At 59.4% G+C, this 55,460-nt stretch carries 54 protein-coding genes, 1 other RNA gene and 1 pseudogene (2 of these 56 cut by a window edge); 29 read left to right on the top strand and 27 right to left on the bottom strand.

Features of this window, described 5'->3' with window-relative positions; translation table 11 throughout:
• From ABOK31_RS09445 to ABOK31_RS09435, 3 genes are all read left to right on the top strand, one after another.
• Positions 1-312, top strand: the 3' portion of a protein-coding gene (locus tag ABOK31_RS09445) for an outer membrane protein assembly factor BamD (protein WP_174179946.1). Its footprint begins 558 nt before the window's first position; the window shows 312 of its 870 coding nt (coding positions 559-870); the start codon falls outside the window, past its left edge; the stop codon is at positions 310-312.
• A gap of 12 nt (positions 313-324) precedes the next feature.
• Positions 325-1,998 (top strand): DNA repair protein RecN, encoded by a 1,674-nt coding sequence (gene recN / locus ABOK31_RS09440; protein ID WP_349958734.1) that lies wholly within the window; start codon positions 325-327, stop codon positions 1,996-1,998.
• Positions 1,999-2,093: 95 nt separating this feature from the next.
• Positions 2,094-2,726 carry a DapH/DapD/GlmU-related protein gene (locus ABOK31_RS09435; protein ID WP_174179942.1) on the top strand — a complete coding sequence of 211 codons (633 nt, stop codon included), beginning with the start codon at positions 2,094-2,096 and terminating at the stop codon, positions 2,724-2,726.
• 109 nt (positions 2,727-2,835) lie between these two features.
• On the opposite strand, the gene ABOK31_RS09430 is transcribed toward ABOK31_RS09435, so the two are convergent.
• Complete coding sequence (locus ABOK31_RS09430; protein ID WP_349958733.1) at positions 2,836-3,705, bottom strand: CDP-diacylglycerol diphosphatase; 870 nt, start codon at positions 3,703-3,705, stop codon at positions 2,836-2,838.
• Positions 3,706-3,920: 215 nt separating this feature from the next.
• Here ABOK31_RS09430 and ligA point away from each other — a divergent pair, with 215 nt between their 5' ends.
• On the top strand, positions 3,921-6,071 hold the full coding sequence (ligA, locus tag ABOK31_RS09425) for an NAD-dependent DNA ligase LigA (protein WP_349958732.1): 2,151 nt from the start codon (positions 3,921-3,923) through the stop codon (positions 6,069-6,071).
• Between the two features lie 43 nt (positions 6,072-6,114).
• Here ligA and ABOK31_RS09420 read toward each other — a convergent pair whose 3' ends face one another.
• Positions 6,115-6,651 carry a GNAT family N-acetyltransferase gene (locus tag ABOK31_RS09420; RefSeq protein WP_349958730.1) on the bottom strand — a complete coding sequence of 179 codons (537 nt, stop codon included), beginning with the start codon at positions 6,649-6,651 and terminating at the stop codon, positions 6,115-6,117.
• 331 nt (positions 6,652-6,982) lie between these two features.
• Here ABOK31_RS09420 and ABOK31_RS09415 point away from each other — a divergent pair, with 331 nt between their 5' ends.
• From ABOK31_RS09415 to ABOK31_RS09405, 3 genes are all read left to right on the top strand, one after another.
• Positions 6,983-7,321 carry a helix-turn-helix domain-containing protein gene (locus ABOK31_RS09415; protein ID WP_349958728.1) on the top strand — a complete coding sequence of 113 codons (339 nt, stop codon included), beginning with the start codon at positions 6,983-6,985 and terminating at the stop codon, positions 7,319-7,321.
• Positions 7,322-7,343: 22 nt separating this feature from the next.
• The gene (locus ABOK31_RS09410; protein ID WP_174179932.1) at positions 7,344-7,787 is read left to right on the top strand and encodes an SRPBCC family protein; all 444 of its coding nucleotides are present in this window, start codon (positions 7,344-7,346) and stop codon (positions 7,785-7,787) included.
• Between the two features lie 190 nt (positions 7,788-7,977).
• Entirely contained in the window at positions 7,978-8,472 is a 495-nt protein-coding gene (locus ABOK31_RS09405) for a CreA family protein (protein ID WP_174179930.1), read from the top strand.
• Between the two features lie 270 nt (positions 8,473-8,742).
• On the opposite strand, the gene ABOK31_RS09400 is transcribed toward ABOK31_RS09405, so the two are convergent.
• Positions 8,743-9,207 (bottom strand): chemotaxis protein CheW, encoded by a 465-nt coding sequence (locus tag ABOK31_RS09400; protein WP_069612836.1) that lies wholly within the window; start codon positions 9,205-9,207, stop codon positions 8,743-8,745.
• Positions 9,208-9,658: 451 nt separating this feature from the next.
• On the opposite strand from ABOK31_RS09400, the gene ABOK31_RS09395 reads away from it, so the two are divergent.
• From ABOK31_RS09395 to ABOK31_RS09385, 3 genes are read left to right on the top strand one after another with little or no spacing between them, the layout of a single operon-like run.
• The gene (locus tag ABOK31_RS09395; protein ID WP_285171374.1) at positions 9,659-10,261 is read left to right on the top strand and encodes an SCO family protein; all 603 of its coding nucleotides are present in this window, start codon (positions 9,659-9,661) and stop codon (positions 10,259-10,261) included.
• 7 nt (positions 10,262-10,268) lie between these two features.
• Complete coding sequence (locus ABOK31_RS09390) at positions 10,269-11,417, top strand: NAD(P)/FAD-dependent oxidoreductase (RefSeq protein WP_349958725.1); 1,149 nt, start codon at positions 10,269-10,271, stop codon at positions 11,415-11,417.
• Positions 11,418-11,437: 20 nt separating this feature from the next.
• Complete coding sequence (locus ABOK31_RS09385; protein WP_349958724.1) at positions 11,438-12,316, top strand: 50S ribosomal protein L11 methyltransferase; 879 nt, start codon at positions 11,438-11,440, stop codon at positions 12,314-12,316.
• A gap of 200 nt (positions 12,317-12,516) precedes the next feature.
• Here the strand turns inward: ABOK31_RS09385 and ABOK31_RS09380 are convergent, their stop codons facing one another.
• Positions 12,517-12,657, bottom strand: a complete 141-nt coding sequence (locus ABOK31_RS09380) for a hypothetical protein (protein WP_167459807.1) — start codon at positions 12,655-12,657, stop codon at positions 12,517-12,519.
• A 343-nt stretch (positions 12,658-13,000) separates the two neighbouring features.
• On the opposite strand from ABOK31_RS09380, the gene ABOK31_RS09375 reads away from it, so the two are divergent.
• Entirely contained in the window at positions 13,001-14,836 is a 1,836-nt protein-coding gene (locus ABOK31_RS09375) for an aminopeptidase P family protein (RefSeq protein WP_349958722.1), read from the top strand.
• Between the two features lie 45 nt (positions 14,837-14,881).
• On the opposite strand, the gene ABOK31_RS09370 is transcribed toward ABOK31_RS09375, so the two are convergent.
• Together ABOK31_RS09370 and ABOK31_RS09365 are read right to left on the bottom strand one after the other, a co-directional pair.
• On the bottom strand, positions 14,882-15,193 hold the full coding sequence (locus ABOK31_RS09370; protein WP_349958721.1) for an AzlD family protein: 312 nt from the start codon (positions 15,191-15,193) through the stop codon (positions 14,882-14,884).
• Positions 15,194-15,195: 2 nt separating this feature from the next.
• Positions 15,196-15,918, bottom strand: coding sequence for an AzlC family ABC transporter permease (locus ABOK31_RS09365; protein ID WP_349958719.1), 723 nt, complete (start codon positions 15,916-15,918; stop codon positions 15,196-15,198).
• A 244-nt stretch (positions 15,919-16,162) separates the two neighbouring features.
• Between ABOK31_RS09365 and ABOK31_RS09360 the strand changes: the two genes are divergently transcribed.
• On the top strand, positions 16,163-16,432 hold the full coding sequence (locus ABOK31_RS09360; protein ID WP_174179916.1) for a DUF2164 domain-containing protein: 270 nt from the start codon (positions 16,163-16,165) through the stop codon (positions 16,430-16,432).
• A 12-nt stretch (positions 16,433-16,444) separates the two neighbouring features.
• Here ABOK31_RS09360 and ABOK31_RS09355 read toward each other — a convergent pair whose 3' ends face one another.
• From ABOK31_RS09355 to ABOK31_RS09340, 4 genes are all read right to left on the bottom strand, one after another.
• Positions 16,445-17,191 carry an aminoglycoside phosphotransferase family protein gene (locus ABOK31_RS09355; protein WP_349958717.1) on the bottom strand — a complete coding sequence of 249 codons (747 nt, stop codon included), beginning with the start codon at positions 17,189-17,191 and terminating at the stop codon, positions 16,445-16,447.
• A 97-nt stretch (positions 17,192-17,288) separates the two neighbouring features.
• On the bottom strand, positions 17,289-18,110 hold the full coding sequence (gene panB, locus ABOK31_RS09350; RefSeq protein WP_349958715.1) for a 3-methyl-2-oxobutanoate hydroxymethyltransferase: 822 nt from the start codon (positions 18,108-18,110) through the stop codon (positions 17,289-17,291).
• A 1-nt stretch (position 18,111) separates the two neighbouring features.
• Complete coding sequence (gene panC / locus ABOK31_RS09345) at positions 18,112-18,987, bottom strand: pantoate--beta-alanine ligase (protein ID WP_349958713.1); 876 nt, start codon at positions 18,985-18,987, stop codon at positions 18,112-18,114.
• Between the two features lie 235 nt (positions 18,988-19,222).
• A complete protein-coding gene (locus tag ABOK31_RS09340) occupies positions 19,223-19,927 on the bottom strand; it encodes an SDR family oxidoreductase (RefSeq protein ID WP_349958712.1) in 705 nt (234 codons plus the stop codon).
• A 124-nt stretch (positions 19,928-20,051) separates the two neighbouring features.
• On the opposite strand from ABOK31_RS09340, the gene gcvA reads away from it, so the two are divergent.
• Together gcvA and ABOK31_RS09330 are read left to right on the top strand one after the other, a co-directional pair.
• The gene (gene gcvA / locus ABOK31_RS09335) at positions 20,052-20,942 is read left to right on the top strand and encodes a transcriptional regulator GcvA (RefSeq protein ID WP_349958710.1); all 891 of its coding nucleotides are present in this window, start codon (positions 20,052-20,054) and stop codon (positions 20,940-20,942) included.
• Positions 20,943-21,099: 157 nt separating this feature from the next.
• Complete coding sequence (locus ABOK31_RS09330) at positions 21,100-22,497, top strand: hypothetical protein (protein ID WP_349958709.1); 1,398 nt, start codon at positions 21,100-21,102, stop codon at positions 22,495-22,497.
• Between the two features lie 6 nt (positions 22,498-22,503).
• On the opposite strand, the gene ABOK31_RS09325 is transcribed toward ABOK31_RS09330, so the two are convergent.
• The 4 genes from ABOK31_RS09325 to ABOK31_RS09310 all read right to left on the bottom strand — a co-directional run bounded on the left by ABOK31_RS09325 (position 22,504) and on the right by ABOK31_RS09310 (position 26,598).
• Positions 22,504-23,589: a glycosyltransferase family 1 protein gene (locus ABOK31_RS09325; protein ID WP_349958707.1), complete on the bottom strand. Its 1,086-nt coding sequence runs from the start codon at positions 23,587-23,589 to the stop codon at positions 22,504-22,506.
• Positions 23,590-23,669: 80 nt separating this feature from the next.
• Positions 23,670-24,293 carry a bifunctional nicotinamidase/pyrazinamidase gene (gene pncA / locus ABOK31_RS09320; protein WP_349958705.1) on the bottom strand — a complete coding sequence of 208 codons (624 nt, stop codon included), beginning with the start codon at positions 24,291-24,293 and terminating at the stop codon, positions 23,670-23,672.
• A gap of 110 nt (positions 24,294-24,403) precedes the next feature.
• A complete protein-coding gene (locus tag ABOK31_RS09315; RefSeq protein WP_349958703.1) occupies positions 24,404-25,687 on the bottom strand; it encodes a sugar MFS transporter in 1,284 nt (427 codons plus the stop codon).
• Positions 25,688-25,962: 275 nt separating this feature from the next.
• Complete coding sequence (locus ABOK31_RS09310; protein ID WP_349958701.1) at positions 25,963-26,598, bottom strand: glutathione binding-like protein; 636 nt, start codon at positions 26,596-26,598, stop codon at positions 25,963-25,965.
• A 149-nt stretch (positions 26,599-26,747) separates the two neighbouring features.
• Between ABOK31_RS09310 and ABOK31_RS09305 the strand changes: the two genes are divergently transcribed.
• On the top strand, positions 26,748-27,110 hold the full coding sequence (locus ABOK31_RS09305) for a helix-turn-helix domain-containing protein (protein WP_174179896.1): 363 nt from the start codon (positions 26,748-26,750) through the stop codon (positions 27,108-27,110).
• Here ABOK31_RS09305 and ABOK31_RS09300 read toward each other — a convergent pair.
• Positions 27,090-27,208 (bottom strand): annotated as a pseudogene (locus ABOK31_RS09300) (GIY-YIG nuclease family protein); the annotation flags it as partial. The gene ABOK31_RS09305 and the pseudogene ABOK31_RS09300 overlap by 21 nt on opposite strands.
• Before the next feature lie 105 nt (positions 27,209-27,313).
• Between ABOK31_RS09300 and ABOK31_RS09295 the strand changes: the two are divergent.
• Positions 27,314-28,384 (top strand): type I restriction endonuclease, encoded by a 1,071-nt coding sequence (locus ABOK31_RS09295; protein WP_174179894.1) that lies wholly within the window; start codon positions 27,314-27,316, stop codon positions 28,382-28,384.
• Here ABOK31_RS09295 and ABOK31_RS09290 read toward each other — a convergent pair whose 3' ends face one another.
• On the bottom strand, positions 28,385-30,850 hold the full coding sequence (locus ABOK31_RS09290) for a UvrD-helicase domain-containing protein (protein ID WP_349958698.1): 2,466 nt from the start codon (positions 30,848-30,850) through the stop codon (positions 28,385-28,387).
• Between the two features lie 361 nt (positions 30,851-31,211).
• Between ABOK31_RS09290 and ABOK31_RS09285 the strand changes: the two genes are divergently transcribed.
• The 4 genes from ABOK31_RS09285 to ABOK31_RS09270 all read left to right on the top strand — a co-directional run bounded on the left by ABOK31_RS09285 (position 31,212) and on the right by ABOK31_RS09270 (position 37,656).
• The gene (locus tag ABOK31_RS09285; RefSeq protein WP_349958697.1) at positions 31,212-32,378 is read left to right on the top strand and encodes an efflux RND transporter periplasmic adaptor subunit; all 1,167 of its coding nucleotides are present in this window, start codon (positions 31,212-31,214) and stop codon (positions 32,376-32,378) included.
• Positions 32,375-35,530: an efflux RND transporter permease subunit gene (locus ABOK31_RS09280; protein WP_349958695.1), complete on the top strand. Its 3,156-nt coding sequence runs from the start codon at positions 32,375-32,377 to the stop codon at positions 35,528-35,530. Before ABOK31_RS09285 ends, ABOK31_RS09280 begins: the two co-directional genes overlap by 4 nt.
• 248 nt (positions 35,531-35,778) lie before the next feature.
• Positions 35,779-36,792, top strand: a complete 1,014-nt coding sequence (locus ABOK31_RS09275) for a flagellin (protein WP_349958693.1) — start codon at positions 35,779-35,781, stop codon at positions 36,790-36,792.
• A 195-nt stretch (positions 36,793-36,987) separates the two neighbouring features.
• Positions 36,988-37,656 carry an OmpA family protein gene (locus ABOK31_RS09270; protein ID WP_174179884.1) on the top strand — a complete coding sequence of 223 codons (669 nt, stop codon included), beginning with the start codon at positions 36,988-36,990 and terminating at the stop codon, positions 37,654-37,656.
• A gap of 58 nt (positions 37,657-37,714) precedes the next feature.
• On the opposite strand, the gene ABOK31_RS09265 is transcribed toward ABOK31_RS09270, so the two are convergent.
• Positions 37,715-38,122, bottom strand: coding sequence for a DUF2000 family protein (locus ABOK31_RS09265; RefSeq protein WP_349958691.1), 408 nt, complete (start codon positions 38,120-38,122; stop codon positions 37,715-37,717).
• A 35-nt stretch (positions 38,123-38,157) separates the two neighbouring features.
• On the opposite strand from ABOK31_RS09265, the gene ABOK31_RS09260 reads away from it, so the two are divergent.
• On the top strand, positions 38,158-39,033 hold the full coding sequence (locus ABOK31_RS09260; protein ID WP_349958689.1) for an AraC family transcriptional regulator: 876 nt from the start codon (positions 38,158-38,160) through the stop codon (positions 39,031-39,033).
• A 7-nt stretch (positions 39,034-39,040) separates the two neighbouring features.
• Here the strand turns inward: ABOK31_RS09260 and ABOK31_RS09255 are convergent, their stop codons facing one another.
• From ABOK31_RS09255 to ABOK31_RS09240, 4 genes are all read right to left on the bottom strand, one after another.
• Positions 39,041-39,766, bottom strand: a complete 726-nt coding sequence (locus ABOK31_RS09255) for an amino acid ABC transporter ATP-binding protein (RefSeq protein ID WP_349958688.1) — start codon at positions 39,764-39,766, stop codon at positions 39,041-39,043.
• Positions 39,744-40,403 (bottom strand): amino acid ABC transporter permease, encoded by a 660-nt coding sequence (locus tag ABOK31_RS09250; RefSeq protein WP_349958686.1) that lies wholly within the window; start codon positions 40,401-40,403, stop codon positions 39,744-39,746. The genes ABOK31_RS09255 and ABOK31_RS09250 overlap by 23 nt, the downstream gene beginning before the upstream one ends.
• Positions 40,400-41,071, bottom strand: a complete 672-nt coding sequence (locus ABOK31_RS09245) for an amino acid ABC transporter permease (RefSeq protein WP_174179874.1) — start codon at positions 41,069-41,071, stop codon at positions 40,400-40,402. The genes ABOK31_RS09250 and ABOK31_RS09245 overlap by 4 nt, the downstream gene beginning before the upstream one ends.
• Positions 41,072-41,135: 64 nt before the next feature.
• Positions 41,136-41,891, bottom strand: a complete 756-nt coding sequence (locus tag ABOK31_RS09240; RefSeq protein ID WP_349958905.1) for a transporter substrate-binding domain-containing protein — start codon at positions 41,889-41,891, stop codon at positions 41,136-41,138.
• A 402-nt stretch (positions 41,892-42,293) separates the two neighbouring features.
• Here ABOK31_RS09240 and ABOK31_RS09235 point away from each other — a divergent pair, with 402 nt between their 5' ends.
• Both ABOK31_RS09235 and ABOK31_RS09230 read left to right on the top strand, forming a co-directional pair.
• Positions 42,294-43,706 carry an FAD-linked oxidase C-terminal domain-containing protein gene (locus tag ABOK31_RS09235; RefSeq protein WP_349958684.1) on the top strand — a complete coding sequence of 471 codons (1,413 nt, stop codon included), beginning with the start codon at positions 42,294-42,296 and terminating at the stop codon, positions 43,704-43,706.
• A 247-nt stretch (positions 43,707-43,953) separates the two neighbouring features.
• Positions 43,954-47,691: an AsmA family protein gene (locus tag ABOK31_RS09230; RefSeq protein WP_349958682.1), complete on the top strand. Its 3,738-nt coding sequence runs from the start codon at positions 43,954-43,956 to the stop codon at positions 47,689-47,691.
• Positions 47,692-47,868: 177 nt separating this feature from the next.
• On the opposite strand, the gene ABOK31_RS09225 is transcribed toward ABOK31_RS09230, so the two are convergent.
• The 4 genes from ABOK31_RS09225 to ssrA form a co-directional block, all read right to left on the bottom strand.
• Entirely contained in the window at positions 47,869-48,081 is a 213-nt protein-coding gene (locus ABOK31_RS09225) for a ribbon-helix-helix domain-containing protein (protein WP_174179866.1), read from the bottom strand.
• Between the two features lie 104 nt (positions 48,082-48,185).
• Complete coding sequence (locus tag ABOK31_RS09220; protein WP_349958679.1) at positions 48,186-48,380, bottom strand: DUF4169 family protein; 195 nt, start codon at positions 48,378-48,380, stop codon at positions 48,186-48,188.
• 57 nt (positions 48,381-48,437) lie between these two features.
• Positions 48,438-48,950 carry an SspB family protein gene (locus ABOK31_RS09215; protein WP_174180730.1) on the bottom strand — a complete coding sequence of 171 codons (513 nt, stop codon included), beginning with the start codon at positions 48,948-48,950 and terminating at the stop codon, positions 48,438-48,440.
• 118 nt (positions 48,951-49,068) lie between these two features.
• Positions 49,069-49,439: a transfer-messenger RNA gene (gene ssrA, locus ABOK31_RS09210) on the bottom strand.
• Positions 49,440-49,622: 183 nt separating this feature from the next.
• On the opposite strand from ssrA, the gene ABOK31_RS09205 reads away from it, so the two are divergent.
• Positions 49,623-50,543: a thymidylate synthase gene (locus ABOK31_RS09205; protein WP_349958678.1), complete on the top strand. Its 921-nt coding sequence runs from the start codon at positions 49,623-49,625 to the stop codon at positions 50,541-50,543.
• 90 nt (positions 50,544-50,633) lie between these two features.
• Here the strand turns inward: ABOK31_RS09205 and ABOK31_RS09200 are convergent, their stop codons facing one another.
• Both ABOK31_RS09200 and ABOK31_RS09195 read right to left on the bottom strand, forming a co-directional pair.
• Positions 50,634-51,080: a DMT family transporter gene (locus tag ABOK31_RS09200; protein WP_349958677.1), complete on the bottom strand. Its 447-nt coding sequence runs from the start codon at positions 51,078-51,080 to the stop codon at positions 50,634-50,636.
• Between the two features lie 12 nt (positions 51,081-51,092).
• Positions 51,093-51,620 carry an N-acetyltransferase family protein gene (locus ABOK31_RS09195; RefSeq protein ID WP_349958675.1) on the bottom strand — a complete coding sequence of 176 codons (528 nt, stop codon included), beginning with the start codon at positions 51,618-51,620 and terminating at the stop codon, positions 51,093-51,095.
• Positions 51,621-51,921: 301 nt separating this feature from the next.
• On the opposite strand from ABOK31_RS09195, the gene ABOK31_RS09190 reads away from it, so the two are divergent.
• The 5 genes from ABOK31_RS09190 to ABOK31_RS09170 form a co-directional block, all read left to right on the top strand.
• On the top strand, positions 51,922-52,488 hold the full coding sequence (locus ABOK31_RS09190) for an XRE family transcriptional regulator (protein ID WP_174179857.1): 567 nt from the start codon (positions 51,922-51,924) through the stop codon (positions 52,486-52,488).
• 102 nt (positions 52,489-52,590) lie between these two features.
• Positions 52,591-53,427 (top strand): DUF1932 domain-containing protein, encoded by an 837-nt coding sequence (locus ABOK31_RS09185; RefSeq protein WP_349958673.1) that lies wholly within the window; start codon positions 52,591-52,593, stop codon positions 53,425-53,427.
• A 100-nt stretch (positions 53,428-53,527) separates the two neighbouring features.
• Positions 53,528-54,046, top strand: a complete 519-nt coding sequence (locus tag ABOK31_RS09180) for a dihydrofolate reductase (RefSeq protein ID WP_174179853.1) — start codon at positions 53,528-53,530, stop codon at positions 54,044-54,046.
• A 177-nt stretch (positions 54,047-54,223) separates the two neighbouring features.
• The gene (gene hflK, locus ABOK31_RS09175) at positions 54,224-55,348 is read left to right on the top strand and encodes an FtsH protease activity modulator HflK (RefSeq protein WP_349958671.1); all 1,125 of its coding nucleotides are present in this window, start codon (positions 54,224-54,226) and stop codon (positions 55,346-55,348) included.
• On the top strand, positions 55,348-55,460 hold the beginning of the coding sequence (locus ABOK31_RS09170) for a protease modulator HflC (RefSeq protein WP_349958669.1). It continues 826 nt past the right edge of the window; 113 of the gene's 939 nt are visible here — the first part of the coding sequence; it begins with the start codon at positions 55,348-55,350; its stop codon lies beyond the right edge, outside the window. Before hflK ends, ABOK31_RS09170 begins: the two co-directional genes overlap by 1 nt.

Genomic DNA, 55,460 nt, shown 5'->3' with positions numbered 1-55,460 from the left:
ATGCAGATCGGCCGCTACTATCTGGAACGCAAGGATTACCTCGCGGCAATCTCGCGCTTCCGCATTGTGGTGGAGCAGTACCCGACGACCAACCAGATCGAAGAAGCGCTGGCGCGCCTGGTCGAGGCTTACTACGCGATGGGTATCGTTCCAGAAGCCCAGACGGCAGCCGCTGTTCTCGGTCACAACTATCCGGACAGCCGCTGGTATAAGGATTCCTATCAGCTGCTGCAAAAGGGTGGCGTAGAGCCAAGTGAGAACTCGGGCTCGTGGATTTCCAGAGCGGGCAAGAAACTTCTTCTTGGGACGTGAGATTGAGCGCAGATGCTGATCCAGCTTTCGATCCGCGATATCGTTTTGATCGAGCGGCTGGATCTTGCCTTCGAGTCCGGGCTTTCGGTGTTGACCGGCGAGACGGGTGCAGGCAAATCCATCCTGCTTGACAGTCTGTCGCTGGCCCTTGGCGGGCGCGGCGATGGCGGGTTAGTGCGTCATGGCGAGGACCGCGGCCAGGTGACCGCGGTTTTTGATGTCGGCACGCAGCATCCGGCCCGTAAGCTTCTGCGCGACAATGATATCGATGATGACGGCGATCTGATCTTCCGCCGCGTACAATCCGCTGACGGGCGTACAAAGGCCTTTGTTAACGATCAGGCACTCAGCGTTCAGCTCATGCGCCAGATCGGCCAGCTCCTCGTCGAAATTCATGGCCAGCACGATGACCGGGCGCTCGTCGATACCGACGCGCACCGCACCTTGCTGGATGCCTTTGCGGGCCTCGCCGAAGAGGCGCAGGAGGTCGGCAGGCTGCACAAAATCTGGCGCGATACCGATCGTACCCTGAAGAAACATCGGGAGCAGGTCGAGAAGGCAGCGCGTGAAGCGGACTATCTTCGTGCTTCCGTGGAGGAGCTGGAGAAGCTCTCGCCGCAGGACGGCGAAGAGGACGAGCTTGCCGAAAAGCGCTCGCGGATGATGAAGGCCGAGCGCATCGCCGGTGATATTGCCGAGGCCTCGGAATTCCTCAACGGCAATGCCTCGCCTGTACCGCATATCGCCTCGCTGGTGCGCCGGCTGGAACGCAAGAGCCACGAAGCGCCGGGCCTCCTGGAAGATACCGTGGCGCTGCTCGACGCCGCTCTCGACCAGCTTTCCAACGCACAGATGGAAGTGGAGGCAGCACTCCGCAAGACGGAATATGATCCGCGTGAACTGGAGCGCGTCGAAGAACGTCTGTTCGCGCTGCGGGGCGCCTCGCGTAAATATTCGGTGCCGGTGACTGAACTGCCGGCATTGGCTGCCCGTATGATTTCAGATCTCGCCGATCTCGATGCGGGCGAGGAGAGGCTATCGCGGCTTGCTGCGGAGCTTTCCGCCGCCAAGGCGGAGTATGATGTTGCCGCGCGCAGCCTGTCGGAGAAGCGCCGCCACGCAGGCGAGGCGCTTGCGGCAGCCGTCATGACCGAACTGCCAGCCTTGAAGCTCGAGCGCGCGCGTTTCATGGTGGAGATCACCAGCGACCCCGAAGCCGGAACGGCCGAGGGTATAGATGTCGTCGAATTCCACGTGCAGACGAACCCTGGTACACGGCCGGGGCCGATCACCAAGGTTGCCTCCGGAGGCGAGCTGTCGCGTTTTCTTCTGGCGTTGAAGGTTGCGCTGGCCGATCGCGGCTCGGCGCCGACCCTCGTATTCGACGAAATCGACACCGGCGTCGGTGGTGCGGTCGCGGATGCGATCGGCCAGCGGCTGAAGCGCCTGTCCGATCGCGTGCAGGTGCTGTCGGTCACCCACGCACCCCAGGTCGCGGCCCGTGCTGCAACGCATCTGCTGATCTCCAAGGGGCCGGTTGCGGACGGCTCGGAAAAGATTTCCACGCGTGTTGCCACCATGGAACCGAAGGATCGCACCGAGGAAATCGCCCGCATGCTCGCCGGAGCCTCGGTGACCGAGGAGGCGAGGGCGGCTGCCAAGCGCTTGCTGGCCGGCAACGGCTGATCTGTCATTGATACCTCGCTTCGGTCTTTCGACGATCTTGCGTCATATATCCTTCATCGTCCCCGGTTAGGCAGGCCAGAATCCGGAGACTGTCAATGCACTCGACCGTACAGCCAAATCGCCCCAAAATCGCGGAAACCGTTATCCACTCGACGGCGAGCATAAGGGATTCGAGCATCGGCAGATGCTGTGAGGTTTTGGCGGACACGTCTCTGCACGCGGCAGAACTCGGGGATTTCTCCTATTTGGGACCGCGCTGCATCGTCGGTGATGCAACGATTGGAAAGTTTTGTGCTATCGCTGCGGAGGTCAGGATTGGTGCTCCCAATCATCCGATGGATCGCCCGTCCATGCACCGCTTCACCTACTGTCCGGAATATTACTCGGCGGACGCCGTGCGGGACCACGCCTTTTTTGACCGGCGAAAGCAGGATCGGGCTGTCATCGGCAACGATGTGTGGATTGGTCACGGCGTGATTGTTTTGCCGGGCGTAAAGGTTGGAGACGGTGCCGTACTCGCAGCAGGCGCGGTCGTCACCAAAGATGTCCAACCATATACGATTGTCGGCGGTATTCCCGCGAAATTCATTCGAGAACGCTTCACGCGAACCATTGCGGAGAGGCTTACGTCCATCGCCTGGTGGAATTGGCCTTTCGAAACCATCATGGAGCGGCTTGCCGATTTTCAGTCAAGCGACATCGAAGCCTTTTGTGAGCGCTGGTCCTGATCCGCTGCTGACGACTTTGCAGCCTGTATTTGGTTCGGTCACCTTACGAAATCGGTGCGGTGGGCTGTGAATGAGTTCGGCTGATGCATGAAGATCTGCGCGATATGCATCAGAGCCGGCATTTGGGATCGATCATATCTTCCGCCGACCCATGAGATTTGTGTGCTTCGTTTATTCTGGCGAGAATATAGAAGCCATGCTGCCCGTCCGGCAATATCGAGCCAAAGACGCCGACCACGACGTTTTCCATATTTGAGCGGGCGCCATCGACACCGTCCGCGACGAGCTTCAACGGATTCAAATTCGAGAGGTCGTCGGCCGCATGGAAGGTTGCCCACCAGCCAGCTTTGGTCTTCAAATTTGTAAACCGGCCGCTTTCAATCTCCGTCGCATGGCTCTTCAAGAGGGAGTTAAAGCGAGGCGTTTCGCACCCCATGTGGATATGAAGCCGATCTTGTGTGCGCCAACTGGCGGCGTTTATCGCCAGCGCAAAATTCTGTTGCGAAGCCTTCATTGCACGCGGATCGATTGACGACAGCTCTCTCCAGGCTTCCTCAAAATAGTTCGGCGCTCCCGCGGCGAGAAGGCGGGGGTCTTCGATACCGGGTACATCGGCGAGCGGTGCAAGAATGGTGCGCTCTTTGTCGGCCGGCTCGCGAAGAACAACGTATGAAGACAGAGGGTCCTGCGACTGAACTATCTTGAGGCACGGATAAGGTGAGCCCGTCAGGGTAGAGTTCATCTCGCAAGCTCGAACGACCAGCCCCAAGGCGGAGCGGCTGACGAATGAGCTCATGAGCATGACTGCAATAACGAGAGAAATAGAGAGAACGGTGAGACGATGCTTCATACGTGATTTCGAATTTCTGCTGATGATCCAATCATTTCCTGAGATCTGGCTCTCATAATAGCCTACCTTAAATCCCCCGCGATAGACGCGGAAGGGCCGCTGCCCCAGGAATTGGATAGAGAATTCCATTAGGGATGTCTGGGCGCTGATATTTCCCGCACCTGTAACATCAAGAACGACCGATCATGGCGTAAAGTTGTCGTGATCGACGCTGCCACCTCTGTCGGTCCGGCGATTGGATCGCGGATTTTTCCCTTTGTTTTTACGTGCTCCGGGCCGAAAACCGCTTCGCACTTTTCGCGGAAGTGCTCTAAAACATCTTCGAAATCGGGGAGTGTAGATTCATGAGCACCGAACAGAAGCCCGTCGAGGATTTGAGCGAAGAGGAAGCGGCCGCGGCGCTTGCTTACCTGGCTGCGGAAATCGCGCGCAACGACGCGCTTTACCATGGCAAGGATGCGCCGGAGATTTCGGATGCGGACTACGATGGGCTGAAGCGGCGCAATGATGCCATCGAGGCCCGGTTCCCGGCCTTGATTCGCGCCGACAGCCCGTCGCGCCGGGTTGGCGCGGCACCTTCGGAGACGTTTGCGCCCGTCGTCCATGCAAGGCCGATGTTGTCACTTGACAACACCTTCTCACAGGAGGACGTCGAGGATTTCGTCGCCAGCGTCTATCGCTTCCTCGGTCGCCTGCCGGATAATTCGATCGCCTTTACCGCCGAGCCGAAGATCGACGGCCTTTCCATGTCCATCCGTTACGAGAATGGCCGCATGGTAAGTGCTGCGACGCGTGGTGACGGCACGACGGGCGAGAATGTCACCGCCAATATCAGGACCATCCAGGAGATCCCGCAGACCTTGCCAGCGGGCGCTCCTGACGTCGTCGAAGTGCGCGGCGAGGTCTATATGGCCAAGAGTGACTTCCTGGCGCTCAACGCGCAGATGGAGGCCGAGGGCAAGCAGACTTATGTCAATCCGCGCAATACGGCTGCCGGCTCGCTGCGTCAGCTCGACGCGAAGGTGACGGCGAGCCGCAAGCTGAAGTTCTTCGCCTATGCCTGGGGTGAAATGTCCGACATGCCCGCCGATACGCAATACGGCATGGTGCAGGTCTTTAAATCCTGGGGTTTCCCGGTCAATCCGCTGATGGAGCGACTGAGCTCAGTCGCCGACATTCTTGGTCACTACGAGGAGATCGGCCTGCAACGGCCGGATCTCGATTACGATATCGATGGCGTCGTCTACAAGGTCGATAGCCTGGAACTGCAGGCTCGTCTTGGTTTCCGCTCGCGCTCGCCGCGTTGGGCGACGGCGCATAAATTCCCGGCGGAGCAGGCATTCACGCGTCTGATCGGCATCGACATCCAGGTCGGCCGCACTGGCGCACTGACGCCGGTTGCGCGGCTTGAGCCGATCACGGTCGGCGGTGTCGTCGTGACCAACGCGACGCTGCACAATGCCGATTATATCAAGGGCATCGGCAACAAGGGCGAGCCGATCCGCGATGGCCGCGATATCCGCGTCGGCGACATGGTGATCGTCCAGCGGGCAGGGGATGTTATCCCGCAGATCGTCGATGTCGTGATGGAGAAGCGCGAGCCGTCGAGCACGTCTTACGAGTTCCCGAAAGTGTGTCCGGTCTGTGGCAGCCATGCGGTGCGCGATATCAACGAGAAGACCGGCAAGGTCGATGCGGTGACGCGTTGCACAGGCGGTTTCATATGCCGGGCGCAGGCGACCGAGCATCTCAAGCATTTCGTCTCGCGCAATGCCTATGACATAGAGGGGCTGGGCTCGAAGCAGATCGATTTCTTTTTCGAGAGCGAGGACCCGGCGCTGCAGATCAGGATTGCGCCTGATATCTTCACCTTGGAAAAGCGCCAGCAGGCGTCGCTTGCGAAGCTGGAAAATATCGACGGCTTCGGCAAGGTCAGCGTTGGCAAGCTTTATGCCGCGATCAACGAGCGGCGGCAGATCGCCCTGCATCGCTTTATCTTCGCGCTCGGTATCCGCCATGTCGGCGAGACGACGGCCAAGCTGCTTGCGCGGTCCTACGGCACTTATGCGGCCTTCGAGGCAGGGATGAGGGAAGCCGTACCCCTTAGCGGCGATGCGTGGAACGACCTCAACAATATCGAGGGTATCGGTGAGGTGGTGGCGCGGGCTATCGTCGAATTCTACAAGGAGCCGCGCAATACCGAAGTTATCGCGAAGCTCCTGGAAGAGGTGCAGCCGCAAGAGGCAGAGCAGCCAGTGACTTCTGGCAGCCCCGTCGCCGGCAAGACGGTCGTCTTTACCGGTTCGCTGGAAAAGTTCACCCGCGACGAGGCCAAGGCGAAGGCGGAGAGCCTTGGAGCCAAAGTTTCCGGTTCGGTGTCGAAGAAGACCGATATCGTCGTGGCAGGGCCGGGCGCAGGCTCGAAGCTCGACAAGGCGCGCGAATTCAATGTCCAGGTCATGACCGAGGACGAGTGGCTGGATTTGATCGGCTGATGATGAGAGGCGGTGGAAACGCAATCCGCCGCCTCTCTACTGCTCAGAATTTCAGCCGCGCCATCGTGAATGCGTCGACATATTGGCCGTTGCGGAAACCGAAAGCGCGCAGACGCCCCTCGGTTTCGAACTCGAATTTTTCGTAGAGTCCGATCGCCGGCTCATTATCGACATAGACGGTCAATTCCAGGCGCTTGATCGCCAGCCAATTGTCGGCGGTATCGACGAGGGCGGCCATAAGAGCGGAACCGATGCCGCAGCCCGTAAAATCGTCATGCACGCCCATGCCGATGCTGCCGCTGTGAATCCGCCGGCCGGAGAGCCGATTGAGGCCGGCATTGCCGACAATCTGTCCGTCAAGCACGGCAACGAGCCTGGTTGCATTGGGGTCGTGCTTGTCCAGCCATCGTTGCGTCTCTTCGGTGCTTTGAAAAGGCAGCCGCAGCGTGCCGGCGCGGAAGCCGGGCAGGTTGGCGATCGCGGCGATCCCTTCGGCATCGGAGGGACGTGCCGCGCGAATTTCGACCGAGCCAACCTTTTTGGGTCGTCGCTCGTCTGGTTCTTGCTGTTCGGAATTCATGGGCTCTCCTTTGATAATGGGGAGGAGAGCAAGGAAGCTTCAACCCTGCTCGCCTCGGCAGGGTTGAGATGGATCGCGGTCAGCTCAGCGCAACACGCCTTCCACTCGCCCTGCAAGGGGAGAGATGGTGTGAAGGTGCGTTACCATGGTGCGGTTTGCGATCATGGCTGGATGATCTGACGCGACGCGAGCATTGTCAATCGCGCGTTGCATGGAATCTTTTGACAGAGCCGCCGCCGCCTCACGTCGGTTGTTTCGCCTACGCGTTGCTTGACAGGCAACCATTTAGTTGCCTATAAATAAGAAAAGGCAACCAAATGGTTTCATATCCGTGAATGATGATGCAGTCTTCAAGGCGCTGGCGGATGCCAGCCGGCGGCAGTTGCTCGACAGGCTCTATGAGCAAAACGGGCAGACCCTGAACGCGCTCTGCGAAGATCTGGACATGAGCCGCCAGGCGGTCGCCAAGCACCTCGTCATTCTGGAGGAGGCCAATTTGATCTCTTCGGAGAAGCAGGGGCGCGAGAAGCTGCACTTTATCAATGCGGTCCCGATCAACGGCATTGCCGAGCGCTGGATCAACAAGTTCGAACGCCAGCATCTGAGCGCGCTTTCGGCCTTGAAGAAGGCACTGGAAGACGAGGGCGTCAGTGAGCTCAAGAAGCAATAGAATTCAAACAAGGAGAAATGGCATGACTGGAAGCAAATTCGTCTACGTCACCTTTATCCGTACCACGCCGGAAAAGCTCTGGTCGGCGCTGACGACGCCCGAATTCGTCAAGCAGTACTGGTTCGATATGATCCACGATACCGAGTGGAAAGTTGGGTCGCCGTGGAAAATGCTCTTTCCGGATGGCAGGGTCGCCGACACGGGAGAGATCGCTGAGTTCGATCCGCCACGGCGGTTCGCCATCAACTGGCGCAACGAGTGGCGTCCGGAACTGAAGGCCGAAGGCTGGTCGCGCTGCGTGATGGAGCTGGAGCCGGCGGATGGCGTCGTGAAGCTGACCGTTACTCACACGATCGAGGTTGAAAACTCCAAGCTCATCGAGGCGGTTTCCGGCGGCTGGCCGAAGATTCTGTCCAACCTCAAATCGCTGCTGGAAACCGGAACGGTCGCAATCAGCCAGAAATGAGATGATGCGCTACCTGCGTGTGCTCGGACGCCGTTGTTTTGGCGGCGGCGTCCACTGTGTCGATCGCTGCCGCATCGATCGCGAAGCGTTACGGCGCGGATATAAGCCGTCCCACCTTGCATCGCTCATGGGCCATCTTACCTTAGCCAAGCCGCTCTTGCTCCCGGCGGCTGTTGTTGGAGGATGATCGATGCGTTCACCCAAACTCTTTGCCGCCATTGCTGCGTCTTTTCTGGCTCTGGCGCCCGTTTCCGCTTCCGCCGAAGTTGTCGGCAAGGTCGGTGTGGACTGGACGGGCAATGATATTCTGGTCGATGCGGTGCCGGACCCCGAAGTCACGGGCGTTACTTGCCATGTGACCTATTTCGATCGCAGCGTGATTGACCGGTTGCGCAAGGGCAACTGGTTCGAAGACCCTTCCAACAATTCCATCGCCTGCCGTCAGACCGGCCCGATCGAGATCGGCGATATCAATCTGTCCCAAAGCGGCGAAGAGGTGTTTCGCGCCGGGCTGTCGCTCATTTGGAAGAAATTGGTCGTGACCCGCATTTACGACAAGAAGAACGACACGCTGGTCTATCTCATTCATTCGCGGCAACTGGTGGATGGCTCCGCCAAGATGGCCATTTCGACAATCCCCTTGTTCGGCCAGCAGGTTACGTGGAAGAATGGCAAGCCGAAATGACGGTATTTCCATACCTCGAAAATAACTCGTAGAAAGATAATACCAAAAAAAGTCATACTCTTGGGTTGTCGAATTCCTTCTGGTTGCTTTCGGTTTGCACCTTTTTGATGCAATTTCGAAGGCGAACGGGGAGGCGACTCTCGCCCCTGTTCACGGCCTGCAAGACCGCGTCATTGGCTACACCCCTGCCAAAACCGGTTACATGAAAAGCGATCGCCCTGGAGCTCGGCTTCAGGGCGATCTTTTTTCTGATGAGCTAACTTATTGAAATCAGGCTGCCTGGGCCAACTGATCCGCAATGACCGTGTCGAGGTTGAGGAAGCAGACCATGGTCTTTTCCAGCGCCACGATGCCGCGGCAGAAGGCGCGCTGCGCTTCGGGGATGATTTCCGGAGCTGGCTGCAGATCTTCACTTTTGATCGACATCATATCCGACACCTGTTCGACCAGCAGACCGACCAGCTTGCCGGCAATATCGGTAACGATGATCGCCGAGCGCTCCGAAGGCTCCGTCATCTTCATGCCGAGGCGGCAGGCCATGTCGATGACCGGGATGACCGCGCCGCGCAGGTTGATGAGACCGAGGACGTAAGGCGGTGTGTGCGGCATCGGCGTCACCGGTGCCCAGCCGCGGATTTCGCGGATGGCCATGATGTCGATGCAGAATTCCTGATCGCCAAGGTGAAAGGAGACGATTTCCAGATAGGTGCCCGATTGCTTGATGGCGTTCGTCATGTTCGAGAACTTCCCGTTTGGCATCGCCGCAAGCGACGCTCGCGATTGAAAAGAGAGATCGGCTGGAGCGGCTTGGGCAGCGGCAGCGTCCGGTGCTTCGGCGAAAGATGCGCCTGGCGTTCCGGCGGGCGTCATGCCCTTCTGGAATAAAGAGGTTTGCCGCGCTTTCGGGCGGCGAGCGAAATAGAATTCGACCTTTGCTGCAGATGTTGGCGCGGACTGGTTAGGATTGATTTAACATCAATCGAGATTTTGTCCCTCTGACCCAAGAAGAGCGGCGAAATGAAGTGATCAAGGCTCGGAAGACCTCGAGCCGCGTGCTGCGACGATTTCGGCCCCTTCTGAACATCTTCTTGAATTGCGTCCTCCACTTCGAGCCGCTACATCGGCTAGGAGGTCGATTGCACTGCACTTTCGGCGTGATCGTCTGTATCGGTGAGGAATAGCATTCATGAGAAGCGTGCGGATTGCAGTTTGGGTGGCCGTGTTGATCGTGGCCGGACTATTGGGCTGGTTCAGCTTTGGCGGCGGCAAGTCGCCCGAGGTGGCGGCATCCGGACCCTATGGCGTGCCCTTTACCCTCGTTTCGCAGAGCGGCCAGCCGATCAGCGACCAGGCGTTTCGCGGCAAGCCGTCTGCCGTTTTCTTCGGCTATACGCATTGCCCCGATGTCTGCCCGACGACGCTGTTCGAGCTGAATGCCTGGCTGCAGAAGGTCGATCCTGATGGCAGCAAGCTCAATGCCTATTTCGTGACTGTTGATCCCGAGCGCGATACGCCCGCCATCATGGACCAGTACGTCTCCAATGTGTCGAAGCGCATCACGGGCATTTCCGGCGATCCCGCAAAGGTGATGGATATGGTCAAGGGATTCCGTGTCTATGCCAAGAAGGTGCCGGTCGACGACAAGCAGCCGAATGGCGACTATACGATGGATCACACTGCTTCTGTCTTCCTGCTGGATTCGCAGGGCCGCTTCGCCGGAACCATTGCATATGAAGAGGATCCGGACGTGGCGGTGAAGAAGCTGGAGAACCTGGTAAAGAAGGGATAGGGCCTGCATGGGCGAGGGAATTGGCGGACGAGGGAAATCCAGATCCATCCTGATCGTGGGGGCTGGGCCGGTCGGCCTTGCAGCCGCTCTCGAGCTCGCCCGTCGCGGCTTCTCGCCGCGTATTGTCGATGACGGTACCGGCCCGACGCCGCTGGAGGAAAGCCGGGCTCTCGGCGTTAATGCACGCACGCTGACGCTTCTGTTTCCTTCCGGCGTTGCGGAGCGCATCATCGCCGCCGCGCAACCGATCGAGCAGTTTCGGGTCCGCTCGGATAAGAAGATTTTGATCCATCTGGAAACGAAGCAGGTCGAAGGCCGCTTCGGCGCCATTTGCGCCTTGCCGCAGGGCAGTACCGAACGCCTGCTGACGGAGGCGCTTTCGGCCTATAACATTTCGCCCGAATGGCAGACCGCGGTGGCGGCCGGGGCCATATCGGACCTTCAAAAGCCGGAGGTCACGCTGCGCCAGGCTAACGGTACGTCGGAAACGGTGCGGCCGGACATATTGATCGGTGCCGATGGTGCGCATTCGGCGGTGCGCAAGGCATTAGGTGCCGGCTTTCCGGGGGAGGCGCTGGAAGCTTACTTTTATCTTGCCGATTTTCGCTATGCGGAACCGGTCGATACGCATTTCGGTGAGATCTCGCTCTTTGATCCCGGCATGGTCGGGCGCTTGCCTGTCACGGCCAACATCATCCGCTACATCTCAACGCTGGAGGATTTCGAACATCGCATCGCCCATCCGGCTGCTATTGCCGAAAAGACCTGGGTCTCGCAGTTCCGCATTCACTTCCGTCATGTCGAGCCGATGGCCAAGGGCAATGTCTTTCTTGCCGGCGATGCCGCGCATATTCATTCGCCAGCCGGCGCCCGCGGCATGAATCTTGGTATCGAAGATGCATGCTGGCTTGCCTGGCTCATTGCGGAAGGCCGCGAACAGGAGTATTCGGCCTTGAGAATTCCCGCCGTGAAGCAGGTTTTGAAACAGACCTATGGCCTGACACGATTGGTGACGATGCAAAGCCCGCTGGCAGTTGCGGCGCGTAATTTCCTTGCGCCACTGTTGTTGCACTTCGGCCCGATGCGCCGGAAATTGCTTCGGAGTGTGGCCGGCTATGACACGCCGAAACCGCCCTGGATCGACTGGGCCGAATAAGAACGAGAAAGAGCGACGAGTTGAGTGAAATCCGCCTTTATGTAACGACGACTGAGAAAAAAGCCGAGCAGGTCCTGGACCTGATGACGCCGGTATTCGAAGACGAAGAGTTGCCTATTGCAACGACGGAGATCGACGAGAAGAACGATATCTGGGAAGCGTCGATCTATCTGTATACCGCAGATGAGGATGAGGTCCGCAGTCGTTTCGAAGCGCTCTTGAAGCCTGCCTTCGCCGATCTCGCCATTCAAAAAGAAGTGCTTCCCGATATAGACTGGATCGCCAAATCGTTGGAAGGGTTGAAGCCTGTGCGCGCCGGCCGCTTCCTCGTGCATGGCTCGCATGATCGCGATAAGGTCGGCCCCAGCGATATCGCCATCGAAATCGAAGCCGGGCAGGCATTCGGCACCGGCCATCATGGGACGACGGCGGGTTGCCTGGAGACGATCGAGAAGGTTTTCGCGAGCCGCCGCGTGCGCAACGCGCTCGATCTCGGGACAGGCAGCGGCGTGCTGGCGATCGCCGTGCGCAAGCTGCGCAACATTCCCGTTCTGGCGACGGATATTGATCCGATTGCGGTTCGTGTCGCCCGAGAGAATGTCCGCAGCAACGGCATTGCCTCGGGGATCGCGCTTGAGACGGCACCGGGATTTCACTCCACAGCCTTTTCCCGTCATGGGCCGTTCGACTTGATCATTGCCAATATTCTGGCACGCCCGCTCATCAAGATGGCGCCGCAGCTTGTGGCGCATCTGGCACCGGGCGGTTCGGTGATTCTTTCGGGCATCCTTGCGGCGCAGCGCTGGAAGGTGCTGGCCGCCTATAATGGCGCGAACCTGCGACATGTGCGCACGATCTGGCGCAACGGCTGGGTCACCATCCATCTCGACCGGCCCTGAGCCGGTCACTTCCCGCAAATGCAATTGCTGAAATAAAAAAGGCGGTGCCGAAGCACCGCCTTGAGATCGGTTTTCACCGATTTTGCCCGCGAGCGTGTGTGGAGGAGTGCTCAAGCGGGCTCTAGCGTTCTGATCATAATCCGAGAGGGAGGAGGAGAACCGGATTGCGATCGACTTGGAACGCGTAGATCGTAAACTTCTTATCGACGGTCGCCGCGGCTGGCGCCGATGGCCTTCGAGGTTTCGACTTCGAGCTGACGAAGCGAGCCGACGGAGTGGCGTACTGTGCGACGCTCGCCAGCCAGCGCCGGGCTAACATATGCGGAGCGAGAGATAGGCATTGTCTTAAGTCCTTAGTTTGAGCTGGTTCTTCGTGAACCCCGTTTGATGCGCCGGATATAGCGACTCGCCTTTCAACGTGGCAGGGGGGCGGCTTCATGGGAGCTATGCACGATATGCATATTTCGTGCCGTGAAGTTGTCATATTCGGGCGGTGATGCTCACGAAATGGGCGGATTCGTTAACGACCAAGACCCGGAAGAAGCGCTGCTGAAGGAGCTGATATCTCCAGTGCCGCGCATATCGTCTCAATGATCTAAAATCACATCGCACTTCCGATCATCATGCTCTAACATACTGGCACAATTCAGTTTCACGGATTCTCCACCAGTCTTGGATCAGCTCATGTTTCAGTCTTTCGACGTCACTTCCACCCCACAATTCGGTCGCGAGCGCGTCGCTGGTTTGCGTGCTGCCTTCGGTGATCTCGGCATTGACGGGTTCCTCGTGCCGCGTGCCGACGAGTATCAGGGCGAGTATGTGCCCAAATGCTCGGAACGCCTCGCATGGCTGACGGGCTTCACTGGATCGGCAGGTGTTGCGCTTGTGACACACTCTCAGGCTGTGGTTTTTGTCGATGGCCGCTATGTGACGCAGCTTGCCGAGCAGGTGGACCGCACTGTCTTTACCGGTGGCGATCTGGTGAACGAGCCGCCGCATATCTGGCTGCCGCGCCATGCAAAGGGAGGTTTCCGACTCGGCATCGATCCGTGGCTGCATACGGGTGCCGAAGTGCGCCGGCTGGAGAAGGCCTTGGCCGAGATCGACGGCAAGCTCGTATTCCTCCCGCATAATCCGCTCGACAAGCTCTGGACGGACCGCCCGGCTGAGCCGCTCGGCAGTGTCATCATTCAGGATATCGGCCAGGCCGGCGTTCTGGCCAAGGACAAGCTCGCGACCATCGCGGCTAGCCTTAAAGAGAAGAACCTCAAGGCGGTGCTGATCACCGATCCGTCTTCCGTCGCTTGGATCTTCAATATCCGCGGCAACGACGTGCCGCACACGCCGCATCCTTTGGCGCGTGCCATTATCTATGCGGAAGAGGAAGCGGCACTCTTTCTCGACAAGCGCAAGACCAAGGTCGAGGCCGAAGCCTATCTGACGCAGATCTGCAAGCAGCTGCCGCCATCCGAACTTACCAGGCGTCTGGCCGCTGCGGCAGCGAATGGCGGGCGAATCCTGGTCGATCCGGATCTCGCTTCTTATGCCTTGACCGATATCATCCGTCGCGAGGGCGGGGAGGTCGTGGAGGGAAATGACCCTGCCAAGCTGCCACGCGCCTGCAAGAATGCTGCCGAAATCAATGGCTCTGCGGCTGCTCATCTGCAGGATGGCGCCGCCATGGTCGAGTTCCTTTACTGGCTGGAGACGAGCAAGCCGGGGACGGTGACGGAAATTGCCGCAGCGGAACGGCTGGAAGCCTGCCGTGCCCGCGTTGGCGAAAGCATGCAGAACCCGCTGAAGGACATTTCCTTCGATACGATCTCCGGTGCCGGTGAGCACGCAGCCATCATGCATTACCGCGTGACGACGGCAAGCGACCGGCGGATCCAGGCTGGCGAACTGTTCCTGATCGATTCAGGCGCGCAATACATCAACGGCACGACCGACATTACACGGACCGTCGGTATCGGCGCAGTCTCCGACGATCAGAAGCGTCTCTTTACGCTGGTGCTCAAGGGGATGATCGCCATCAGCACGGCACGTTTCCCGAAGGGAACGCGCGGCTGCGATCTTGATCCGCTGGCGCGCATCGCACTCTGGAAGGCGGGCGTCGATTTCGCCCATGGTACGGGCCACGGCGTTGGTTCCTATCTGTCCGTACATGAAGGACCGCAGCGCATTGCGCGTCTCGCGGTGCAGGAACTGCTTCCTGGCATGATCCTTTCCAATGAGCCCGGCTACTATCGTCCGGGCCATTTCGGCATCCGCATCGAGAACCTGATCTATATCCGCGATCCGGAGGAGATCGAAGGCGGCGACATGCCGATGCTCGGCTTCGAAACGCTGACCTTCTGCCCCATTGACCGTAGCCTGGTGCTTGTCGAGCTGCTGACGCATGAGGAACTGCATTGGCTCAACGAATATCACGTTCGGACGCGCGAGGCGCTGATGCCGCTGATCCATGATCACGATATCAGGGCATGGCTGGAAAATGCCACGCTTGCGCTCAGCCACTGAGAAATCTGCACCCCATCCCGTCATGAAAGCGGGATGGGGTCTGTCTCAGGTACCGATGGAATGGCGCCATGTCATGACGACGATCCATCCGGCGATCAGCATATAGGTCGAAGGATAGCGTAGGCCGATTAGAAGGGCTGCGAGCATTGCCACCTTGATATCCCAGCCGCCTATGAAGAAGGCGGGCGCGACGAGGGTCGTAAGGACAGCGGCGGGCACGGCATTCAGCGCTGCTTCGACACGTGGCGGAATGCGGGTCATCTTGACGATCAGGATATAGCCGCCGATGCGCGTCAGGAAGGTCACGACGGCAGCGGCCGCGATCAGCAGGACCATGTGCGGATTGAAATCGAGCATGGTCAGACCTCGTGACTTTCGTGAGTGATGTCGGGCTTCCGGTTCGCCTTCACCGGCGGCAGTACCGCGGCAAGGGCGACGCCAGCAAGCGCACCGATGCTGACATGCCAGGGCGAACCGACGTAGCGGTAGGCGATCGCCGATGCTACGGCGCTGGCGGCAACGACCGGCAGAAAATTGTCACGCTTGCGAAAGCCCATGACGATGCCGAGGAAGTAGATCGGCAGCAGGATATCGAGGCCGATGGCTTTCGGATCGCCGATCAGGCTGCCGAGAAGCCCGCCGATCAGGCTTATCACCACCCAGGGAATATAGATCATCGCCGCAAAGCCGATGTACCAGGCGAAGGTCACCGGCTTGCCGCTTTCGTGACGCTTGATCGTCTCGGCAAATTGCGGATCGACCAGCAGGAAGAAGGTGAAGAACTTCTCCACCACGGAAAAATGCCTGATGTAGCGCGCAATCGCGGCCGAATAGAGCACGTGGCGGAAGTTCACGGCGAGGATCGACAGCACGATCAGCCAAGCCTCGACATTGTGGCCGAAAAGATCGAGCCCTACCATCTGGCTGGCGCCGGCATAGACGGTGCCGCTCATCAGGGTGAGTTCGCCGAGCGACATGCCCTGATCGCGCGCAAGCGCGCCGAAGAGGGCGCCGAATGGCGCTGCCGCAAGGCCGACGGGGATGCCGCCCTTCAAGCCGTCAAAAAATTCCGCGCGACTCATGGTCCGCTCTGTCCTTCATGGAAAATCCGGCGCGTGCGCCCAGATGCTATACTTGCAGTCCGACTCGCAGATCGAGCGAGAAATACAACCGAGATCGCCCCTTGTGCATCTGCCCCCGGACGCCGTTCAATGGCGGGAGATGTAAGCCGTGCGGGTGGAAGCAGCAATTGAATTTCCTTGATGGATCAATTGATTTCCTTGATCCAGGTCTTTGGACGCGCTTGCAAAATGGGAGATTGAGAAGATGAAGAAGATCACCTTTACGAAGGAGGAGAAGGCAGCCATGGTCGCCCGCCTTCAGCGCTATTTCGCTGACGAGCTGGACCAGACGCTCGGCACCTTGCCAGCCGAATTCCTGCTCGATTTCTTCACCGCCGAGATCGGCCCATACTATTACAATCAGGGCCTGCGGGATGCCCATGCCGCGTTGATGAGCAAGATGGAGGATTTCGGCGAGGCGATTTATCTGCTGGAGAAGGAAGAGAGCGTCCATTCCCGATCGGCGAAGCCATAAGGCTATATACGCTCAGTCCGGTGAGCTGCAGCCGGTCATCCTCATAAGGTCGTTCGCTTCATCCGAAACGCCCTCGGACAATCGCGCCGCCGCGACATAGGGAAGCCAGCCCAAAATGGCGGCACGGTTTTCATCGCCATAGGCATCCAGATAGGCCACCGCCAGGCCGTTGTCATAGGAATGTATAAGTACATAGCTCCGGCAGACATCGGCAAGGGGATCTCCGCAGCAAGCATCGAGCCAATCGATCACAGTTGCCCGCTCGAGCGATCCGAGCACATTCCAGGGATGAAAATCGCCGTGGCAAAGCCTGTTGCCATCCGGCAAGCGATGAAGCCCCGACAAGAGATGCTGCCGCTGGGCTTCGTTCAATTGCACGGCGCGCTCAATGTCACGATGCAAGCGCGATTTCAGAGCTGGAAGGCCAACCCCGCTGTGTTCATGGATTTTTCTATGCGTAGCTGCCAAAACATTCAGATGAGCTACCGCCTGCAATGGCTTTTGGGCGATCGCTTCGCCAAAGGTTCGGCCCTCGACGCGTGTCATAACCAAGCTCCAGCGACCTTCAAACTTGCCAACGCTTCGGACTCTTGGAGCATTGACTCCCAAGTTCTCCAGGATTGCGAGGGTCGCCGCTTCCCGAAAAGCCGCGGCCTTCGATGCGCCGACCTTCCATAATTTCAGGACCAGCTCGCCGTATTCATAGACCTCCGCCTCCTTGCCGGCTCCAAGGAGGCTTCCGCGTTCGCTGGATATCATCGCGCTTGCCTCGTTCTGATCGTCGCCTCCAAGGCATTCTATCGAACATTCGAGCCGAAGAGCAAAACTGGCCGCGGATAGGTTGGCAGCTACTGGGCTACTTCTTCGGCTGAAACGTATGCTCAATGGCCGGGAAAGTGCGGGCCTTCACTTCCTCGGCATAGGCTTCAGCCGCTTTCGAGATCATGGGCGCCAGCTCTGCGAAATGCTTGACGAAGCGCGGCTTGAAATCGTTGAACAGGCCGAGCATGTCGTCGGAAACGAGGATCTGCCCATCGCAGGCGGCGGACGCGCCGATGCCGATGGTGGGAATGGCAACGGCGGTGGTGATCTCGCGGGCGAGCGGTTCGACGGTGCCTTCGATCACCATGGCGAAGGCGCCGGCTTCGGAAATCGCCTTCGCATCGCGCCGGATCTTGTCGGCTTCCTTCTCCGAGCGACCAAGCGAACGATAGCCGCCGGTCGTATTTACCTGCTGCGGCATCAGTCCGACATGGCCGAACACCGGAATGCCGCGGGAGGTCAGGAAGGAAACGGTTTCCGCCATTTCCTCACCGCCTTCCAACTTCACGCCATCGCAGCCGGTTTCCTTCAGGATGCGTGCGGCGTTGCGGAAGGCTTGTTCCTTCGATTCCTGATAGGAGCCGAAGGGGAGATCGACGATGACGCAGGCATGTTTCGCACCGCGCATCACGGCCTGGCCATGCGCGATCATCATCTCCATCGTGACGCCGACGGTCGTTTCCATTCCATAGAGCACCATGCCGAGGGAATCACCGACCAGGAGCAGATCGCAATGTGGATCGAGCAGGCGGGCGATCGGCGTCGTATAGGCCGTCAGGCTGACGATCGGGCGCGTGCCTTTCATCGCCTCGACGGCGGCAGGCGTCGTGCGCTTGCTGTGTCCAACGGTGCTCATCTCAGGCGGTCCTTTCGTTGGCGGACGGTCTGCGCCCGATGACGCGATTGTCGAGCAGGCGGGTGACGCCAATGCGGACGAACAACGCAATGAGGATTGGCTGCCCCTGCAGTTTGGTCAGCGGCTCCAGCGTTTCGGGATGGCGAACGGCGGCGACTTCCACGGTCGCGAGCGGTTCCTTGCCGATGAAGGCGTGTAGTGCTTCTTCGAGTATGGCCGGGTCATCCGCGCCGAGATCGTAGAGCCGTTCGGCTTCCGCCAGCGCCTTGGGGACGATGACGGCAGCGGCGCGTTCTTCCTTCGAAAGATAGACGTTGCGCGAGGAGAGTGCCAAGCCATCGATGTCGCGGACGGTCGACACAGGCACGACACGAACAGGCTGTGCGAGATCCTCGACCATACGGCGGATGATCGCCACCTGCTGATAGTCCTTTTCGCCGAAATAGGCGTTGTCGGGCTGGGCGATGTTGAAAAGCTTGGTGACGACGGTGGCGACGCCGGAGAAATGGCCGGGGCGAACAGCACCCTCCAGCTCCGCGCCGAGCTTTGGCACGTCCACAACGGTTTCCATCGGACGCGGATACATATCTGTGACGCGGGGTGCGAAGAGAAAGTCGACGCCGGCATCACGCAGCATGGCGCTGTCCCGCTTAAGATCGCGCGGATATTTGGCGAGGTCCTCGTTGGCGCCGAATTGCAGCGGATTGACGAAGATGGAGGTGACGACGATATCGTTCTCGGCCTTGGCACGGGAAACGAGTTCCATATGGCCGGCATGCAGATAGCCCATGGTGGGAACGAGGCCGATTGTTCTGTCGGCTTTGCGGTGCTCGCCAAGCCGTTCGCGCAGTGCCGCTATCGTGTTGATGACATCCATCGTGGCACTCCTCCCCAGGCAATGCCGCCTTACACTGCCCGTTCCATCCCTTGAATTTTGCGGGCTCTTCTAACGTGTGCAGTGCAAAAAGGCAATTCAAGGGAATGCGGCGCCGGCGGGGAGGATGCGGCATGTGAGACCATTGAGGAAAGGCGTCGTTGCCGCGGTCTCGTGGGAAAACCGCTCCCCGGAACATCATCCGAGGGAGCGGAAATGGTGCAACTGCGCCGGAAAATCAGACCGAGCGGGTCAAGCCGCCATCGACCTTGAGGTTCTGGCCGGTGATGTAGCCGGCCCCGTCGGAGGCGAGGAAGGCGATAGTGGCGGCGATCTCGGCGCTGGTGCCGTAGCGCTGCATCGGGACACTGTCGCGGCGCGCTTCGGTTGCCGGCAGGCTGTCGATCCAGCCGGGCAGCACGTTGTTCATGCGTATGTTGTCGGCGGCATAGGTGTCGGCAAAGATCTTGGTATAGGAGGCAAGGCCTGCCCGGAAGACTGCCGATGTCGGGAACATTGCTGACGGCTCGAATGCCCATGCCGTGGAGATGTTGATGATCGCGCCGGATTTCTGCTTTTGCATGATGGGGGCGATGAGGCGTGTCGGACGAACGACGTTCATCAGATAGACGTCGAGGCCGGTGTGCCATTGCTCGTCGGTGATCTCCAGGATCGGCGCACGCGGACCGTGGCCCGCGCTGTTGACGAGCACATCGATCCGCCCCCACTTTTGCATTGTTGCATCGGCCAGGCGCTTGAGATCGTCATTCGACTGATTGGAGCCGGTAATGCCGATGCCGCCAAGCTCTTGAGCAAGAGCCTCACCCTTTCCGGAGGAGGAGAGGATAGCGACTTGGAAGCCATCGGCCGCAAGACGCCTGGCGCTTTCGGCGCCCATGCCGCTGCCGCCTGCCGTGATAACCGCCACTTTTTCTATCGACATGTGTGCTTCCTCCTTCATCTTGTTCCGCTGGAACTGATTGCCTCGAAATCATCGATGAAATATCATCATCTCTGCGCGAGAGCGAAACAGTTAAACTCCTGTCCGCCAGTAGAAAAACTATCGCATGAATGGTTCGCCCGGTAAACTTCCCTCTCTGAACGGCCTGAAGGCATTCGAGGCGGCTGCGCGCCATCGCAGCTTTAGACTGGCGGCCGAGGAGCTCGGGGTTACGCAGGGCGCCGTCGCGCAGCAGGTTCGCGGGCTGGAGGCCGAACTCGGCGTAAAGCTGTTCGAGCGGATGCCGCGAAGTTTGGTGCTGACGGGCGAGGGGCGAGGCTATATCGCCGATATCAGGCGTGCCTTTGAAATCATTGCCCAGGCAACGGGCGATCTCAGGCCGCAACCCGTCAGGCTCACCATCAGTACCACGCCGACATTCGCTTCGAAATGGCTGATTCCGCGCCTGCCGGATTTTACGGCTCGTCATCCCGATCTCGATCTTCATATCCTTGCAACGGAACGCATGTCGGGCTTTCAGGCGGATGGGGTGGATCTGGCCGTACGCTATGGGCGGCCACCCTTCGGGCCGGGTTTGGCGACCGAATTGCTCTTCGAGCAAGAGATCATTGCAGTTTGCAGCCCGGTGCTGCTGCAGGACCGAACACCGCCAAGGACGGCGGAGGAGCTTGCCGACTACGCACTCCTTCACGACGCTCATAATTCCTGGCCCGAATTCATCGACAGGCATTTTGGGCGAGCAGCACAGGCTTCCTACAAGGGGATCAGCTTCAACCAGACATCGCATGCGATCGAGGCGGCCATCGCGGGTCAGGGCATTGTCCTTGCCAACCGCGATTTCGTGGCGCGAGACATGATGGAAGGGCGCCTGACGCAGGTCATCGAGGGATCGCTGAGCGGTCCATCCGACTTCTATCTCGTCTGGCCCCGCTATCGCAAATCCACAGCCCTTGAGACCGTCATTGCCTGGATGAGCGCAGAGGCGAACAGAAAATAGCGTTACCGCTGGTTTGATGTTGCCGATCGAGCAGATTTTCCGGGAGTGAAAACCCGCCCGGCTTCTGAAGCGGTCCGTAGCGCGCGAGTGCGTCAAATGCGGCAATTGCTCCTGCGGGATTAGCGCTTTCCTCAATCTTTTGCTGTTAGCTGCAGCCATGGCAAAGATCGTGGCATTGGCTGCATATTTCTATCAGGCGGCGGTAGCTTTCGGGCTGCTGATCGCGGTTGCGCATCTGCTGGCCCCGGCGGACTATGCGGCCTATTCGCTGTTCATCTCGATCAGCCAGTTTGCGGCGATCTTCTGCTTCGAATGGGTTCGCTTTGCGTGTAGCCGCTTTTATCCGGGGCAGGGGCCAGGAAGCGAAGCCCTTGAGCGCAAGGCGCTGACGGTGGAATTTGCAGCGTGCTCAGCGATCTGCCTGATAGCAGCCTCTGCTTCGATCTTTTTTTCGGTCTCGGCAGAGATTGCCGTGCTTGGCGGGCTGGTTGCGATCTTCCAGGGCGGCAGCGACCTGCATCTGACCATGCTGCGTTTCCGCCAGGAGTTTCGTGTCTTCTCGCGGCTGCAGGGCTCGCGCGCCACGATTCTGGCAATCGGCACGCTTGCGGGTGCCGCCATTGCTCCGACTTTTACATATACCGTCATCGGTCTGTTAGCCGGCTATCTTGTCTACGGGCTCCTTGCCGCATTTCTGACCCGTAACGGTCTTCACGAGGCGGCTTCCTTCGAGAAGTCACTGGTACGCAAGCATTTCGTCTATGGCAGCGTTGCCGCGAGCGCCTCCGTTATCGGTATGCTCTCGCCTTTGGGATTGAAATCGATCCTCACGGCGACGTTGGGAGCGGGCGGTGCCGCCGGTGCACTTCTGGCGCTTGATCTGCTGCAGAGACCCTTCGTCCTGATCGTCTCTGCCCTGCAGGCCATTCAATATCCCGATGTCGTCACGACCTATGATCGCGATGGCCGGACGCCTGCCTTTGCCAAGCAGCTTGGGCAATATTATTCGCTGCTGACCGGTCTGACGCTGATGACCGCCGCCGGCGTTTTCGCGCTGCTGCAGCCTGTCGGGCAATTGGTCATCGCCGCCGGTTTGCGTAACGAGTTTCTTGCCGTCGCCCCCTTTGTCATCGGTCTTGCGACATGCCGTGCGCTGACGGCCAACATGATGCCCACTCCTGCGCATCTGCAGCACAGGCTGCTGACGATCTTCCTGCTCGCTGCGCTGGATTGCGTGCTGCTGAATGCGGGCACGCTCATCGGCGGCTATCTAGGCTCTTTCAATGATGCCGCCCTCATGGCCGGCGGCATGATCGGCGCGCTGTGCGCCATGACGATCGGTGTGAAGGTCATGATGTCCCTTGCCTTCGATTTCGTCTGGCCGCCCGTCGTCCTGTCGGCCATCGGACTGGCTCTGCCAGTGCTGGCGACGGGCGGTTTCGGCTATTCGCTCTGGATCTCGGTGGCGGTCGGCGTTGTCGGCGGCGCGCTTTTCTGTCTGCTCGGCCTCTATAGCTATCTCGTCACGATGTTCCGGTCGCAGCCCCGGTCCTGAAATCTCCTAGAGATCTTCCAGAATGGACAGGACGCGATCGGCACTGCCGTCCCAGGAGAAACGCGTGACGTTCTCATGGCCGCGTCGGCGCAGATCCTGGCGCAGTGCCTCGTCCGTGGCGATCCTTCGCATCGCGGAAACGAGCTCGTCCTGCCGGAAGGGGTCGAAGTAGAGCGCGGCATCGCCCGATGCTTCGCGTACGGCAGGAATATCGGCTGCAAGTACCGGGCAACCCTGTGTCATCGCTTCCAGGGGCGGGATGCCGAAGCCTTCGTAGAGGCTCGGGAAAACGAAAGCCGTGGCATGGCGCTCCAGGGCGGCGATTTCCGCGTCGGTGAGCCGGCCGGGAAAGAGCAGCGTGTCATTCGATTGCTGGTTGTCCGATTTGAAGACGGTCGGTGCGGAGCCGCCGACGACCACGAGCTTCTGATTGTCATCCTTGAGCGCCTCGAAGGCGCGGATGGCGAAATCGAGATTCTTGTTCGGCTTCATCGTCCCGACGAGCAGGAAGAAGCCGTTCGTTTTCAAGCCAAGCCGCTGCATGACGGCCTCATCCGGCTCGATGGCGGCGTAATGATCGACGGCATTGTAGACGATGTCGATGCCGGCCGTGGGAACCCGGAACACCGAGGCGAGCTCCTGCCGCGAGAATTCGGAGACAGTACCGATCTTTGCGGTGCGCGTCAGCACCGTACCAAGCGCACCATGCAGCAGGCGGTAGCTGCGCTTGAAGGATTGCGGGTGGCGGAAGATCGTTACGTCATGGATAACGACGGCCTGGCGGCGGTGCAGGAGCGGGCCGCTGCCGCCAAAGCCGATGAGCCGGCTGCCGCGCGAGCGGGACAGCAGGGATGTCTGTTCCCAGACATGACCAGGGCCGGAACCGAAGCTATCAATCTCTATGGCGGAGAGCCTTATATCGATGGGCGTATTGCGCGGCACGGCCAGACGCCAGCGTGCGCCCTTCAGCGCAGCGGGCAAGGCGCCTGAGGAGATCTTGCGGTCGAGCGCCAGCGTCAGTTCGCGCGCGAAGCGCTGCACGCCGGACAAGGGCTGGCTGAGGAAACGCCCGTTGATGACAATCGACTGCACGCTAAGGTCCCGATATCTCATTAATCGGGAACAGCTTGCATCATTTTGTTTAGAGAAGGTTTAGCCGGGCTCGCGCGATTTTACGCAAGTGCATCCTGGCTGCTGATCACCGCGACACCACGGGCTCGCATGTCGTCGATTGCCACAGCGACACCGGCAGGATCGATGCCGCGGCTTGCATCCTCGATAAAGCGGACGGTGGCATCGGGTAGCATTTCGATGGCGTCGAGCGCGGAGAACTTCACGCAATAATCCGTTGCCAGCCCGCACAGATCGAGTTCGGTGACACCCTTGTCGCGCAGATAAGCCGCCAGCCCGGTAAGGGCTGCCTGGTCATTGTCACGGAAGGCGGAATAGCTATCGACCGCGGGGTTCTGGCCCTTCTGCTGGATGAAATCGACGGCATCGAGATGAAGGGCAGGGTGGAACTCGGCATCTTTGCTGTTCTGGACGCAGTGGTCGGGCCACATCATCTGCGGCTTGCCAGAGAGCGTGCCCATTTCGAAGGGCTTCTTGCCGGAATGAGAAGAGGCGAAGCTGCCGTGGCCGGCCGGATGCCAGTCCTGCGAGGCGACGATCAGATCGTATCTGCCGCTGTCGATGAGCTTGTTGGCGACAGGCACCACCTGATCTCCATCCGGTACAGGCAGGTTTCCGCCGGGGCAGAAGCCGTTCTGGATATCGATGAGCAGCAGCGCTTTCATGAGGCCTGTCCTTCCGTTTTGTTGCGCCGCACGATGCCAAGCCGCGCGCTTCGGATCAAGCCCTTTGCGCCCCGCCGAGGAAGGCGGCGAGGCGCGATGGTTGGCAAAGGCTACGCAGGCTTGTGGCCCTTGAGGCCATAGAAGGCGATGTAGACGTAGCAGATGATCGGCATCAGGAAGGCAAGGTGAATGCCGATCGTATCGGCAAGACCGCCTTGGATGACCGGCAGGATGGCGCCGCCGACGATGGCGAGGCACAGGATGCCCGAGCCCTGGCTCGTATATTTGCCGAGGCCGTGCAGCGCCAGGCTGAAGATCGTCGGGAACATGATCGAGTTGAACAGGCCGATCGCCAGTACGGACCACATGGCGACATGGCCTGTTGTCAGCACGGTGGTGACCAGCAGCACGATGACCGCAGCGGCATTGAAGGCGAGCGCCTTGCCATCATCGATATGGCGCATGATTGCCGAACCGACGAAACGGCCGATCATGGCGCCGCCCCAGAAATAGGAGACGTAGTGGGCGGCATCGGCCTCGGAGAGATGGGCGATATCGGGCTGGCTCAGGAAGTTCACCAGGAAGCTGCCGACGCTGACTTCGGCGCCGACATAAAGAAAGATGCCGACAGCGCCGAGCACGAGATGGCGATACTGCCAGGCAGAGCCGCCGCCGCGCATAGGCTCGACGGTTTCCTCATCTTCGACTTCGGGAAGCTTCAGCGCCGCAAAGACGGCAGCAAGCACCAGAAAGGCCGCGGCGAGAAGCAAATAGGGGAACTTCACGGCGCCGGCTTCGGCAAGCCTGATGGCGTCGAGCTGTTCTGGCGTCGCGTTGGCGGCCGCAACAGTCGCGGCGGACAGGATCAGCATGGCGCCGAAGTAGGGTGCGATCGTCGTGCCGAGAGAGTTGAAGGCCTGCGTCAGGTTCAGGCGGCTTGCCGCCGTATCCGGCGGTCCCAACACGGTGACATAGGGGTTGGCGGCGACCTGCAGGATCGTGATGCCGGTGGCGAGCACGAAGAGTGCGCCCAGGAAAAGCGCGTAAACACGGTAGCTGGCGGCCGGGATGAACAGGGCGCAGCCGACGGCTGCGATCGCGAGGCCGACGACGATGCCCCACTTATAGGTGATGCGCTTGACGAGTGCCCCGGCGGGCAGCGATACGATGAAGTATGCGCCGAAGAAGCAGAGCTGGATGAGCATCGCTTGGGTGTAATTGAGCTGAAAGACGCTCTTCAGGTGCGGGACCAGAATGTCGTTCAGGCAAGTAATGAAGCCCCACATGAAAAAGAGTGAGGTGAGTGCGATAAGCGCGAATTGGTAATTGCCCTGGCCATGGCGTGCGGACGCACGGGCGCTGGTGGGCGCAGAGCTTGTTGCTGAGCCAGCCACTTTTTTTATCCTCGGTTCTTGTTGTTGCCAGGCTTCGAGATTCGACCCGGGCGAAAAGCCCGAACGGGCCGGAAGAAGGACTGGCAGCGGCTTGCCGAAATGCCCGCGGGAAACGCGGGACTCCGAAGCCGCTTAAATCGATATAATCGATTAGGCTCATATTGGTAGCATGCTAGAGATGCAGATTCTGCAATGCTGCAATGCGGGAAGCTTGATCTCCTGAAAGGCAATCAGGCTCCCTGGCCGGATAGGTGTTGATGGAGAGCATTTCTCCATCAATCGAAAGCCAATCCCTCTTCATGGATGGATTTCCGCACGGCATCCCGTCGCCTCATGCGGGCATACCAGGCTTCGAGATTATGCAATTCATCGAAATGGATGCCGGCCTTGTAGTAGGATTTGAGCCACGGCGCCTGGCCCCAGCCCGTCAGCGCAAACAGATAGGCGTCGGCAACCGTGAAACCGTCACCCATCAGGAAGGGGCGATCGGCGAGCTGCGTGTCGATCCATTGATAACGCTTTTCAAGCTTCGGCCTTGCCGTCTCGACGTAGTTTCCTGCAAGCCGTGCATAGAGAAGCGGGATGAAGCCCTTGTGGATTTCCGTCGACAGGAAGCCGAGCATTTCCTGCAGCTTGTAGCGCTCCATGGTGCCGGCGGCAGGCGCCAATCCGGCCTCGGGTTTCAGGTCTGCTAGATATTGGACGATCGCCGGTCCTTCGCGCAGGCGATTGCCGTCGGCGAGTTCGAGAAGGGGGACATAGCCGTGTGGATTGACGCCATAGAAATCCAGTCCCGTCTCGGTCTTGTGGCTGGTGTGATCGACCTTGATCAGTTCCACGTCCAAGCCGAGTTCGTTGATGACGATATGCGGCGAGAGCGAGCAGCTGGCGGGCATATAGTAAAGTTTCACTTGGGATCTCCATGGTGTTTTCTTATGCCGGCTTCTCCTTGGAAGCTGGCTGCCGAACCATGTAGTCCACTTGGTATAGAATCGTAAGAACGGAAAAATTTGACATCTAGGTACAAAAATTATACCGGCTGAAGCATGAGGTGCGCAGGATGAAGAAGACAGTGACTGGCTGCTCCGTCGAGGAGGCTATGCATTTGCTGGGTGGCCGCTGGCGGCTGCTGATCGTTTCCTATCTGGTCGACGGGCCGCAGCGCTTCAACGAACTGCGGCGGCTGATGCCGGGGATCTCGCAGCGAATGTTGACGCTCGACCTGCGCGCGCTGGAGGAGGCAGGTCTTATCAGGCGCACGGTCTATCCGACGGTTCCCGTGAAGGTCGAATATTCGCTGACGGAAGATGGGAGCCGCCTGGAGAAGGTGGTGGCCGTGGTCAAGGAATTCGGGCTATGGTTGAAGGATCGGGATGCGCAGATGATCGAAGAGCGTGAGGTTTCACCAGAGCTCGTAGTATAAATCGCGCCAATCGGGATTTGTCTTTTCGATCAGTTCGATCTTTCACTGTCGATACCAGCGTTTCCAGCATTTTCCCGCTGCATTGGCCCTCCAATCCGCGCGAGTCGGAAAAGCTAAACTCAATCAAAAATATGCACTCGCATCGATTGCATCCGGCGACGAATATAATATTGTTTGCTTGGGGATCGATTTGGGGGCCAATTATGTCGTTCAAGGAACAAGTTGCTGAACTATCGAAGCGTGCAATTGCTGCGCAAAATATTGCTCTTACTGAAGAGGCGACAAAGAACGCGCTTGTTATGCCATTTTTGCGTACTCTTGGTTTTGATGTTTTTGATCCAACGCAGATTGTGCCTGAGTTTACAGCTGATGTCGGTTTGAAGAAGGGAGAGAAAGTCGATTATGCTGTCAAAATAAACGACAGGATCGAATTTATTCTGGAGGCAAAGGCTGTCAGTGCGAATCTTTCGCAGGCCCAATACAGTCAACTTTATCGGTATTTTTCGACCACTGATTGCTCAATTGCGATTTTGACAAACGGCATACAAATCTGGTTTTTTACCGATCTTGATGCACCGAACAAGCTTGATAGCAACCCGTTCTTTAAGTTCGATCTTTTCGATTACGATGACAATGATCTGAAAGAGTTAGAAAAATTTCATAAAGAAAAATTTTCTATTGAAGATATCAAGAGTTCAGCCAGCACGTTAAAGCGAATGAAGGCGACAATCAGCTGTATAGAAGCGCAGTTTAATGACCCTGATGACGAATTCGTGCGGCTCATCTCCAAGGAAATACATGATGGCAAGCTGACAGCAGCTGTTGTTGCTGAGTTCAAGCCGATAATCAAGCGTGCCTTTGAAGATCTTGTTCGTCAAAAAATCCAAAGGAAATTGAGTGCAGCATTCAATGAGAACGTGAATATCCCGACGATAAAGGACGTAGATTCAGTCACCCAAATCAACGACGATGGTGATGGCATTGAAACGACTCAAGAGGAGATTGACGGGTTTAATATAGTGCGAGCGATCGGAGCGGAGTTTGCAGATGTCTCGCGAATTGTGATGCGCGATCAGAAATCTTACTGCGGCATTAATTTCGATGACAATAATCGTAAGCCAATTGTCAGATTGCACTTTAACTCGAAGACGAAGTTTCTAACGATCTTCGATGCAGAAAAAGCTGGGTCTCGATTCGACATAACGCAGACTGCGGATATCTTTAAAGCTAAAGCGCAAATTCAAGCTGTCATCCAGTCGTACGTCGGTTCCTAATCACGCCTTCTCCACAAACCCGTCCAGCACGCGTTTCTGCCCGGCGCGGTCGAATTCGATCGTCAGCTTGTTGCCTTCGATCTCGGAAACATTGCCGTTGCCGAACTTGATGTGGAAGACGCGGTCGCCGACCATGAATTTGGAGGGTTCGGCGGAGGTCGATTTGGCCACCAGCTCGCCGTCGATGGTGCGCACCTTCGGACCGCTCTCGCCGTAGCCGATGCGTTCGACGGCGTGGCCGGAGCGGCTGCCCCAGTTGTCGCGGGTCGCATCGTTGCGGTTCGCTTGCGCGCGCTTCCAGCCTGGCGTGGAGTAGGAATTGGCGAAGGGATCGGCCTTGTCGAAGCGTGACTGGCCGTAGCCGCCGCGGCCATACCCGCCATAGGACTGCTCGACTTCCGCGACCTGAACATGTGTTTCCGGCAATTCATCGAGGAAGCGGGAAGGGATTGTTGACTGCCAGAGGCCGTGGATGCGGCGGTTGGAGACGAACCAGATGTGGCAGCGGCGCTTGGCGCGGGTGATGCCGACATAGGCGAGGCGGCGCTCTTCCTCAAGACCGGCGCGGCCGCTCTCGTCGAGCGAGCGCTGATGCGGAAACAGGCCTTCCTCCCAGCCGGGCAGGAACACCGTGTCGAATTCCAGGCCCTTGGCGGAGTGCAGCGTCATGATCGAGACGGCATCGAGATTTTCGTTCTGCTCGGCGTCCATCACCAGCGAAACATGTTCGAGAAAGCCGCGCATGGATTCGAAACTATCCATCGAGCGGATGAGTTCCTTCAGGTTTTCCAGACGTCCCGGCGCTTCCGCCGATTTGTCGTTTTTCCACATGTCCGTATAGCCAGACTCTTCGAGGATCTGCTCGGCAAGTTCGGTATGAGGCGTATTTTCGAGCAGTCCCTGCCAGCGGCGGAAGGACTGTACGACATCGAACAGCGCCTTGCGCGCCTTCGGCTTCATCTCGTCCGTCTCGATGATATCGGCCGCCGCCGCCAGCATCGGGATGTCGCGCGCGCGGGCATAATCATGCAGTGTGCGCACGGTGGTATCGCCGAGACCGCGCTTTGGCGTATTGACGATGCGCTCGAAAGCCAGATCGTCTGCCGGCTGGCAGACGAGGCGGAAATAGGCCATGGCGTCGCGGATTTCGAGGCGCTCGTAGAAGCGCGGGCCGCCGACGACGCGGTAGTTCAGGCCGAGCGTGACAAAACGATCTTCGAACTCGCGCATCTGGAAAGAGGCGCGCACGAGGATCGAGATGTCGTTGAGATTATGCTTATTGCGCTGCAGCTGCTCGATCTCTTCGCCGATGGCGCGCGCTTCCTCCTCGGAATCCCAGGAGGCGTGCACCTGCACCTTGATGTCGTCGGGATCGGAGCGGTCGGTGAACAGCGTCTTGCCGAGCCGGCCCTCATTATGGGCGATCAGGTGTGCTGCGGCACCGAGAATATGTTCGGTGGAACGATAGTTGCGCTCGAGCTTGATGACCTTGGCGCCGGGAAAATCCTTCTCGAAGCGCAGGATGTTGTCCACCTCGGCGCCGCGCCAGCCATAGATCGACTGGTCGTCGTCGCCGACGCAACAGACATTCTGCGGCTCACCCTTCTGCCGCTGCGCCAGCAGGCGCAGCCACATATATTGCGCCGTGTTGGTGTCCTGATACTCGTCGACGAGGATGTAGCGGAAGCGCTGGTGGTAATCCTTGAGAATATCAGGATTCTGCCGGAACATATTGATCGGATGCAGCAGGAGATCGCCGAAGTCGCAGGCGTTCAGCGTCTTCAGGCGGTTCTGGTAGGCGGCATAAAGCTCGCGGCCCTTACCGTTGGCAAAGGCGCGTGCGTCGCCTTCCGGAATATCGGCTGGGCTGAGGCCCTTGTTCTTCCAAGTATCAATCATGCCGGCAAACTGCTTAGCCGGCCAGCGCTTGTCGTCGAGCCCTTCTGCCTGGATCAGCTGCTTGATCAGGCGAATGACATCGTCTGTGTCGAGAATGGTGAAGCTGGAGGAGAGGCCGACCAGTTCGGCATGGCGGCGCAACAGCTTGACGCCGATCGAGTGGAACGTGCCGAGCCAGGGCATGCCTTCGACCGCACCGCCGACCAGCAGCGCGATGCGCTCCTTCATCTCGCGCGCCGCCTTGTTGGTGAAGGTCACGGCGAGGATCTGGCTGGGAAAGGCGCGATTGGTGGAGAGGATATGGGCGATGCGGGTGGTCAGCACGCGCGTCTTACCGGTGCCGGCGCCCGCAAGCACCAGAACGGGGCCATCGAGCGTTTCCACGGCTTCTGCCTGCTCGGCATTGAGGCCCGAGAGATAGTCTGGCCGGCGGCCGCTGTCGCGTGCTGCCATGGCGCGGGCCGCGATACCGCCGCCGATGCTGCCGGAAGCCGGCGCAGAACGGCGCGGCGCCGTGTGCTCCGGCTCCTCGTCAAAGAAGGGAATGTCGTCATGTCCAATGGTCATGTGGCCCAATGTAATGATTCTACCCCGAAAGGCAAAAGAAACGGGCCGAAACTAGAACAAAAAGTGCACATTCACAGGGCGTGATGCGCGATCAGGGGCTGTTTTTCATATTGGAACGGATCGGTTCATGCGCCGGTAAAACGTCTCGTTGTCCACGCCAAGATTACAACTTTGTCATAATCTGTGGCGAAACTTGCTGCATATGTACAAAAACACGATATTGCAGCAAATCGGGCACAATCTTGCGTTATAGAGCCGCCTGATCCGAGATTGGCCCCGGTTAAGTGCGCTGGGTGAGGGGCCGTACAGAAAACAAACGACGCGATTTCATCGCCTCTGACACAACGAGCCGGAGACGTGCATGACCGCCTGGAAGCAGCTTTCCTTGTCTTTTTTCTTGCTGGCAGCCGGCATTGCCGCTGTCGTGGCCTTCGTGCCGAGTGCGGCGGGCCTGCTGCAGAGGGTCGGTGTTCCCGAGACGATCGTGGCGTGGATCGCACCACGCGATGGCGCGGCCGATGAAAAAGCAGAGACGAAGGGAAGCTCCGGCGGACGGCGTGGCCAGAACATACCGCTTGTCGTGACGGAACCTGTTGTCAGCGGCGTCGTCAATGATCGCCTGAGCGCGATCGGCACCGGTGACGCCATCCGTTCGGTCGTCGTCATGCCGCAGGCGGCGGGCACGATCCGGGAAATTCTCATCAAGTCCGGCGACAGGGTGAAGCAGGGGCAGGTGCTGGCGCGTCTTGATGACGACGAGCAGATCATCGCCCGCGGCCAGGCGGAAGTAGCACTGAAGAGCGCCGTCGAAAAATCCCAGCTCTACCGCAACATCAAGTCCACTGTTTCGCGCATGGACGTGTTCGATGCCGAGATCGTGGAGCAGGGCGCAAAGCTGGCGCTGCAATCGGCCGAACTGGCGCTGAAGCGCCGCGATGTCGTCGCGCCGATCGACGGGATCGTCGGTATCGTTCCCGTCGTCGTCGGCGATAACGTGACGACGGCGACCAACATCGTCATGCTGGACGACCGCTCGGAAGTCCTGGTGGATTACTGGGTTCCTGAGCGCTTTGCCAACACCGTCAAGGTGGACCAGCCGGTGGAGGCTACCTCGGTGGCGCTGCCGGGACGAGCATTCACGGGCGTTGTCGAGGCCGTCGACAACCGCGTCGATGGCGCGAGCCGGACCTTGCGCGTGCGCGCCCGCATCGACAACGCGTCCGATGAGCTGCGTGCCGGCATGTCCTTCAATGTCGGTATGCGCTTTGCTGGGGAATCCTATCCCTCCGTCGATCCGTTGGCCGTGCAATGGGATGGCGCAGGTGCGCATGTGTGGCGTGTTACCAACGGCAAGTCCTCGAAGGTGCGGGTCAGCATCGTGCAACGCAATCCGGATGCTGTTCTTGTCAGGGGCGAACTTCACAACGGTGATCTTATCGTCATCGAGGGATTGCAGCGCGTGACCGAAGGCGGGGAGGTTCGCTTTGCCCGTGATGTCGCTCAGGCCAAGGAGGTCATCACCCAATGATGACCGATGGCGATGACACGACGGATGCCGGCTCGGCTGCGGCCAAGCAATCCTTTACTGCACTCTTCGTGCGCCGGCCGATCCTGGCGCTGGTCTTCAATACGTTGATGGTCGTTGCCGGCCTTGCCGCCTATTTCGGTGTCGAGGTGCGCGAACTGCCTGACGTCGACCGTCCGATCGTCACGGTCAGAACCGTATTCGATGGCGCATCGCCGCAGACGGTGGATCAGGAGCTGACGAAGATCATCGAGGGCGCCGTTGCCCGCGTCAGCGGCCTGAAATCGGTCTCCTCCAGCTCGTCCTTCGGCCAGAGCCGGGTGACGCTGGAATTTTCCGACGCGACCGATCTTTCCGTCGCCGCGAACGATGTCCGCGACGCTATCGGCCGCATCACCGAACAATTGCCGGATCAGGCGGATGCGCCGCAGATCGTCAAGGCGGATTCGGATTCGCAGCCGATCATGCGGCTTGCCGTCACCTCGAGCACGATGACGATGGACGACCTGACGCAGCTGGTCGACAAGGAGATCACCGACCGGCTAGCCTCGGTCGAGGGCGTTGCCGATGTCGAGCTCTATGGTGATCAGGAGAAGGTTTTCCGCATCGATGTCGATCAGGCAGCGCTTGCCGGGCGCGGCCTGACGATCGGTGATCTGACGACGGCGCTTGCGACCGCCGCGCTCGACGTGCCGGCCGGATCGTTGAAAAGCGCCCGCCAGGATATCGTCGTGCGCGCCACGGCCGCATTGCAGACGCCGGAGGATTTCTCCCGGCTGATTATCAAGGATCGCGTGCGGCTCTCCGATGTCGCGACCGTGACGCTCGGGCCGCGGGATGGCACGACCGCGCTGCGCTCCAATGGCGTGCAGGGTGTCGGTCTCGGCATCATCCGCCAGGCGCAGTCGAATACACTGAATATCTCCGAAGGCGTGAAGGCCGTCGTTGCCCAGCTGTCGAAATCGCTGCCCGAGGGCACGCGCATCGTCATCACCAGCGATGATGCCTTGTTCATTCAGGGCGCGATCCACGAGGTCGTGCTGGCGCTCGTCCTGTCGGCGCTGATCGTCACCGCGGTCATCTATCTCTTCCTGCGTGACTGGCGGGCGACGCTGATCCCGGTCGTTACCATGCCGGTGGCGCTCATCGGCACGCTTGCCGCGCTCTATATGGTCGGCTTCTCGGTCAATATCCTGACGTTGCTGGCAATCGTGCTTGCGACCGGTCTCGTGGTCGACGACGCCATCGTTGTGCTGGAGAATATCGTTCGTCGCCGGGCCGAGAAGATCGGGCCGCGCGCCGCCGCTGTCCTCGGTACGCGAGAAGTCTTCTTCGCCGTCATCGCGACGACGGCAACGCTCGCCGCCGTGTTCATTCCGCTGTCCTTTCTGCCGGGGCAGGTGGGCGGCCTGTTCCGTGAGTTCGGTTTCGTGCTTGCCTTCTCCGTCGGCCTGTCGTCGATCGTGGCGCTGACGCTCTGCCCGATGCTCGCTTCGCGCATGCTGACCAAGGAGATGCGCGAGGAGCATGGAGCGCTAGGCCGTTTCGGCGCGCTTTTCTCCGGCGTTTATCGCCGCACGCTCAAGGCCTGTCTCAACGCGCCTTTTGTCGTCATCGTCTTCTGCGTCATGTTTGCGATTGCAGCGGTTTTCGCATTCATGAACGTCAAGAGCGAACTGACGCCGAGTGAAGACCGCGCCATGGTCATGCTGCGTCTCACCACGCCTCAGGGTGCCGGTCTCGATTACACGAAGGACCAGCTCCGACGTGTGGAGGAGCGGCTGCAGCCGCTGATGGATAGCGGCGACATAAGAAATATCTACGCCATTTCGGGCATGAACAGCCAGAAGAACAGCGGTTTCATGGTGCTGACCTTGGCGCCCTGGAGCGAGCGGCACCGTACGCAGCAGGACATCGTTACTGACATCAATCGCGCCATGGCCGGCGTGCCGGCTCTTCGCGGCAATGTCATCCAGGCCAACAGCCTGAGAATCCGCGGTGCCGGCAGTGGTGTGCAGATGGCCCTTATCGGCAACAATCATGAAGCGTTGACCGAAGCCGCGCTAAAGCTCGTGCAAGAGCTCGACAAGAGCGGCCAATTCGATACGCCGCGGCTGAACAACGAGCCGACGCAGGCCCAGGTCTCCGTCACCATCGACCGAGAGCGCGCTTCCGATCTCGGGGTCGATATCACAGGTCTTTCGGTCGCGCTGCAGTCGCTGCTGGAGGGGCGCTCCGTCGTCGACGTGTTCGTCGCAGGTGAATCCTATCCGGTGCTGCTGACGTCGACGATGCGGCCGATCGACGATCCCACCGATCTCGAAAACGTCTTCCTGAAGACAGGCGACGGCAAGATCGTGCCGATGTCGGTGATCGCATCGCTCAAGGAAAATGCCGTTGCGCCGCAGCTGACCCGTGAGCAGCAGCTGGCTTCGGTCGCGATCACGGCCGGTCTGAAGAACGGCATGTCGCTCGGGCAGGCGGTCGAGGAAGTCACGCGGATCGCAACGCCGCTCCTACCGCCAGGTTCGCGATTGATGCCGCTCGCCGAAGCGGCGACGCTAGAAGAAAATTCCAGCGGTATGGCGCTCACTTTCGGTTTTGCCATCGTCATCATCTTCCTGGTGCTGGCTGCGCAGTTCGAAAGCGTGCTGTCGTCTGTCATCATCATGTCCACGGTGCCGCTCGGTCTTGCCTGCGCCGTCTTTGCGCTCGTCATCACCGGGTCGAGCCTCAATATCTACAGCCAGATCGGCCTGGTGCTGCTTGTCGGCGTCATGGCGAAGAATGGCATCCTGATCGTCGAGTTCGCCAATCAGCTTCGCGACAAGGGCGAAAGCGTGCGTGAGGCCATCGAGAAGGCCTGTGCGCTGCGCCTGCGCCCGGTCATGATGACGATGATTGCGACCATTCTGGGCGGCGTGCCGCTCGTTTTTGCCGAAGGTGCGGGGGCGGAAGCGCGCGTTGCGCTCGGCTGGGTGATCGTCGGCGGTCTTGGGTTTGCGACCCTGGTCACGCTTTACATCACGCCGGTCGCCTATCTGCTGATTGCCCGCTTTGCAAAACCGCAGACGCATGAGGAGCAGCGCCTGCATGACGAGATGTCGGACGCGGCGCTGCGCTTGAAGCTCGCCAATCTCAGGGCTGCGGAATAGGGCGAGCACGGTTGAGTTGCGCCCGCTGTCGCTATTGCGCTTATTTATGGTGAATCAAGCGTGTCGCTTAGTGCTTTCTTAAGCATGTTTGCTAATCATAGCGGTATGTAACCGCTGGAGCGCAGGTGTTGTTTTTGCCTCGCTCCCCGTTCGCCGACACGTTCGGCCCGCGCGCATGAGCGCCCGCGGCAAGGTTTCAATGTCTCCTTGTATTTGTTGCGTATTGTTGCGTCCGGAGTTCATGTGCCGTGAGTATTTTTTCGACCTTCATCAGGGTCAGTCCCTCTGTGAATACAGCGCTGGAAGTGCTGAGGGACACCCAGACCAAACTGGGTAATGCCGAGCGACAGATGTCGTCGGGCCTGCGGGTTCAGTCGGCCAAAGACAACGCCACATACTGGAAAATCTCGACTTTGACGCATACCGACATCGGCGCGATTTCGTCGGTTCAGGATGCGCTTGGTCTCGCCGCCTCGACCGTCAGCACCGCTTCCACCGGCGTCAGCAGCGCGATCGATGTCGTGACCGAGATCAGGACGAAGCTCGTCAGCGCTTACGAAACCAGCGTCGACAAGACCAAGCTCAACGATGAGCTTACCGACCTCAAGCAGCAGCTGCGCAGTATGGCCGAGTCGGCGACGTTCAACGGGGTCAACTGGACCGTGCTGCAAGACGGCGCGGACCCGACCGACCCCCATGAGATTCCGGGCTCCCTTATCCGGGGCACCAACGGTACCGTGACGATCGGCATGCTGAGCTATGCGGGCGTCAGCTCGACGACCGGGTCGATCACCTCGGCCGATGCGCGTTATCTGATAGATGACCAGTCGAGCGGTACCGGCGGATATGGCGTGCTGACGTCGACATCCTTCGCGGCCGAGGCCGGGGCTGCCGAGAATTATGTGCTGGTCAGCAGCAAGAACGGCAATACGAGCGGTCAGGTGGAGATATCGCTCGACGCAAACACGACGCACGGCGCGATCGTCGACATGGTCAACACCGTGACGGGAATGTTGAACCAACTGAAGACGATCGGGTCAGCCTTCGGCTCCCTCGAATCGCGCATCAACCTTCAAACCGAGTTCGCCAAGAATCTCACCGATTCGCTGACCAGCGGCGTCGGCAAGCTCGTGGATGCCGATATGGAGCAGCAGTCGAGCAAGGTCATGGCGCTGCAAGCCCAGCAGCAGCTCGGGCTGCAATCCCTTGCGATTGCCAATGCGAGCTACAACACGGTTCTGCAGCTCTTCCAGAATCACTGATTGCAGCTGTGCGGTGTCGAGGTTGGTGGGGTCGGCAAATGGCTGGCTCCATGCTTCCGGGTGAGCCAGATTCGTCAAAAAGTTTCGCCGACACTCTATGCACAGGGGAGAACGGTCAGGATAAGATTTCTCTTCATGATATTGCCGCAATGCTTCATATCTGCTGCGGCCATCGAACCGGAGAGCGACGATTCTATGATCAAGAAAATTGCCATGCTTGCCCTAGCGGCAGCCTTTTTGAACGCATGCACCACCACCGACCCCTATACGGGTGAGCAGAAGGTATCGAATACAGCCGGCGGTGCAGCGATCGGTGCCGGTGTTGGCGCTGTTGCCGGTCTTCTGATCGGTCATTCGCCTGCCTCGCGCCGCAATGCCGCGCTGATCGGTGCAGGCGTCGGTGCGCTCGCGGGTGCGGGCATCGGCAACTACATGGACCAGCAGGAATCCGAGCTGCGCGCGCAGCTGCAGGGCACCGGCGTTTCGGTGACCCGCGTCGGCGACCGCATCATCCTCAATATGCCGTCGGCGATTACCTTCGATATCGACCAGGATGCGATCAAGCCGGAATTCTTCTCGACGCTGAATTCCGTCGCGATCGTTCTGCGCAAGTTCAACCGCACGCTGATCGACGTCAACGGCCATACGGATTCAACCGGCAGTCTGCAGCATAACCAGGATCTGTCCGAACGCCGCGCCGGATCGGTTGCGTCCTATCTCGGCAGCCAGGGCATCGACCAGCGCCGCATGTCGGCTATCGGCTTCGGCCCGTCGCAGCCGGTTGCAACGAATGCGAACGAGGCTGGCCGCGCCCAGAATCGTCGCGTCGAGATCCAGATCGCACCGATCACGCAGAACGGCTAAGCTTTTTCAACAGGTGCGGCCGGGTCTCACGATCCGGCCGTTTTCCATGCGCGTCCGATCACGCATGCATGCTCGCGCCCTTGGTGATCTTGTCGACGGTTTTCTTGTCGGCGCGCAAGGCGATGCCGACGACCTTGGCATCTTGGGGCGTGAATTCGGAGAAGACGGCGCGGTTGGCCGCGTCATGGCCGGTTGAAAACATTTCCTCAATGAAAATGGAAGAAATGATGCCTCGCTCAAGCGAGCGGCGGTGGATGGTGGCGATGCTCTCCTGATCGGCCGAGAGCACGATGATCGGCTGGATCGACAAAGCGTTGTAGACGTTGCCGGTACGATCGCGATAGGGTTCGCCGATGATGTCGGGATGTTGTCCGGCGATGCCTGTCGACAGGAAGGCAGTTACGTTCAGCTTTTGCCAGGATTGAAGGTCGCTTCGCAAAACGATCGTGATTTTGGTATCGAACATCGATGGTCACTTTCATGCAGTCTGGGAATGGGACATTGCACGACGATGTAGCCGGACAGATCTTCGAGGGTCTTGAACGTTTGTGCGCGACGCCGGAGGCCAACCGCATCCTGTCTGCGCCGGCCTATCCGGGCATTGAGCGCATCCAGGCGCAATTTCGCGGCGATGCCTTCGATTTGCACCGGCACGATACCTATGCGCTCGGCGTCACCATGCGCGGCGTGCAGACGTTCCGCTATCGCGGCGAGCAGCGCTACAGCCTGCCGGGGCGGGTCATTATCCTTCATCCCGACGAGTTGCATGACGGTGGAGCCGCGACCGAGGACGGGCTCATCTACCGCATGCTGTATCTGGAACCTTCGGTGCTGGTTCAATGCCTGGAGGCGGCGCGGATCGGCCTGCCTTTCGTCGGCGACCCCGTGGTGGAAGATAACCGCCTCGCCGGCCTGTTGCTGGCGGCGCTCGGCGAGCTCGATCGCGAGCTGGACGAACTCTTCGTCGACGATTTCGTTTCACGCCTCGCCGATGGCCTCGTGCAGCACGCACGCCTGCCGCTGCGCCCACTGGGGAGCATCGCCTGGGGGCAGGTGAAAGCAGTTCGGGATTATATCGAGGCGCATGTCACCAGCAGCGTGCGGTCTCAGGAGCTCGAGCGCATCACCGGCCTGGACCGCTTTGCACTCGCGCGGCATTTCCGCGCCGCCTTCGCCACCAGCCCGCACCGGTTCCTCCTGATGCGGAGACTGCAGCAGGCAAAAGCGCTGATCGTAGAAGGTGAGCCGATTGCCGAGGTCGCGGCTGCGACGGGATTTGCCGACCAGAGCCATCTGACCCGGCATTTCAAGAAAGCCTTTGGCATCGCGCCCGGCGCATGGAGCAGCATGGTGCGCGGCGCAGGACCGAGCGGCTGATCGCTCTTCAGTGAAGACCCAGAAACTGCTTGAGTTCGGGTGTCTGCGGATTGGCGAAGACCTTGCCGGGCGGCCCAATTTCGTGCACGCGGCCCTGGTGCATGAAGACGACGCGGGAGCAGACGTCTCGGGCGAATTTCATCTCATGGGTCACCATCAGCAGCGTCATGCCTTCGCTTGCCAGTTCGCGGACAACAGCGAGAACCTCGGCGACTAGTTCCGGGTCCAAGGCAGAGGTGATTTCGTCGCAGAGAAGCGCGATCGGCTGCATGGCAAGCGCTCTCGCGATGGCGACGCGCTGCTGCTGCCCGCCGGAGAGTTCATCCGGATAGGCGTCGAACTTGTGCCCAAGGCCGACGCGGTCGAGCATGCGTCGCGCCATGGCCTCGGCTTCGGCCCTGGCGGTCTTCTTGACGACCATCTGCGAGAGCATGACGTTGCGTCCCGCACTCAGATGCGGGAAGAGATTGAACTGCTGGAAGATCATGCCGACCTTCAGCCGCAATGCCTTCAGGTGCAGGTCGTCCGGCAAAAGCTGCGCGCCGGCCACCGAGATCGAGCCGTCATTGATGGTCTCGAGCCCGTTGATGCAGCGCAGCAGCGTCGATTTTCCCGAACCGCTCTTGCCGATGATGGCGATGACTTCGCCGGGCTCGACATCGAGGTTGATGCCCTTGAGAACCTCGTTGGTGCCAAAGCTCTTGCGGACTTCAGTGATTTCGATGAGCGACATTGAGCTTCCTCTCCAGAATCTGGCTGCTTTTCGACAGCGGCCAGCACAGGGCGAAATAGATGAGGGCGACGAAGCCGTAGACGGTGAATGGCTGGAAGGTCGCATTGGTGATGACGGTGCCGGCCTTCGACAATTCGACGAAGCCGATGATCGAGGTGAGGGCCGTGCCTTTGACCACCTGCACGGAAAAGCCGACCGTCGGCGGCACGGCGATGCGCAGTGCCTGCGGCAGGATCACGTGGCGCATCTGCTGGATATAACCCATGCCGAGGCTGGCGGAGGCCTCCCATTGCCCTTTGGCGACCGCCTCGACGCAGCCGCGCCAGATTTCGGTGAGGAAAGCAGCCGACCAGAGGGTGAGTGCGGCGCCCGCAGCCAGCCAGGCCGGCACGTCGATGCCGAACAGGCCGAGACCGAAGAAGGCCAGGAAGAGCTGCATCAGCAGCGGAGTGCCCTGAAACAGCTCGACGAAATATCTGACGGCGACGCGACCGGCCTTTGCCTTGCCGATGCGCAGGAACAGCAGGATCGCGCCGACGATGGCGCCGCCGGCGAAAGAGACGAGCGAGAGGAGGATCGTCCAGCGCGTCGCCATTAGCAGGCCGCGCAGAATATCCCAGGTGGTGAACTGGATCATTGGCGGACCCTGCGTGGAAAGATCAACGTACCCACGGCCGCAAGCACTTGCCTGAGCAGGATCGCGAGCGCGAGGTAGATCGCCGTCGATACGAAGTAGGCTTCGAAGGCGCGGAAGGAGCGCGACTGGATGAAGTTTGCCGCGAAGGTCAGATCTTCGGCGGCGATCTGCGAGACGACGGAGGAGCCAAGCATGACGATGACGACTTGCGATGACAGCGCCGGCCAGATGCGTTGCAGCGATGGCACGAGGACGACATGCCGGAAGGTCTCGAACCGGGTCATAGCAAGGCTGGCGCCGGCTTCGAACTGGCCACGAGGCGTCGCCTGGATGCCGGCGCGGATGATCTCGCAGCTATAGGCGCCAAGATTGATGACCATGGCGAGATTGGCGGCGGTCATCTCGTTCATCTGGACGCCGATACCGGGCAGGCCGAAGAAGATGAAGAAGAGCTGTATCAGGAACGGCGTGTTGCGGATGAGTTCGACATAAGCTGCGACGAAGGGCTTGAGCCAGCCAGGACCGAGCGCGCGCGCCCAGGCGCAGGCGATGCCGAGAGCGATGCCAAGCACGGCACCGATAAGGGTCAGCTCCACCGTGACGAGAACGCCCTTGACCAGCGTGGGATAGTATTCGGCGAGCCAGCCGAAATCGAAATGATAGCGCATGGGAGGAAGCCTCGCTCTGACCGATCCACGCCGCCGGATGACGGCGCGATCGATCCTGCGTTGATCAGAAGCTGGCCGGCAGGTCAGCGCCCAGCCACTTCTGCGATATCTTGTTGAGCGTCCCATCCGCCTTGGCGGCGGCGATGATCTCATCGACCTTCTTCTGCAGCGCCGCCTCGCTCTTGTTCAGGCCGATGAAGCAGGGCGAGTTGGTGATGAGGAATTTCATCTCCGGCTTCTTCGGCGGGTTCTTGGCGAGAATGGCTGCCGCGACGACATTGCCGGTCGCAACCAGCTGGACTTGTCCGGACAGGAAGGCGGAGATGGTGCCGTTATTATCTTCATAGCGCTTGATCGTCGCATCCTGCGGCGCGACTTTGGAAAGCGCCAGATCCTCGATCGCGCCGCGGGTGACGCCGATCGTCTTGCCGGAAAGGTCTTCCGGCTTCGCCGCCGCCACATCGCTGGGACCGAAGACGCCGTTGAAGAAGGGTGCGTAGGCGTCAGAGAAATCGATGACCTTTTCGCGATCCGGATTCTTGCCGAGGCTTGAAATCACCAGATCGACCTTGTTCGTCTGCAGATAGGGAATGCGGTTGGCGCTGGTGACGGGGACAAGCTCCGTCTTCACCCCAAGCTTTTCGCCGATCAGGTTTGCCATGTCGATGTCATAGCCCATGGGCGCCATATCGGTGCCGACGCTGCCGAAGGGGGGGAAGTCCTGCGGAACGGCGACGCGGATCGTGCCGCGCGAGGTTATGTCGCTCAGGGCATCCGCCCGAGCTGCGTGCGGGGTGGAAAGGGACCCCACCGCAAGCATCGCAATGCCGAGTGCCGTGAGCAATTGTCTGCGCTTCATCGAATATCCTTCCAGTCGGGCTGTTTGAACGCTGGAAGGCAAAACGCAAGACCCGTGCCAGTCATTGGAACCATGCCGGAGCTCCGCCGCTTCTGGTTTCGGTGTCGAGGAAGTTCATCCCTAGCGATCAGTTTGCTCGGCATTCCGCTTAAAAAATGGGCAATCTTCTGCTTGCTGTGTCTAATGTGCGGGTTGCCTGCCGCGCGTCCAAGCCGTTCCGGTCCTTTCGGATCAAAGATTTGAGAGATGGCTCAGTACGGCGATCGCGGTTGACTTTCATCACTGGACAGCGCCGCGCCGATGTCCCATAGAACCGATAAAAGGGTTAACGCCCTTCGATGATCGCGATGGGAGATTCGGATTATGGTTCTGGCTGATGCGAAGGCGGGAGCACGTAACGAGGCGGGGATAGCGGCCGTTCTCGGCATTCTCAAACAGGCTTTCGGAGAGCGCTTCCAGACCGGTGAAAGTTTTCGCGCCCAGCATGCCCACACGACGACCTATATTCCAGCTCAGCTCCCGGACGGCGTGGTCTTTGCCGAAACGAGCGAGGACGTGCAGGCCGTCGTCAAGGCTTGCGCCGAACACAAGGTTCCGGTCATTCCCTTCGGCACGGGATCTTCGCTCGAAGGGCAGGTGAATGCGCCGCAAGGTGGCATTTCCATCGATCTCAGCCGCATGAGCCGCATTCTCGAAGTCAATGCAGAGGATCTGGATTGCACGGTCGAGCCCGGCGTTACCCGCGAGCAGCTTAACACCTATCTGCGTGACACCGGTCTGTTTTTCCCGATCGATCCGGGCGCCAATGCCTCGATCGGCGGCATGGCATCGACGCGGGCATCGGGCACCAATGCCGTGCGCTACGGCACGATGAAGGACAATGTGCTGTCCGTGACCGTGGTGACTGCCAATGGCGAGGAAATCCGCACGGCTCGACGGGCGAAGAAGTCATCCGCCGGTTACGATCTGACGCGACTTTTCGTCGGCGCCGAGGGCACGCTTGGCGTGTTGACCTCGGTCACGCTGCGTCTGCAGGGCATTCCGCAGAAGATCGCCGGCGGCGCCTGCGCCTTTCCGGATATCAAATCGGCTTGCGATGCCGTCATCATGACGATCCAGATGGGCGTTCCCGTCGCTCGCATCGAGTTGCTCGATGCCATGCAGATGCGGGCCTGCAACCGCTATTCCGGCCTGAGCTACGACGAGAAGCCGACGCTTTTTCTCGAGTTTCACGGCACCGACGAGACAGTTGCATTGCAATCGGCGCAATTTGCCGAGATCGCGGCGGAATGCGGCGGCGGCGAATTCCTTTGGACAAGCAATGCGGAAGAGCGCAACAAGCTCTGGAAGGCTCGTCACGATGCCTATTGGGCATGCCGCGCGCTGGCGCCGGAACTGGCTGCCCTGTCGACTGACGTCTGTGTGCCGATCTCGCGACTTGCCGAATGCGTCGCGAAAACCCAGGCCGATATCGAGGCGCATGGCCTACTGGCACCCATCGTCGGCCATGCCGGTGACGGCAATTTCCATGTGCTCGTCCTGTTTGATGATAAGACGCCGGAGGGCATCGTCGTTGTCGAGGATTTCGTCGCGCGTCTCAATGCGCGTGCACTCGCCATGGATGGCACATGCACGGGCGAACATGGGATAGGACAGGGAAAGATGGCATTTCTCGAGCAGGAACTTGGCGATGCGGTCGATCTGATGCGTCAGATCAAGGAGTCGCTCGATCCGGATGCCATTTTCAATCCGGGGAAAATATTCCGCAGGCACTGAAAGATGGAATATTTTCATGATCTTGGCTTGCTACAGGCGCGAATGGCGCTAGGCTGCAGCCGCACTTTTCCGGTTTTTGTCATGAAAAGCCACATGCATACGCTAGATGGGTGGCATACCTCTTAAAAAGAGCTGCTGTCATCAGCAGGGATCGGGTAGAACTGTGCATATTCTAGGTTATGCCGTGTATGCGCTCTGATAAGCGACACCTGCATATGTTGGGAATGAAGATTGGAGACGATACGCGTTGTTAGGTAGGGTCCTGGTTTTTCTGGGTGGATTGCTTGTGGTGGTGCTATTCGTGGCGCTGCTTGCTCCGCTCTTCATAGACTGGACCGATTTTCGCAAGAATTTCGAGGATCAGGCGAGCCGCATCATCGGCAAGAAGGTGACCGTTCATGGCACCGTGGATGCCCGGCTCCTGCCGTTCCCGTCGGTGACGCTGCACGATGTCCGTGTCGGCCAGGAGGCCGATGGTACGCCGCTGGTGCAGATCGCCGAATTCTCCATGGATGCGGAACTCGCGCCTTTCCTTTCCGGCGAAGCGCTGATCTTCGACATGCGGGTATCCAAGCCCAAAGTGCGGCTTCGGCTGCTGAAGGACGGTACGCTCGACTGGATGCGCGGGAGCTTGCCGGAAATTCCTGCAAAGTCCGTTGTGCTCGAAAGCGTTCACGTCGAAGACGGCGATATTCTCTTCATCGACGAGCAAACGGGCAGGACCCGGCATGTCACGGGCTTGAACGCCCAGATGTCGGCGAGATCGCTTGCCGGCCCATGGCGTATCGAGGGCGACGCGGCCCTCGACAACGAACATGGCAATTTCACCGTTTCCAGCAGCCAGCCCGATGACAACGGCGTCCTGCGCGTCCGCACCCGGCTGATGCCGGACCGCCATCCGCTTAATGTCGATCTCGACGGCGAGTTGAAGCTGGTCAACAGCAAGCCCGATTACATGGGTTCCTTCACGGCCGGCGTCAACGACAAGCAGGCCCATGATTCCGCCGATCAGAAGGCGCAGCCACGCATCAAGGGCCGTTTTGAGCTGACGAATGACCGCATTCGCGTCCCCGAATATCGCCTCGAAGTCGGTGCCGATGACGATCCCTACGTCGTCACCGGCGAGGCGACGCTCGATACTGGCTCCAAGCCGGAATTCCTGCTGACGGCCGATGGCCAGCAGATCGACGTCAATCGTCTCGGCAACAACAAGGGCACCAACGGCAAGACCAATCGCAACCCGGCAATCTCGGCGCGTCAGCGCCTGAACAGCCTGATCGCGATCGCCGCCGAGATTCCGGTGCCGCAGGTTCCCGGCAAGGCGACGTTCCGGCTGCCGGCGATCGTGGCGGGCGACACCACCATACGCGACGTGCAACTCGATCTTGAGCCGGCGGGAACGGGATGGAAGATAGATCATGCGATCGGCATGATGCCTGGACGCACGCAGGTCGAGGCGCGGGGCAATCTCATGCTGCGAGGCGAGCCGAATTTCATCGGCAACTTGGTCGTCGCGTCCAACCAGCCCTCAGGATTGGCATCATGGCTTGTGGGGTCCGTCGATCCGTCGATCCGACAGCTGCGCCAGGCCGGCTTCTCCGCCGATGTCAGCCTGCAACATGACGAGCAGCGCTTCGAAAACCTCGAGGTTGCAATCGGTTCGGCCACGCTGAAAGGCCGGATCGATCGCCAAAGCGGGACAGACAAGGCGCCGCCAAAGCTTGCCGTCGACCTGACCGGCGATGCCCTCGACCTTGACGCGCTGAGGGCACTGACCGGGCTCTTCACCGGCCAGGATAGCGGAGAATCCCTCTTCGATCATCGGATCACGGCGCATCTGCAGGCCGGAAAATTCATGGCTTTCGGCGTGCCGGCCGATAATGTCGATACCTCATTTTCTGTGGCCGACGGCGCTCTGACGCTCGACAAGCTTTCGGTGCGCAATGTTGCCGGCGCTGAGATCACCGCAACCGGCCGCGCCGACGGTTCGCCTTCCGACTACAAGGGATCGGGCGAGATCACCTTCAAGGCTGCCGATCCGGGGCCATTCTTCGAAATGCTACGCCAGCATCTGCCGCACCATCCCGTCATGGACCGACTGGTGCGCAATGCCGCATGGTATGGAAACACCGCCCTTCGCGGCGCAGTGACGCTCGGCGGCGATCAGGACAATGCGCTGACGGTGACGCTTGCGGGCGTTTCCAACGGCAGCCGCGTCAATTTCGATTATCGCATGTCCGATCTCTCCGCTTTCACGGGCAAGGGCACCACGACCCTGGAGGGAACGCTCGAAAATTCGGTGACGTCGATCCTGTTCGGCCAGGCTGGTCTCGATCCGTTGCCTGTTGAAGCCGATGCGAATGGTCGTTTGACGTTGAAAGTGTCAGCAAGCGGTACCGATCCGGCCGACGCCGCTCTCACCTTTGCGACCGACAAGACATCGTTCACCGCAAACGGCAAGGTGGATGTCCGTCCTGCTACCTTCCTCAATGGCAACATAGCGCTATCGCTCGAAAGCGCTGACATCGATCCCTATTTCGTGATGAACGGCATCGGCATCCCGCAGACGGGCGCCGGTTTGCCGGTCAAGTTCCAGGCCAATGCCGCGCTGAGCCCGGACAAGATCGTGTTTTCCGACATGAAAGGGCTGTTTGCCGACAACAACATGTCCGGCACACTGACCGTCGATCGGAAAGCCCCGAACCTCAAGGCATCAGGTGAACTGTCGCTCGACAAGGCGGATCTCGATTGGCTGGCGGAAGCCATCTACGGGGCGATGAGCGATCCGAAAACGGGCGCTCTTAACCAGGATAAGCTCGGCCTACCTGCCTTCAGCGGGATGGATATCGGCGTCAAGCTTTCCGCAAAGCAAGTGTGGCCCGGCATATTCGGTCCCATTTCGAATTTCACCGCCAATGCCGCCTATAAGGGCGAGGAATTGCGGCTTAACGATCTGACGGGCGGCTGGAACGGCGGCACGCTGACCGGAAGCGCAATGTTCGCCAATTCGGACGGTACCGGCCTGCTGCAGACGAAGCTCAACCTCGCCAATGGCGATCTTGCCGCGGTCGCCTGGCAGCGCGACGGAGCGCCGCTTGCCAGCGGTCGCTTCGGTCTTGCGATGAATGCCGAAGCGAGCGGCAAGAGCATTGCCGACCTTGCGGCCAATGCCAGCGGTTCGGGCGAAATGAAACTTGGCGAGACGCATGTGCGTGGCCTCAATCTCTCTGTCCTGCCGCCGCTTCTCTCGGCGACGGATCAGATCCAGGGCGATATCACTGCCGCCAAGGTGCTGCCGATCGTGCAGACGCTGCTCAACAATGGCGAGGCGGTCCTTCCGGCGACGACCATACCCTTCAATATCTCCACAGGCGTCGCGCGTGCGACCAATATTGCAGCCAGCAACGATCTGGCAAAGCTCTCGGGCAATGCCGAAATCAGTCTGCCGGATGAGCGTATGCGCGGGTCTCTCGGCATCGATTTCAACGCCGGTGCCGAAGCGCAGAGCGGGGCGGAACCGGCGTTGCGCCTCGATTTCGCCGGACCGCTGGCCGCACCTGGCCGGACGATGGATGTCACCGACGTCACCAGTTTCCTGTCGGTTCGTGCATTCGAGCGCGAACGCCGGCGTGTCGAGCGCCTGCAAGCCAATGTGCTTGAAAAGCAGCGACTGCGGCGCGAGGTGGCGCTCTACAAATATGAGGCAGGCGTACGCGAGGCTCAGCGCCAACGCGATGCCGCCATCGAGCAGCAACGCCGTGCGGAAGAAGAACGTCTGCGCGACCTAGCCCGTCAGGCGACTGCGCAAAAGCAGGCGGAAGAAGAGGCGCGTGCCAAGCAGGCAGCTGAGGAAGCGGCCAAGGCCAAGGCGGCTGCCGATGCGCGAGCCAAGGCCGAAGTTCAACATCCGCCGGCGTCCAATGGTCCGGCCCCACAGACGACGGCACCTTTGAACTTCAATGAATTGCCGGGAGTTGCCCAATAATCTCGGCAATTGTGAAGCCGATCCTAGAGCAATTCCAGGAAAAGTGCGCAGCGGTTTTCCGTCCGGAATTGCGTGAAAACAAAAAGATAGAGCGGTTCAGAGATTCCATGAAAAACTGAACCGCTCTATTGGATGGGTGAAGGTGCTCGCTAGGTCGTCGTGAGCCCGTGCAACCGTTTAGTTGCGATCCTTCAGCCATTTGAGGACATAGAGGCGGAGTGCGGAGGAGAGATTGCTGCCGGCTTCGCGCCCGTCGTCGATCTCGGAGATCAGCGCTGCGAGCGACGTGCCACGCACGTTGGCGATAGCCTTCAGTTCTGTCCAGAAGGCATCTTCAAGGGAAAAGCTTGTGCGATGGCCATGCAGCGTCGCGGAATGTTTACGGATCATCAGCGGATCGATCAAAAATCGGAAATGGTGGGATGTTTCTGAAAGTGATTCAAAATGCGGAAGTAAGCAACTGATTTCTGAAGTTTTTTATCTCAGGGACAAAATTAGTCTTCGGTCTTCTTAGTCTCGATTCGGCCGGCGTCGTGCGCCTTTGCGGTCTTTTCGTTGAGCGTTGTCGTCAGCTTCTTCTCGGCCTTGGTGCGCCCAAAGGAAATGCGGTTCTGCTCCGCCTGCTTTTCCTTGTCCGAGCGGGCCTGCTTCTTGCGAAACTGGCGCAGATTGACGATTTCGGCGCTCATCGATCTCTTCCCGTTGCCGACATGAAAAAGGGGAAGCGGTTGCTTCCCCGGCAATGCCTACTGCTTCTTGCGGAACGCGTCGAGCGAGACGACCGATCCCGGCTTCTTTTCCTCGCCTTCCTTGGCTGCTGCGGCTGGCACTTCCTCGCCTTCGACCGGCACCGGATAGGCGGTGATTTCGCTGGAGGAGGTCTCTTCCTCCTCGTCGGCCAACGGCACGTCGAATTCCAGCTCGAAATTGACGGAAGGGTCGTAGAAGCCGCGGATAGCGTTGAAGGGGACCACCAGCTTTTCCGGAACGTCGGAGAAGGAGAGGCCGATCTCGAACTGGCTTTCGGTGATTTTTAGATCCCAGAATTGATGCTGGATGACGATGGTCATCTGCTCCGGATACTTCGACTTCAGGTGCTGCGAAATGCGCACGCCGGGAGCGCCGGTCAGAAAAGTGATGAAGAAATGGTGGTCACCGGGCAGGCGGCCTGTGGCGCCGACCTCGGTCAGCACCTTGCGGATCACTCCACGCAGGGCGTCCTGTGCCAAAATGTCGTAGCGGATATGATCCTGCCCCATGCTTTCCTGTCTTTCGTTGGCCATGTTTTTTATAGGCTTATGCCATGCTGAACGCCGCCGGAAAAGCCCTATGCGCGAGTCACCACATGTCGATCTATAATATAGCACTGGAGAAGAAGGTGAAGGCTTCTGTTGCCAGGTGCCTTCGAACCCCGCCTAAGAGTGCGACCCCTTAGGACTTTATTTGAAGTGTCACACCGCGATTAAGCAGCGAGACGAGCTTCCGCATAGTTGTCGTTTGCAACTACAATTTTAGCCCGATAACGGCGGTACAATGCCGAGCAAAAAGTCGATCTTTACACCCTTGTCGATCCTGTTTCGCCCCCATCAAAAGCCGGTCTGACGCAAGTTCTGCCGGCCGGTTTTTGGTGGAGGCGCCGGGTACCGCCCCCGGGTCCAATAGGTTTATTACACCGCTCATTTATCGCCATAGCCGGCCCGAAGACCGGCAAGGCTGATATAGTGTTTTCCGCAGGCGAAGGGAAGGGCAATTGTCATAAATGCTTCGCGGAAACACCGGTTTGCCCGTGAGGCTGCGAGATTTGCCTGAATTACGCTTCGCCGCGGTTGGTTTCGCACCGGCTTGTCGTTAAAATTGCGAAAAAGGAATCGGCAGGCCGCCAATTAGGCAGCCTTTATGGCCGGAAATTTCAAGCGATTTCGGAGCGGAAGATGGCTCGTCACCCTGAGTATCAATATCTCGACCTGATGGCGCATCTGCTGGAGCACGGCGATCGCCGGATCGACCGTACCGGCGTTGGCACCTTGAGCGGCCTCGGCGCCATGATGCGCTTCGATCTTTCGAAGGGACAGATCCCGATCTTCACGACGAAGCGAGTCTATTGGAAGCTCGCCGTCAAGGAAATGCTCTGGTTCCTGACCGGCGACACCAATATCCGCAATCTGCTGAAAGAAAATGTGCGGATCTGGACAGACTGGCCGCTGGCGAAATATCGCAAGGCAACCGGCGAGGATATCGATCAGCTTGCCTTCGAGAAGCGTGTTCTCGAGGATGAAGCTTTCGCTCTTAAATGGGGCGATCTCGGCCCGGTCTATGGCAAGCAGTGGCGGCAATGGCGCGATGCCGAGGGTCGGGTGCATGACCAGCTCGCCGCTGTCATCAAGGATCTCAAGACCAATCCCAGCAGCCGCCGCATGATCTTCCATGCCTGGAATGTCGGCGAGCTCGCCGACATGGCGTTGCATCCGTGCCATATGGTCTATCAGTTCCATGTGTCGAATATCTCGGCGGAAGGCGGCAAGCGGCCGCGTCTCAGCCTGATGGTCTTCCAGCGCTCCTGCGACCTGTTCCTTGGCAATCCCTTCAATATCTGCCAGCAGGCGGCGTTGCTGGCCATGGTCGCGCAGCAGGTCGATATGGATCTGGGAGAGGTGGTCTGGTCGGGTGGCGACGTTCACCTCTATCTCAATCATCTGGACGCGATTCGCGAACAGCTCAGCCGTGAGCCGAAGCCGTTCCCGACCTTGCGCCTCCTGCGGCGGCCCGACAGCATCGACGATTATCGCATCGAGGATTTCGAGGTTGTGGGCTATGAGCCGCATGCCGCGATTGCGGCCGAAGTCGCGGTTTAGAGCTTTTCTTCGAATCGCGAAAACGCTCTATCTCTTTGTTTTTACGCAATTCCGGACGGAAAACCGCTGCACACTTTTCTTGGAGTTGCTCTAGCCCGTGGTTCGGCCGGCAACGAGCACAGCACCGGTGACGAGCAGCAAAGCTCCGACAAGCTGCCATGTATTGAAGCCGGCCAGTTTTTGCCCGGAGATGGCGGCGTCGAATGCGAGGCCTGCCAGGAGCTGGCTGGCAACCAGCACGGCGATGGTGGGGGCTGCGCCAAGCCGCTGATATCCAAGAATGCCGGCAAAGACGAAGAACGAGCCAAGCAGGCCCGGCAGCAGCGCCCATGGCCTGATGGCGCTGGCTGCCTCCGCAAGGCCGGCGAGACCGCTGCGTGAAATCAGGATCGCAAGCAGCGCGGTCAGCCCGACCGAGGAGTTGATGACCAGGGCAATGAGCACGGTCGACGCCGACTGAGTGATCCGCACCATCAATGCGTTCTGCAGAACCAGCGATATGCCGGCGAGAATGAGCGTTGCCACCGTGATCGGCATGGTGTTCGCGCCTTAGGCTGTGGGTTTGTTGTCGGGATCGATTCGCTGATCGAGGAGCAGCTGCAGGAAGGCCAGATCGAGCCAGCGTCCGAACTTCGTGCCGACTTGCGGCAGAAGGCCGACCTGCTGGAAGCCGAGCTTTTCGTGCAGCCGGATCGAGGCTTCATTGCCAGCCTCGATGCCCGCGACCATTGCATGTTTGCCGATCGCCCGGGCGCGCTCGATCAGCTCGATCATCAGCGCCTTGCCGATGCCGCCTCGATACTGATCGTTGCGGACATAGACCGAGTGCTCGACCGTATGCCGATAGCCGTCGAAGGCGCGCCAGTCGCCGAAGGAGGCATAGCCGATGACATCGCCATCATCATTCGTTGCCACGAGCACCGGATAGCCGAGCTTGTGCCGATCCTGCAGCCATTGCCTGCGGTTGGCGATATCGACCAGCGTCTCGTTCCAGATCGCTGCGGTATTCGCGACGGCGTCATTGTAGATCGCGGTTATTCCCGCGAGATCCTCGTTTCTCGCATCGCGAATTTGCATCGGCGGCTCCGTGAGCTATCCACTAAATTGGATGGATATGTGTTTTACCGTTCCATCTTGTCATACACCGATTTTGATGTCTGTCCACTATATTATTACGAAAATCCAGAAAATCAAAAGCACGCTAACTGCTGATCGCGTGGCGGTTTGGAGGAAATATGGCACTGATTCAATAGCTAGTCACCTTTTTCCTAAAGGTGATGAAATTTGATTTCTCTCTGGTTGGCTTTGCGTGAAGCGATCTTTCGAGGATGTTCGGCACCGATTGTCATTTCAGCGAAAGTCCACTATAGTAAAACGCATGTCTCAACTTGATGATATCGACAGGCGCATCGGCGCACGCATTCGCATCGAACGGGAAAGCCGCGGCTGGTCGCTGACGGAACTGGCGGAACGCTCGACCGTGTCCCGCGCCATGATCCACAAGATCGAGCGTGGCGAAAGCAGCCCGACGGCGACGCTGCTCGGCAAGCTTTCCGGTGCTTTCAGCTTGAGCATGTCGACCTTGATGGCGCGTGCCGAGATGCAGCAGGGCCGGTTTCTCCGGAGGCAAGAGCAGCCCGTCTGGGTCGATCCGCAGACGGGCTATGAGCGCCGGCACGTTTCCCCGAAGTCGGACCTGCCGCTCGATCTCGTCCGCATCGAGTTGCCCGCGGGGGCGGAAGTTCCGATGCCCGCATCGGCTTATGCCTTCATGCGGCAGCTCATCTGGGTGCTGGAGGGGCGGCTGACCTTTCTCGAAGGAGACGTCAGGCATTTGATGTCGGCAGGCGATTGCCTCGAACTCGGTCCGCCGACGGATTGCGTCTTCCAGAATGAAAGCGAGGAGCCGTGCATCTACGCCGTCCTCGTGCTTCGCAATGCTTGACAGGTGGCGCTAAACTTAGCGTTACCGCATGGCATTGTGCTCGTCCGGCCGGGCGATAGGCGATATGGTGCCGTCTTCCTTACGCGGAAAAGGAGATTGGCCGTGGAGATCGCAGTCATCGGGGCCGGCGCAATGGGGAGCGCCATTGGCCGGCGCTTGGTCGAAAACGGGGCGAGGGTGGTCACCTATCTTGAGGGGCGCTCGGCTTCGACCATTGAGCGGGCGAAAACGGCCGGCATGGAGCCGGTCGGATTGGACGCTATCGCCGCGTCGCGTCTCATTCTTTCCATCGTTCCGCCGGCTGAGGCTGTTGGCGTTGCAAAGCAGATCGCCGCTGAACTGCGTCGGGTCGGCGCGAAGACGACGTTCATGGACTGCAATGCGATTTCGCCTAGGACCATGACCGAGATTGCGGCAATTTTCGGCAGTGACTGCGGCGTGGTCCTCGACGGCTCCATCATCGGCGGTCCGCCGAAGCCTGGCCAGAAGGGGCCGAAACTTTATGTGAGCGGCGATACAGCTGGCGACAGCGGCGTGCTTGTCGAATACGGACTGCAGGTTCGTCGCATCGAAGGGGCAGTCGGCGCGGCCTCGGCGCTGAAGATGTGCTATGCCGGCATCAACAAGGGCGTGACCGGGCTTGGCACCGCCATGCTGCTGGCTGCGATCCGTTCGGGTGCCGATGTCGCCCTCAAACGCGAGCTTCGGGAAAGCCTGCCGGATCTCGATGCGAAATTCGTCCACGGCATCCCCGACATGTATCCGAAAGCCTATCGCTGGGTCGCCGAGATGGAGGAGATTTCCGAATTTCTCGGCGAGGACGATCCCGCCGCCTTGATCTTCAAGGGCATGGCGGGGCTCTATCGGAAGATGGCCGCGGATCGGGAAGAGGGAGGTCTTTTGGCCGGCCAGCTCGATAAATTGAATAGCGGCGGCTAATGCTAGGCTGGGGCGGTTCCATCTCCCGTAGAGGCTATGATGATGTAAAGTCGACGCGCCGACTCGCGCTGATGTCGGTGAGGCAGACCGAGGGAGACGCATGACCCAGCCGATCAAGACCATCGTCGTTGCCGTATCGCGCAACGGCATCATCGGGCGCGAAGGCGATATGCCCTGGCGGCTGTCGTCCGATCTCAAGCGCTTCAAGGCGATGACGCTCGGCAAACCTGTGATTATGGGGCGCAAGACCTTCCAGTCGATCGGCAAGCCCTTGCCGGGCCGGCCCAATGTCATCATCACCCGTGACACCGATTTTACAGCCGAGGGGATAACGGTGGCGCATTCGCTCGATGAAGCGATCTCGATTGCATCGCGTCTGGCTAAAGAGAGCAATGTCGACGAAATCTGCATCCTTGGGGGCGGCGAAATCTATCGGCAGGCGATCAGCCTCTCCGACCGGCTGCTGATCACCCATGTCGAGGCTGATGTGGAGGGCGACACCTCCTTTCCAGAGATCGATCCAGGCATCTGGCAGGCGGATAGCGAGCTTGCCGTTCCGGCAGGAGAAAAGGATACTTATCCGACGCGTTTCGTTAGCTATTTTCGGCGTAAAACATAAAAGCTGCCCCCAAAAAGCAAATATCTTACAATGAATCCGACGAACTTCCTGAAGTCGCGTTGAAAGCAGGTGCTTCGATACCTATAACGGGAAACAATCGCTGCCACCTGCGGAGTTCGAGCCATGAAATCCGTGGGTTCGGCGCGATATCGGGAGTCAACAAACAAAGAGGTTTTGATGCCTTGGAGCAATCAGAATGGCGGCGGCGGTGGCCCATGGGGCGGCGGCGGCGGTGGAAATAATCAGGGACCTTGGGGGCAAGGACCGAACCGGCCGCGAGGTGGCGGCAACGGAGGACCTCCGGATCTCGAGGATATTATTCGCCGCGGCCAGGACCGGTTGAAAGGTTTCGTGCCCGGCGGCTTCAATGCAGGCGTCGTCCTCATTATCATCGCAGTGATCGCCGTCTTCTGGTTGATCCAGTGCATCTACACCGTGCAGCCGGACGAGCGCGGCGTAGAGTTGCGTTTCGGCAAGCCGCGCGAGGAAGTCTCGATGCCAGGCCTGCATTTCCACCTGTGGCCGATGGATCGAATTGAATTCGTCAAAGTCACCGAGCAACAGCGCAATATCGGCGGCCGCTCCACGGCTGGTTCGACTACCGGTCTGATGCTGACGGGCGATCAGAACATCGTCAACGTCCAGTTCTCGATCCTCTATACCGTGACCACCCCGCAAGCCTATCTGTTCAATCTCGAGACCCCCGACGAGACACTGCAGCAGGTTGCGGAAAGTGCCATGCGTGAGGTCGTCGGTCGCCGTCCGGCTCAGGACATCTATCGCGACAAGCGTCAGGAAATCGCGACCGAGGTCAGAGGCATCATTCAGGATACGATGGATCGCTACGGTTCCGGCATCTCCATCAACGCCGTGCCGATCGAGGATGTCTCTCCGCCGCGCGAAGTGGCCGACGCATTCGAAGAAGTGCAGCGTGCGGAGCAGAACGAAGACCAGCAGGTGGAAGAGGCCAATCAGTACGCCAACCAGAAGCTCGGTCAGGCCCGCGGTCGCGCGGCCCAGATCCGCGAAGAGGCGGCTGCCTACAAGGATCGTGTCGTGAAGGAAGCCCAGGGTGAGGCGCAGCGCTTCATCTCGATCTACGACGAATACGTCAAGGCACCTGAGGTCACTCGCAAGCGTCTGTTCCTGGAAACCATGGAGTCGGTTATCGGCAATTCCAACAGCATCATCATCGACGACAAGCAGGGCGTCGTGCCTTACCTGCCGCTGAACGAAATCGGCAAGCAGTCCACGACGCAGGCGGGCAAGCCCGCCGCCGCAACTCAGCCGGAGGCCAAATAATGACGTCCAGCCGTTTGCCAGCCATCCTCATCGCGCTTGCGGTGGTGCTGTTGCTTATTTATTCGTCGGTGTTCGTGGTCAATGCTCGTGAACAGGCGATCGTCCTGCGCTT

The organism is Rhizobium sp. ZPR4 (assembly GCF_040215725.1).
Classification (GTDB): Bacteria; Pseudomonadota; Alphaproteobacteria; order Rhizobiales; family Rhizobiaceae; genus Rhizobium; species Rhizobium rhizogenes_D.
Note: the sequence above shows the minus strand (reverse complement) of the source record. Positions and strands in the feature narration are given on the sequence as shown.

Excerpts from the sequence above, each read along its gene's own strand:
- ABOK31_RS09410 (WP_174179932.1), top strand. The coding sequence starts at position 7,344 with ATGACTGGAAGCAAATTCGTCTACGTCACCTTTATCCGTACCACGCCG.
- ABOK31_RS09340 (WP_349958712.1), bottom strand. The coding sequence starts at position 19,927 with ATGTCGATAGAAAAAGTGGCGGTTATCACGGCAGGCGGCAGCGGCATG.
- ABOK31_RS09365 (WP_349958719.1), bottom strand. The coding sequence starts at position 15,918 with ATGAGTCGCGCGGAATTTTTTGACGGCTTGAAGGGCGGCATCCCCGTC.
- ABOK31_RS09285 (WP_349958697.1), top strand. The coding sequence starts at position 31,212 with ATGACCGCCTGGAAGCAGCTTTCCTTGTCTTTTTTCTTGCTGGCAGCC.
- recN (WP_349958734.1), top strand. The coding sequence starts at position 325 with ATGCTGATCCAGCTTTCGATCCGCGATATCGTTTTGATCGAGCGGCTG.
- ABOK31_RS09330 (WP_349958709.1), top strand. The coding sequence starts at position 21,100 with ATGGCAAAGATCGTGGCATTGGCTGCATATTTCTATCAGGCGGCGGTA.
- ABOK31_RS09290 (WP_349958698.1), bottom strand. The coding sequence starts at position 30,850 with ATGACCATTGGACATGACGACATTCCCTTCTTTGACGAGGAGCCGGAG.
- ABOK31_RS09240 (WP_349958905.1), bottom strand. The coding sequence starts at position 41,891 with ATGCTTGCGGTGGGGTCCCTTTCCACCCCGCACGCAGCTCGGGCGGAT.
- ABOK31_RS09190 (WP_174179857.1), top strand. The coding sequence starts at position 51,922 with ATGTCTCAACTTGATGATATCGACAGGCGCATCGGCGCACGCATTCGC.
- ABOK31_RS09200 (WP_349958677.1), bottom strand. The coding sequence starts at position 51,080 with ATGCCGATCACGGTGGCAACGCTCATTCTCGCCGGCATATCGCTGGTT.
- ABOK31_RS09395 (WP_285171374.1), top strand. The coding sequence starts at position 9,659 with ATGAGAAGCGTGCGGATTGCAGTTTGGGTGGCCGTGTTGATCGTGGCC.
- pncA (WP_349958705.1), bottom strand. The coding sequence starts at position 24,293 with ATGAAAGCGCTGCTGCTCATCGATATCCAGAACGGCTTCTGCCCCGGC.
- hflK (WP_349958671.1), top strand. The coding sequence starts at position 54,224 with ATGCCTTGGAGCAATCAGAATGGCGGCGGCGGTGGCCCATGGGGCGGC.
- ABOK31_RS09245 (WP_174179874.1), bottom strand. The coding sequence starts at position 41,071 with ATGCGCTATCATTTCGATTTCGGCTGGCTCGCCGAATACTATCCCACG.
- ABOK31_RS09250 (WP_349958686.1), bottom strand. The coding sequence starts at position 40,403 with ATGATCCAGTTCACCACCTGGGATATTCTGCGCGGCCTGCTAATGGCG.
- panC (WP_349958713.1), bottom strand. The coding sequence starts at position 18,987 with ATGGATGTCATCAACACGATAGCGGCACTGCGCGAACGGCTTGGCGAG.
- ABOK31_RS09295 (WP_174179894.1), top strand. The coding sequence starts at position 27,314 with ATGTCGTTCAAGGAACAAGTTGCTGAACTATCGAAGCGTGCAATTGCT.
- ABOK31_RS09270 (WP_174179884.1), top strand. The coding sequence starts at position 36,988 with ATGATCAAGAAAATTGCCATGCTTGCCCTAGCGGCAGCCTTTTTGAAC.
- ABOK31_RS09435 (WP_174179942.1), top strand. The coding sequence starts at position 2,094 with ATGCACTCGACCGTACAGCCAAATCGCCCCAAAATCGCGGAAACCGTT.
- ABOK31_RS09220 (WP_349958679.1), bottom strand. The coding sequence starts at position 48,380 with ATGAGCGCCGAAATCGTCAATCTGCGCCAGTTTCGCAAGAAGCAGGCC.
- ABOK31_RS09180 (WP_174179853.1), top strand. The coding sequence starts at position 53,528 with ATGACCCAGCCGATCAAGACCATCGTCGTTGCCGTATCGCGCAACGGC.
- ABOK31_RS09390 (WP_349958725.1), top strand. The coding sequence starts at position 10,269 with ATGGGCGAGGGAATTGGCGGACGAGGGAAATCCAGATCCATCCTGATC.
- gcvA (WP_349958710.1), top strand. The coding sequence starts at position 20,052 with ATGAATGGTTCGCCCGGTAAACTTCCCTCTCTGAACGGCCTGAAGGCA.
- ABOK31_RS09235 (WP_349958684.1), top strand. The coding sequence starts at position 42,294 with ATGGTTCTGGCTGATGCGAAGGCGGGAGCACGTAACGAGGCGGGGATA.
- ABOK31_RS09280 (WP_349958695.1), top strand. The coding sequence starts at position 32,375 with ATGATGACCGATGGCGATGACACGACGGATGCCGGCTCGGCTGCGGCC.
- ABOK31_RS09205 (WP_349958678.1), top strand. The coding sequence starts at position 49,623 with ATGGCTCGTCACCCTGAGTATCAATATCTCGACCTGATGGCGCATCTG.
- ABOK31_RS09400 (WP_069612836.1), bottom strand. The coding sequence starts at position 9,207 with ATGACGAACGCCATCAAGCAATCGGGCACCTATCTGGAAATCGTCTCC.
- ABOK31_RS09355 (WP_349958717.1), bottom strand. The coding sequence starts at position 17,191 with ATGATATCCAGCGAACGCGGAAGCCTCCTTGGAGCCGGCAAGGAGGCG.
- ABOK31_RS09195 (WP_349958675.1), bottom strand. The coding sequence starts at position 51,620 with ATGCAAATTCGCGATGCGAGAAACGAGGATCTCGCGGGAATAACCGCG.
- ABOK31_RS09420 (WP_349958730.1), bottom strand. The coding sequence starts at position 6,651 with ATGAATTCCGAACAGCAAGAACCAGACGAGCGACGACCCAAAAAGGTT.
- ABOK31_RS09225 (WP_174179866.1), bottom strand. The coding sequence starts at position 48,081 with ATGATCCGTAAACATTCCGCGACGCTGCATGGCCATCGCACAAGCTTT.
- ABOK31_RS09360 (WP_174179916.1), top strand. The coding sequence starts at position 16,163 with ATGAAGAAGATCACCTTTACGAAGGAGGAGAAGGCAGCCATGGTCGCC.
- ABOK31_RS09215 (WP_174180730.1), bottom strand. The coding sequence starts at position 48,950 with ATGGGGCAGGATCATATCCGCTACGACATTTTGGCACAGGACGCCCTG.
- ABOK31_RS09375 (WP_349958722.1), top strand. The coding sequence starts at position 13,001 with ATGTTTCAGTCTTTCGACGTCACTTCCACCCCACAATTCGGTCGCGAG.
- ABOK31_RS09380 (WP_167459807.1), bottom strand. The coding sequence starts at position 12,657 with ATGCCTATCTCTCGCTCCGCATATGTTAGCCCGGCGCTGGCTGGCGAG.
- ABOK31_RS09265 (WP_349958691.1), bottom strand. The coding sequence starts at position 38,122 with ATGTTCGATACCAAAATCACGATCGTTTTGCGAAGCGACCTTCAATCC.
- ABOK31_RS09405 (WP_174179930.1), top strand. The coding sequence starts at position 7,978 with ATGCGTTCACCCAAACTCTTTGCCGCCATTGCTGCGTCTTTTCTGGCT.
- ligA (WP_349958732.1), top strand. The coding sequence starts at position 3,921 with ATGAGCACCGAACAGAAGCCCGTCGAGGATTTGAGCGAAGAGGAAGCG.
- ABOK31_RS09370 (WP_349958721.1), bottom strand. The coding sequence starts at position 15,193 with ATGCTCGATTTCAATCCGCACATGGTCCTGCTGATCGCGGCCGCTGCC.
- ABOK31_RS09305 (WP_174179896.1), top strand. The coding sequence starts at position 26,748 with ATGAAGAAGACAGTGACTGGCTGCTCCGTCGAGGAGGCTATGCATTTG.
- ABOK31_RS09255 (WP_349958688.1), bottom strand. The coding sequence starts at position 39,766 with ATGTCGCTCATCGAAATCACTGAAGTCCGCAAGAGCTTTGGCACCAAC.
- panB (WP_349958715.1), bottom strand. The coding sequence starts at position 18,110 with ATGAGCACCGTTGGACACAGCAAGCGCACGACGCCTGCCGCCGTCGAG.
- ABOK31_RS09430 (WP_349958733.1), bottom strand. The coding sequence starts at position 3,705 with ATGGAATTCTCTATCCAATTCCTGGGGCAGCGGCCCTTCCGCGTCTAT.